The sequence below is a fragment of the Nonomuraea sp. NPDC004580 genome, assembly GCF_040609855.1.
In the GTDB taxonomy this organism is placed as follows: domain Bacteria; phylum Actinomycetota; class Actinomycetes; order Streptosporangiales; family Streptosporangiaceae; genus Nonomuraea; species Nonomuraea salmonea.
This window is the reverse complement of record NZ_JBEXLH010000009.1, coordinates 74,373-130,953: the sequence shown is the minus strand read 5'-3', so window position 1 is coordinate 130,953 and position 56,581 is coordinate 74,373. Positions and strand designations below refer to the sequence as shown.

The 56,581-nt window shown below is 70.5% G+C and carries 48 protein-coding genes and 2 pseudogenes (2 of these 50 only partly in view); 20 read left to right on the top strand and 30 right to left on the bottom strand.

The window, feature by feature from the left end; all coding sequences use genetic code 11:
* Together kdpA and kdpF are read right to left on the bottom strand one after the other, a co-directional pair.
* Window positions 1-1,581, bottom strand: the 5' portion of a protein-coding gene (gene kdpA / locus ABZW11_RS12960) for a potassium-transporting ATPase subunit KdpA (protein ID WP_355415784.1). 81 nt of this gene lie to the left of the window's left edge; 1,581 of the gene's 1,662 nt are visible here — the first part of the coding sequence; it begins with the start codon at window positions 1,579-1,581; its stop codon lies beyond the left edge, outside the window.
* Window positions 1,581-1,670, bottom strand: coding sequence for a K(+)-transporting ATPase subunit F (kdpF, locus tag ABZW11_RS12955; protein ID WP_355415782.1), 90 nt, complete (start codon window positions 1,668-1,670; stop codon window positions 1,581-1,583). Before kdpF ends, kdpA begins: the two co-directional genes overlap by 1 nt.
* A gap of 562 nt (window positions 1,671-2,232) precedes the next feature.
* On the opposite strand from kdpF, the gene ABZW11_RS12950 reads away from it, so the two are divergent.
* Window positions 2,233-2,457 carry a hypothetical protein gene (locus ABZW11_RS12950; RefSeq protein WP_355415780.1) on the top strand — a complete coding sequence of 75 codons (225 nt, stop codon included), beginning with the start codon at window positions 2,233-2,235 and terminating at the stop codon, window positions 2,455-2,457.
* A 271-nt stretch (window positions 2,458-2,728) separates the two neighbouring features.
* Window positions 2,729-3,556, top strand: a complete 828-nt coding sequence (locus tag ABZW11_RS12945; protein ID WP_355415778.1) for a universal stress protein — start codon at window positions 2,729-2,731, stop codon at window positions 3,554-3,556.
* A gap of 3 nt (window positions 3,557-3,559) precedes the next feature.
* Here the strand turns inward: ABZW11_RS12945 and ABZW11_RS12940 are convergent, their stop codons facing one another.
* Window positions 3,560-4,216, bottom strand: coding sequence for a helix-turn-helix domain-containing protein (locus ABZW11_RS12940; RefSeq protein WP_355415776.1), 657 nt, complete (start codon window positions 4,214-4,216; stop codon window positions 3,560-3,562).
* A gap of 79 nt (window positions 4,217-4,295) precedes the next feature.
* Between ABZW11_RS12940 and folE the strand changes: the two genes are divergently transcribed.
* From folE to ABZW11_RS12925, 3 genes are all read left to right on the top strand, one after another.
* Window positions 4,296-4,928 (top strand): GTP cyclohydrolase I FolE, encoded by a 633-nt coding sequence (gene folE / locus ABZW11_RS12935; protein WP_355415774.1) that lies wholly within the window; start codon window positions 4,296-4,298, stop codon window positions 4,926-4,928.
* Window positions 4,929-4,950: 22 nt separating this feature from the next.
* Window positions 4,951-6,156: an FAD-dependent oxidoreductase gene (locus tag ABZW11_RS12930; RefSeq protein ID WP_355415772.1), complete on the top strand. Its 1,206-nt coding sequence runs from the start codon at window positions 4,951-4,953 to the stop codon at window positions 6,154-6,156.
* Between the two features lie 365 nt (window positions 6,157-6,521).
* Window positions 6,522-6,686, top strand: a complete 165-nt coding sequence (locus ABZW11_RS12925; RefSeq protein WP_355415770.1) for a hypothetical protein — start codon at window positions 6,522-6,524, stop codon at window positions 6,684-6,686.
* On the opposite strand, the gene ABZW11_RS12920 is transcribed toward ABZW11_RS12925, so the two are convergent.
* From ABZW11_RS12920 to ABZW11_RS12905, 4 genes are all read right to left on the bottom strand, one after another.
* Complete coding sequence (locus ABZW11_RS12920; protein ID WP_355415768.1) at window positions 6,683-7,540, bottom strand: SAM-dependent methyltransferase; 858 nt, start codon at window positions 7,538-7,540, stop codon at window positions 6,683-6,685. The genes ABZW11_RS12925 and ABZW11_RS12920 overlap by 4 nt on opposite strands.
* Before the next feature lie 186 nt (window positions 7,541-7,726).
* Window positions 7,727-8,236 carry an SRPBCC family protein gene (locus ABZW11_RS12915; protein WP_355415766.1) on the bottom strand — a complete coding sequence of 170 codons (510 nt, stop codon included), beginning with the start codon at window positions 8,234-8,236 and terminating at the stop codon, window positions 7,727-7,729.
* Window positions 8,233-8,607 carry a metalloregulator ArsR/SmtB family transcription factor gene (locus ABZW11_RS12910; protein ID WP_355415764.1) on the bottom strand — a complete coding sequence of 125 codons (375 nt, stop codon included), beginning with the start codon at window positions 8,605-8,607 and terminating at the stop codon, window positions 8,233-8,235. Before ABZW11_RS12910 ends, ABZW11_RS12915 begins: the two co-directional genes overlap by 4 nt.
* 103 nt (window positions 8,608-8,710) lie before the next feature.
* Window positions 8,711-9,151: a MarR family winged helix-turn-helix transcriptional regulator gene (locus ABZW11_RS12905; protein ID WP_355415762.1), complete on the bottom strand. Its 441-nt coding sequence runs from the start codon at window positions 9,149-9,151 to the stop codon at window positions 8,711-8,713.
* 60 nt (window positions 9,152-9,211) lie between these two features.
* Here ABZW11_RS12905 and ABZW11_RS12900 point away from each other — a divergent pair, with 60 nt between their 5' ends.
* Entirely contained in the window at window positions 9,212-9,742 is a 531-nt protein-coding gene (locus ABZW11_RS12900; RefSeq protein ID WP_355415760.1) for a hypothetical protein, read from the top strand.
* A gap of 44 nt (window positions 9,743-9,786) precedes the next feature.
* On the top strand, window positions 9,787-10,434 hold the full coding sequence (locus ABZW11_RS12895; RefSeq protein ID WP_355415758.1) for an alpha-L-fucosidase: 648 nt from the start codon (window positions 9,787-9,789) through the stop codon (window positions 10,432-10,434).
* A gap of 130 nt (window positions 10,435-10,564) precedes the next feature.
* On the opposite strand, the gene ABZW11_RS12890 is transcribed toward ABZW11_RS12895, so the two are convergent.
* The gene (locus ABZW11_RS12890; RefSeq protein ID WP_355415756.1) at window positions 10,565-10,912 is read right to left on the bottom strand and encodes a hypothetical protein; all 348 of its coding nucleotides are present in this window, start codon (window positions 10,910-10,912) and stop codon (window positions 10,565-10,567) included.
* A 212-nt stretch (window positions 10,913-11,124) separates the two neighbouring features.
* Between ABZW11_RS12890 and ABZW11_RS12885 the strand changes: the two genes are divergently transcribed.
* The 6 genes and pseudogenes from ABZW11_RS12885 (at window position 11,125) to ABZW11_RS12860 (ending at window position 16,651) form a co-directional block, all read left to right on the top strand.
* Window positions 11,125-12,597, top strand: a complete 1,473-nt coding sequence (locus ABZW11_RS12885) for an RICIN domain-containing protein (protein ID WP_355415754.1) — start codon at window positions 11,125-11,127, stop codon at window positions 12,595-12,597.
* Between the two features lie 541 nt (window positions 12,598-13,138).
* Window positions 13,139-13,720 carry a hypothetical protein gene (locus tag ABZW11_RS12880; protein WP_355415752.1) on the top strand — a complete coding sequence of 194 codons (582 nt, stop codon included), beginning with the start codon at window positions 13,139-13,141 and terminating at the stop codon, window positions 13,718-13,720.
* 286 nt (window positions 13,721-14,006) lie between these two features.
* A complete protein-coding gene (locus ABZW11_RS12875) occupies window positions 14,007-14,306 on the top strand; it encodes a transposase family protein (protein WP_355415750.1) in 300 nt (99 codons plus the stop codon).
* Between the two features lie 15 nt (window positions 14,307-14,321).
* Window positions 14,322-15,221 (top strand): annotated as a pseudogene (locus ABZW11_RS12870) (ISAs1 family transposase); the annotation flags it as partial.
* A 491-nt stretch (window positions 15,222-15,712) separates the two neighbouring features.
* Complete coding sequence (locus tag ABZW11_RS12865) at window positions 15,713-16,210, top strand: colicin immunity domain-containing protein (protein ID WP_355415748.1); 498 nt, start codon at window positions 15,713-15,715, stop codon at window positions 16,208-16,210.
* Window positions 16,211-16,270: 60 nt separating this feature from the next.
* Window positions 16,271-16,651: a hypothetical protein gene (locus tag ABZW11_RS12860; RefSeq protein WP_355415746.1), complete on the top strand. Its 381-nt coding sequence runs from the start codon at window positions 16,271-16,273 to the stop codon at window positions 16,649-16,651.
* A gap of 121 nt (window positions 16,652-16,772) precedes the next feature.
* Here the strand turns inward: ABZW11_RS12860 and ABZW11_RS12855 are convergent, their stop codons facing one another.
* Window positions 16,773-17,879 carry a hypothetical protein gene (locus tag ABZW11_RS12855; protein WP_355415744.1) on the bottom strand — a complete coding sequence of 369 codons (1,107 nt, stop codon included), beginning with the start codon at window positions 17,877-17,879 and terminating at the stop codon, window positions 16,773-16,775.
* Between the two features lie 137 nt (window positions 17,880-18,016).
* A protein-coding gene (locus ABZW11_RS12850; protein ID WP_355415742.1) for an IS3 family transposase occupies window positions 18,017-19,233 on the bottom strand; the annotation gives its coding sequence in 2 pieces (ribosomal slippage) (window positions 18,017-18,924 and window positions 18,924-19,233; 1,218 coding nt in all).
* A 187-nt stretch (window positions 19,234-19,420) separates the two neighbouring features.
* On the opposite strand from ABZW11_RS12850, the gene ABZW11_RS12845 reads away from it, so the two are divergent.
* Window positions 19,421-20,314, top strand: coding sequence for an SRPBCC family protein (locus tag ABZW11_RS12845; protein ID WP_355415741.1), 894 nt, complete (start codon window positions 19,421-19,423; stop codon window positions 20,312-20,314).
* On the top strand, window positions 20,311-21,480 hold the full coding sequence (locus ABZW11_RS12840) for a zinc-dependent alcohol dehydrogenase (RefSeq protein WP_355415739.1): 1,170 nt from the start codon (window positions 20,311-20,313) through the stop codon (window positions 21,478-21,480). Before ABZW11_RS12845 ends, ABZW11_RS12840 begins: the two co-directional genes overlap by 4 nt.
* 10 nt (window positions 21,481-21,490) lie before the next feature.
* Here ABZW11_RS12840 and ABZW11_RS12835 read toward each other — a convergent pair whose 3' ends face one another.
* The 10 genes from ABZW11_RS12835 to ABZW11_RS12790 form a co-directional block, all read right to left on the bottom strand.
* On the bottom strand, window positions 21,491-21,940 hold the full coding sequence (locus tag ABZW11_RS12835; RefSeq protein WP_355415737.1) for a DUF1931 family protein: 450 nt from the start codon (window positions 21,938-21,940) through the stop codon (window positions 21,491-21,493).
* A gap of 5 nt (window positions 21,941-21,945) precedes the next feature.
* Complete coding sequence (locus ABZW11_RS12830; protein WP_355415735.1) at window positions 21,946-23,610, bottom strand: FAD-dependent oxidoreductase; 1,665 nt, start codon at window positions 23,608-23,610, stop codon at window positions 21,946-21,948.
* Window positions 23,607-24,035, bottom strand: a complete 429-nt coding sequence (trxA, locus tag ABZW11_RS12825) for a thioredoxin (protein ID WP_355415733.1) — start codon at window positions 24,033-24,035, stop codon at window positions 23,607-23,609. The genes ABZW11_RS12830 and trxA overlap by 4 nt, the downstream gene beginning before the upstream one ends.
* Window position 24,036: 1 nt before the next feature.
* Window positions 24,037-26,655: an ATP-dependent chaperone ClpB gene (gene clpB, locus ABZW11_RS12820; RefSeq protein WP_355415731.1), complete on the bottom strand. Its 2,619-nt coding sequence runs from the start codon at window positions 26,653-26,655 to the stop codon at window positions 24,037-24,039.
* Between the two features lie 9 nt (window positions 26,656-26,664).
* The gene (locus ABZW11_RS12815) at window positions 26,665-26,958 is read right to left on the bottom strand and encodes a chaperone modulator CbpM (protein WP_355415729.1); all 294 of its coding nucleotides are present in this window, start codon (window positions 26,956-26,958) and stop codon (window positions 26,665-26,667) included.
* A complete protein-coding gene (locus tag ABZW11_RS12810; RefSeq protein ID WP_355415727.1) occupies window positions 26,955-27,914 on the bottom strand; it encodes a DnaJ C-terminal domain-containing protein in 960 nt (319 codons plus the stop codon). The genes ABZW11_RS12815 and ABZW11_RS12810 overlap by 4 nt, the downstream gene beginning before the upstream one ends.
* A complete protein-coding gene (locus ABZW11_RS12805) occupies window positions 27,914-28,450 on the bottom strand; it encodes a nucleotide exchange factor GrpE (protein ID WP_355415725.1) in 537 nt (178 codons plus the stop codon). The genes ABZW11_RS12810 and ABZW11_RS12805 overlap by 1 nt, the downstream gene beginning before the upstream one ends.
* A gap of 1 nt (window position 28,451) precedes the next feature.
* Window positions 28,452-30,347, bottom strand: coding sequence for a molecular chaperone DnaK (gene dnaK / locus ABZW11_RS12800; RefSeq protein ID WP_355415723.1), 1,896 nt, complete (start codon window positions 30,345-30,347; stop codon window positions 28,452-28,454).
* Window positions 30,348-30,380: 33 nt separating this feature from the next.
* Window positions 30,381-30,854 carry a general stress protein gene (locus ABZW11_RS12795; RefSeq protein ID WP_355415721.1) on the bottom strand — a complete coding sequence of 158 codons (474 nt, stop codon included), beginning with the start codon at window positions 30,852-30,854 and terminating at the stop codon, window positions 30,381-30,383.
* A gap of 137 nt (window positions 30,855-30,991) precedes the next feature.
* Window positions 30,992-33,568, bottom strand: coding sequence for an AAA family ATPase (locus tag ABZW11_RS12790; protein WP_355415719.1), 2,577 nt, complete (start codon window positions 33,566-33,568; stop codon window positions 30,992-30,994).
* Between the two features lie 47 nt (window positions 33,569-33,615).
* On the opposite strand from ABZW11_RS12790, the gene ABZW11_RS12785 reads away from it, so the two are divergent.
* From ABZW11_RS12785 to ABZW11_RS12775, 3 genes are all read left to right on the top strand, one after another.
* Entirely contained in the window at window positions 33,616-33,882 is a 267-nt protein-coding gene (locus tag ABZW11_RS12785) for a DUF2267 domain-containing protein (RefSeq protein WP_355415717.1), read from the top strand.
* A 114-nt stretch (window positions 33,883-33,996) separates the two neighbouring features.
* A complete protein-coding gene (locus tag ABZW11_RS12780) occupies window positions 33,997-34,611 on the top strand; it encodes a DUF1345 domain-containing protein (protein ID WP_355415715.1) in 615 nt (204 codons plus the stop codon).
* Window positions 34,612-34,781: 170 nt separating this feature from the next.
* Window positions 34,782-35,330, top strand: a complete 549-nt coding sequence (locus tag ABZW11_RS12775) for a phosphate-starvation-inducible PsiE family protein (protein WP_355415713.1) — start codon at window positions 34,782-34,784, stop codon at window positions 35,328-35,330.
* Window positions 35,331-35,631: 301 nt separating this feature from the next.
* Here ABZW11_RS12775 and ABZW11_RS12770 read toward each other — a convergent pair whose 3' ends face one another.
* Window positions 35,632-36,711: a PP2C family protein-serine/threonine phosphatase gene (locus tag ABZW11_RS12770; RefSeq protein ID WP_355415711.1), complete on the bottom strand. Its 1,080-nt coding sequence runs from the start codon at window positions 36,709-36,711 to the stop codon at window positions 35,632-35,634.
* A gap of 599 nt (window positions 36,712-37,310) precedes the next feature.
* Here ABZW11_RS12770 and ABZW11_RS12765 point away from each other — a divergent pair.
* A pseudogene (locus tag ABZW11_RS12765) lies at window positions 37,311-37,418 on the top strand (RidA family protein); the annotation flags it as partial.
* A 43-nt stretch (window positions 37,419-37,461) separates the two neighbouring features.
* Here ABZW11_RS12765 and ABZW11_RS12760 read toward each other — a convergent pair.
* Window positions 37,462-37,947 (bottom strand): SRPBCC family protein, encoded by a 486-nt coding sequence (locus ABZW11_RS12760; protein WP_355415709.1) that lies wholly within the window; start codon window positions 37,945-37,947, stop codon window positions 37,462-37,464.
* Between the two features lie 22 nt (window positions 37,948-37,969).
* Here ABZW11_RS12760 and ABZW11_RS12755 point away from each other — a divergent pair, with 22 nt between their 5' ends.
* Entirely contained in the window at window positions 37,970-38,581 is a 612-nt protein-coding gene (locus tag ABZW11_RS12755) for a TetR/AcrR family transcriptional regulator (protein WP_355415707.1), read from the top strand.
* Here the strand turns inward: ABZW11_RS12755 and ABZW11_RS12750 are convergent.
* From ABZW11_RS12750 to ABZW11_RS12715, 8 genes are all read right to left on the bottom strand, one after another.
* Window positions 38,464-39,513, bottom strand: coding sequence for a hypothetical protein (locus tag ABZW11_RS12750; protein ID WP_355415705.1), 1,050 nt, complete (start codon window positions 39,511-39,513; stop codon window positions 38,464-38,466). The genes ABZW11_RS12755 and ABZW11_RS12750 overlap by 118 nt on opposite strands.
* A gap of 25 nt (window positions 39,514-39,538) precedes the next feature.
* Window positions 39,539-39,850, bottom strand: coding sequence for a DUF1876 domain-containing protein (locus ABZW11_RS12745; protein ID WP_355415703.1), 312 nt, complete (start codon window positions 39,848-39,850; stop codon window positions 39,539-39,541).
* 124 nt (window positions 39,851-39,974) lie between these two features.
* On the bottom strand, window positions 39,975-40,961 hold the full coding sequence (locus ABZW11_RS12740) for a hypothetical protein (RefSeq protein WP_355415701.1): 987 nt from the start codon (window positions 40,959-40,961) through the stop codon (window positions 39,975-39,977).
* A gap of 73 nt (window positions 40,962-41,034) precedes the next feature.
* Window positions 41,035-42,834 carry a hypothetical protein gene (locus ABZW11_RS12735; protein ID WP_355415699.1) on the bottom strand — a complete coding sequence of 600 codons (1,800 nt, stop codon included), beginning with the start codon at window positions 42,832-42,834 and terminating at the stop codon, window positions 41,035-41,037.
* Window positions 42,827-48,076, bottom strand: a complete 5,250-nt coding sequence (locus ABZW11_RS12730) for a hypothetical protein (protein ID WP_355415697.1) — start codon at window positions 48,074-48,076, stop codon at window positions 42,827-42,829. Before ABZW11_RS12730 ends, ABZW11_RS12735 begins: the two co-directional genes overlap by 8 nt.
* Window positions 48,073-51,246, bottom strand: a complete 3,174-nt coding sequence (locus tag ABZW11_RS12725; RefSeq protein WP_355415695.1) for a hypothetical protein — start codon at window positions 51,244-51,246, stop codon at window positions 48,073-48,075. The genes ABZW11_RS12730 and ABZW11_RS12725 overlap by 4 nt, the downstream gene beginning before the upstream one ends.
* The gene (locus ABZW11_RS12720; RefSeq protein ID WP_355415693.1) at window positions 51,243-52,412 is read right to left on the bottom strand and encodes a kelch repeat-containing protein; all 1,170 of its coding nucleotides are present in this window, start codon (window positions 52,410-52,412) and stop codon (window positions 51,243-51,245) included. Before ABZW11_RS12720 ends, ABZW11_RS12725 begins: the two co-directional genes overlap by 4 nt.
* A 29-nt stretch (window positions 52,413-52,441) precedes the next feature.
* Window positions 52,442-56,581: the 3' portion of a DUF6603 domain-containing protein gene (locus ABZW11_RS12715; protein WP_355415691.1), read on the bottom strand. It continues 426 nt past the right edge of the window; 4,140 of the gene's 4,566 nt are visible here — the last part of the coding sequence; its start codon lies off the right edge, out of view; the stop codon is at window positions 52,442-52,444.

Below are 56,581 nucleotides of genomic sequence, written 5' to 3'. Positions count from 1 at the left end.
GACCATGCCGACGAACTGCGGCCGGTACGTCGGCAGCGTGCCGACCGAGGCGGGCACCGGCGCCTGCCGGGCCAGCGAGCCGGCCAGCGCCAGCACCAGCACGATCGGCAGGAACCGGCCGAGGGCCATGCACAGACCGAGGGTGGTGTTGTGGAACGTGGTGTTCACGCTCACACCGGCGAAGGCGGAACCGTTGTTGTTGGAGGCGCTGGTGTAGGCGTACAGGATCTCCGACAGGCCGTGCGGGCCGGAGTTCAGCATCGCCGCGCGGCCGGTCTCGGTGGCCATGGCGACCGCCGCGCCGAGCAGCACCAGCGTCGGGGTGACCAGGAAGTACAGCGAGGCGAGCTTGATCTCGCGGGCGCCGATCTTCTTGCCCAGGTACTCCGGCGTGCGGCCGACCATCAGGCCCGCGACGAACACCGTGATGACGGCCAGGATGAGCATGCCGTACAGGCCCGCGCCGACGCCGCCGGGCGCGACCTCGCCGAGCAGCATGTTGAAGATCAGCATGCCGCCGCCGATCGCGGTGTAGGAGTCGTGGAAGGAGTTCACCGAGCCCGTGCTGGTGAGCGTGGTGGAGGTGGCGAACATGCCGGAGTTCGAGACGCCGAAGCGGGTCTCGCGGCCTTCGAGAGCGTGGCCGATCGCCTGCGGCACGGTGCCGCTCGCGCTCAGCTCGGCCCACTGGGTGACGCCGATGCTGATGATCGCGATGATCGCCATCACGCTGACGATCGCGTAGCCCTGCCGGTCGTCGCCGACCATGCGGCCGAACGTACGCGGCAGGCAGGACGCGATGACCAGCAGCAGGAAGATCGTCAGCCAGTTCGTCCACGACGTGGGGTTCTCGAACGGGTGGGCGGAGTTGACGTTGAAGATGCCGCCGCCGTTCGTGCCCAGATCCTTGATCGCCTCCTGCGAGGCGGCCGCGGCCGGGGTGAAGGTCTGCTCGCCGCCGGTCAGCGTCGTCCACGTGCTGTGGCCGGCGAACGTCTGGATCGCGCCGCCGGCCACCAGCAGCAGCGCCGCCATGAAGGCGATCGGCAGCAGGATGCGGATCGTGCCGCGGACCAGGTCCACCCAGAAGTTGCCGAGCGTGTCGGTCTTGCTGCGGGCGAAGCCGCGCACCAGGGCGATGGCCACCGCCATGCCGACCGCGGCGGAGACGAAGTTCTGCACCGCCAGGCCCGCGGTCTGCACGACGTGGCCCATCGTCGACTCGCCCGAGTAGGCCTGCCAGTTGGTGTTGGTGACGAAGCTGACCGCGGTGTTCCAGGCCAGCGACGGCTCCACCGCGTCCATCCCGAGGGACAGGAACAGGTGGTTCTGCAGCCGCTGCAGACCGTACAGGAACAGGATCGACAACACCGAGAAGGCCAGCACGCTACGCGCGTAGACGCCCCACCGCTGCTCGCTGTCCGGCTGGACGCCGAGCAGCCGGTAGAGCACCCGCTCCACGGCGTTGTGCTTGGTGCCTGTGTAGACGCGGTACATGTAGTCGCCCAGTGGCTTGTAACAGAGGGCCAGGGCGAGAAGCAGGGACCCGATGAACAGGATCCCCGCCATGGTCGATGACATCAGAAACGCTCCGGGAACAGCAGGGCCGCGACCACGAAGATCACCAGGCCGATGACCACGATGAGTCCCACGGCATTGACGGCACTCACAGCCGTTCCACCGCCTTCACGACCAGCCCGAGGATCACGAAGATCGCGATCGTCAGGACGACGAAGATGACGTCGGTCATCCCCACTCCTCAATCTGGACAAGGTGTGTGTGCTGCGCCCATCCGGGCGGCACCGGACGCAAGCAAATCGCAAGCTTTAGGCGGATTGGTCTTTCTTGACGGGTTCCATACGGCCGGAGCGTGAATATTGACGCCGTCCGTACGCGCGGCCCTCGCGAAGGCCCTCGGCGGTGCATCGCCGGCAACGCTTCTTGACGCTCTCCTGTACGTTGGTGAGCCAGTAACGCCGGGAAGTCTGGTCGGCATCTTCACGAACGGACGATCCCAGGAGCCGTGGTGCAAAGCGTCCAGGTGGTGCTGTTCCTGGTCGCGCTGGCGACCGTGGTGGCCACCTTCGCCGACCGGATCAGCGTACCCGCGCTGTCCCTACTGGTCGTGGCAGGGCTCGCCGTGGGCCTGCTGCTGGCGCTGTCTTCAGCCTCATCGGGCTGTAGCTGCCGAGCCAGATCCGGCAGCTCACCGAGGACGACCAGCCCTGGCCGGTGGCCGTCGCCGTCATCGTGGTCGTGCGGGTGCCCGGGTCGCACGTGTTCGTGCTGATCGCCGAGGTCGAGCCCGAGCATGCCTGGCAGCGGATGTTGCAGAACCAGCGGGGGGCCGTGCTGGCCAGGGCGTTGCGACGGCGTACAGACGCGGTGGTGTGCCGGATGCGCTTCCGCGTCTCGGACCGCCCCACCCCCGTCGAGCGAACCGCGGCAGCGGGGTAACAAGCAGGGCTGAAGCGCTCGGCGGCGTCGGCGGTGATGAAGGAGGTGGCGATGAACAGCCGCTTGCGCCACGGCGCCATCGTCGGGGCCTCCAGCGCGGAGCGGGTGCTGAACTCGATCAAGGACATCGCCGGGCGGCTGGCCGCCCCCCCGGCGACTGCGCCCGATTGTGGGACCAAAGGCCCGATGACCTGGGACTTCCTCCCGCTGCGGCTCCCCCCGGCCGAGACCGATACTGGAAGTAAGGGACGGAACGGCCCGAGGAGATGCGATGACCAGGCAGATCGTGGTCGGCGTCGACGGATCCGCGGCGGCTCGCGCGGCGGTGGACTGGGCGGTGCTCGACGCCGGGCGGCGGGGGCTGGACCTGGAGCTGGTGCACGTGTGCGAGCAGCGGTCGCACAGCGAGGGCGTCGAGTACTGCGCCGGCGCCCTGGAGGCCACCGCCGATCGGGCCCGTGGCCTGGCCGACGTCAAGGTGACGGCTGACCTGCGGCCGGGCAACGTCGTCGAGGAGCTGATCGCCGAGTCCGCGACGGCCGACAGCCTCGTGCTGGGCAGCCGAGGCCTCGGCGGGTTCAAGGGCATGCTGCTCGGCTCGGTGAGCAACGCGGTCGCCGGGCACGCGACGGGCCCGGTCGTCGTGATCCGCGGCCCGCACCCGGTGGAGCACCGGCGGATCGTGGTCGGCTACGACGGCTCCGAGCACGCCCGGGCGGCCATGGAGTACGCCATCGAGCAGGCCAGGAGCCGCCGGGCCGAGCTGTACGTGGTGACGGCCTGGCAGGTGCCGGCCTTCTCCCCGTACGCCGTCGGCTACAGCATCCTGATCGAGGAGATCGTGCAGGCGGAGCCGCGCAGGGCACGCGAACTGGTCGAGCCGTGGCGCGACGCCAACCCCGACCTGGTGATGACCGACGAGCAGCCGTGCGACCACCCCGTCACCGCCCTGGCCAGGGCGGCCAAGGCGGCCGACCTCGTGGTGGTGGGCTCGCGGGGGCTCGGCGGGTTCGCCTCGGCGCTGCTCGGCTCGGTCAGCCACGCCGTGCTGCACCACGCGACCTGCCCGGTCGCCGTGGTCCGCCCGGCCAAGGAGTGAGCGTCACCCGGCCGGGCGGAGGCGTACGCAGCAGTGTTCCTGGCTCGGCTCCAGCCGGGCCGTGAAGCCGGGCTCGGGGAGACCTTCGAGCAGGCCGGCGAGCAGGCTGAGGTTCATGCCGCAGACCAGGGCGGTGTGCCGCTCGGCGAGGCTGCGGAACGGGCAGTTGGCCAGGGCGATCGTGCCGTCGCAGGCGCGCGGCTCGAAGCCCAGAGCCTCCAGGGTCGGCATGACGCCGGCGCAGGCGTCGCGGCCGAGGGCCCGGCCCAGGTCGCGGGCGCGGCGGTCGAGCACGGTACGGGGCGGCTCTCCTGTGGCCTCCGCCTCCTGGAGGGCGTCGGCGAGCAGGTGGGCGGCGGTCTCGTAGCGGCGGTCGGGCAGGGAGACGGCGATCTGCCCGGGAGCGCGGCGGTAGAGCTTGGCGGGCCGGCCGGCGCCGGGCCCCGACCGGCCGGTGCGGCGCTGGTAGACGGCTTCGAGCAGCCCTCCCTCCACCAGCTTCTCCAGGTGGAAGGAGACGGTGTTGCGCGGCGCCTGTACGGCGTCGGCCGCCTCGTCGCGGCTCACCGGCGCCGGCTGGCGCACCACGTACGCGTACAGGCGGCGCCGCGTCGGCTCGTCCAGCGCCGCGATGGCGGAGATGCCGTCGGCTTCGCCCATTCTAAAACCCACTCCTGTTGACGAAATTATCGTGCCCCTTCTAATGTTAACGAAACTTGTCGATAGAAGAGGGGGCGGCATGAGCGAGTCCGTGGTGGAGGAAGCCGGCGACGCCGGGCGCCGGTCGCGGCGCCTGCGGGTGGTCCGGGGCGGGGGAGTGGACCTTGAGGCCGCCCAGCGAGCGGTGACCGACCTGCTGACCGCGCTGGGCCGCGACGTGGAGTCCGAGCACCTGGCCGACACACCGAAGCGGGTCGCCCGTGCGTACGCCGAAATGCTGGAGCCGCGCGAGTTCGACCTGACGACCTTCCCCAACGAGGAGGGCTACGACGAGCTGGTGCTGGTCCGCGACATCCCCGTGCAGTCGTTGTGCGAGCACCATCTGCTGCCCTTCCAGGGCGTGGCGCACGTGGGCTATCTGCCGGGCGACCGTATCTTGGGGCTGTCGAAGCTCGCGCGGGTGGTCGAGCTGTTCGCCCGCGACCTGCAGGTGCAGGAGCGGCTGACCAAGCAGGTCGCCGACTGGCTCCAGCAGCACCTGTCGCCGAAGGGGGTCGGCGTGGTGATCGAGGCCGAGCACCTGTGCATGTCGATGCGCGGCGTACGCGTGCCGGGGTCCCGCACGGTCACCTCGGCCCTGAAGGGGACGCTGCGCGAGGACGCGAGGTCCCGGCAGGAATTCTTCGCGCTGACCGGTCAGTCCCATACCTGACGAGCAGACAGGAGATTTGACGATGGCGGCATTCGTGATCGTGGGCGGCGGCCTGGCCGCGGCCAAGGCGGCCGAGGCGCTGCGCGAGGAGGGGTTCGACGGCGAGATCGTGCTCGTGGGACGGGAACCCCACCTGCCCTACGAACGCCCGCCGCTGTCGAAGGGCTACCTCCAGGGCAGCGACGAACGCGACAAGATCTTCGTCCACGACGCGGACTGGTACCGCGAGCACGACGTGGACGTCCGTACCGGCGTCTCCGTCACCGCCGTCGACCCGGCCGCGCACGAGGTGACGCTGTCCGGCGGCGAACGGCTCCGCTACGACAAGCTGCTGCTCGCCACCGGCGCCCAGCCGCGCCGCCTGACCGTGCCCGGCAATGACCGCGTGCTGTACCTGCGTACCGTGGACGACTCCGACCGGCTGCGCGCCACCCTGGCCGGCGCGCGCAAGGTCGCGATCATCGGCGCCGGCTGGATCGGCCTGGAGACCGCCGCCGCGGCCCGCGCGGCCGGCGCCGAGGTCACCGTCATCGAGCAGGAGCAGCAGCCGCTGCTGTCCGCCCTCGGGGCCGAGATCGGCGCCGTCTTCGCCGACCTGCACCGCGAGCACGGGGTGGACCTGCGGCTGGGAGCCCGCCTCGCTGAGGTCACCGAGACCGGCGTACGCCTGGCCGACGGCACCGCCATCGACGCGGACGCCGTGCTGGCCGGCATCGGCGCCGTTCCCGACACCGAGCTGGCCGCCGGCGCGGGCCTCACCCTCGACAACGGGGTCAAGGTCGGGGCGGACCTGCGGACCAGCGATCCCGACATCTACGCCGCCGGTGACGTCGCCAACGCCCACCACCCCCTCCTGGGCCACCACGTGCGGGTCGAACACTGGGCCAACGCCCTCAACCAGCCGGCCGTGGCCGCCCGCGCCATGCTCGGCCGCCCGGCCGCCTACGACGAACCGCCCTACTTCTACACCGACCAGTACGACCTGGGCATGGAGTACCTCGGCCACGTCCCGCCCGGAACCCCTCACGACGTCGTCATCCGCGGTGATCTGAGCGGGCGGGAGTTCCTCGCGTTCTGGCTGCGGGACGACCGGGTCATCGCCGCGATGAACGTCAACATCTGGGACCAGGGCGACCACCTCAAAGCCCTCGTCCTCGCGCAGACCCCCGTGGACCGCGCGGCCCTCGCCGACCCCGAGGTCCCACTGGAAAAGCTGGTGCGCTCGTGAAGCCGTTCACGGCCGGTGCGGCTGGCGCCACCGCTCGTCGGCACGCTCCCAGGCCGGCTCCCCTCTATTCCGGCTGATACGGAACCACCGGGATCATCTGGAGCCCTCCGCATCGGGATACAGGATCTCGTCGTCCGCGTGCGTGCCGAACTCGGCGACGCGCACTTCCGCGATGTGCTCGTACCGGGTGATCCGGTCCTCGACGGCAGTGTGTGGTGGCGACTCGGTCGGGCTGGGCTCGCTCGCTCGGCCACGATCCAGAACACGTCATGGAGGCGCTCAGGACGGCGGGCGGGCACCGGTTGCCGGCGTCGTGCCGCAAGGGCTCGAGACCCGGCTCGGGCGCAGGTCGTGGGACGGGAAGCGTGACGGTGCTGGTGACCCACCGGCTCGCCACCGCCCAGGCCGCCGACCTCATCGTCGTCCTCGACCGGGGCGGCGTCGTCGAGGTCGGCACCCACGAGGAGGTGAGCCGCGCCGACGGCCTGTACGCCGAGCTGTTCCGCCTGCAGGCCCGCTACTTCGTCTAAGGCTTGATCGCCAGGCCCCCGTACGCCCAGGCGTGCCCGCCGGGGATCTCCTCCTGGTATTCGGTGAGGTCGGGCCGCCAGGTCACCACCTCGACGAGGCCCGGCTCCAGCAGGTTCCAGCCGTCGAAGAAACGCATCGTCTCGTCGTGGCTGCGCGGCACCATGGGCGCGGAGCTGTTGTCGTACGGCTTGGTGAACTCCTCGCGGCTCAGGTGGTCGGCGAAGTCCATGGTGATGTGCGACAGCAGCAGGTGGCTGCCGCTGGGCACCGCGGCCTTGAGCTGCTCCACCACCCCGTACGGGTTCTCCTCGTCGGTGATGAAGTGCAGGATGCCCGCCAGGATGACGGCCACGGGACGGGTGAAGTCGAGCAGATCCCGGACCGCGGGGTCGTTCAGGATCTTCTCCGGCTCGCGCAGGTCCGCCTCGATCATCTCCGTGGCGCCCGCCGGGTCGCCGGTCAGCAGGGCGCGGCCGTGCACCGAGACGATCGGGTCGTTGTCCACGTACGCCACCCGCGCCTCGGGCACCGCCCGCTGGGCGATCACGTGGGTGGGATCCTGGGTCGGCAGACCGGTGCCGATGTCCAGGAACTGGGTGATGCCCGCCTCAGCCGCCATATACCGCACGGCCCGCCCCACGAAGGCACGATGGGCGCGTACCCCCTCCCGCGTGCCCGGCGACAGCTTGATGAGCGCCTCGGCGGCCTCCCGGTCGGAGGCGAAGTTGTCCTTGCCGCCCAGTAAGTAGTCGTAGATCCGCGCGGGGTGCGGGATGTGCGGATTGATCCGCGCAGCCGGGGCGTCGGCGTACTCGGGATCCTGCGGGTCCGTCTGTCTGTCGGTGTTCGTCATCCTTCTCTTCCTGCTGGATCGACGACTACCGCCGGGCCTGACGGGGGGCCGGGGCGAGCTTCGCCGAGGGGTTACTTGCCTGCTTTCAGGTGTTTCCTTCCTACCCGGCCCAGCGTTACGGCGCGGCCCTTCCGAGAACGATGCCAACGTTCGCATCAGTACGGTCAGGCCGGGATACCTGGCGATCTACGCCTCGGGCTCCGCGACGGTCAGGTGTTCGTAGGACGACTTCAGCGCGGGGTAGTAGTCGTCGAACTCCGGCTTGGCGGAGCCGTCGTGCGAGGCCGCCAGCAGGTCGAGGTAGTACTCCCAGCCGGGGCCGATCTCGCCGATGCCCTCGGCACCGGCCAGGTGCTGGACGAAGCGCAGCTCGGTGCCGCCGCCCGCCTCCGACAGCAGGAGTTCGAGGTGCCAGGAGCCGGCCGCGTCCTTGGCGGTGAGCTCCAGCCGGCGGGGTGGCTCGCAGGCTTCGATGCGCATCTCCGCCCAGGGAGCCTTCTCCTCGAATACCAGCTGGACCCTGATCGTCCGGCCGGGTCCTGCCTCGCCCTCCCACGGGCCGAACCAGCGCGCCGTGCGCTCCGGCTCGGTGACGCTGGCCCACACGTCCTCGGCGGGCGCGCGGAACGTCCGGGTGAGGACGAGGTCCACGCCGTCGTCCGCGCGGAAGAGCTTGCCGGTGGGGAAGCGTTTCATCCTGTTTCTCCCTTTCTGTCGATGTCGCCGCTCGTCCTGGCGCTGTCCGTACGGCGTTCGCGGCGCGTCCGGTAGACCTCGGTCTCCAGAGCGTCGAAGCGGTGCTCCCAGCCGGAGGGCCCGAGGAACTGGGCCAGCCAGCCGGCCAGCTCGGTGAGCCGCTCCGCGTCGAGCGTGTAGAGGCGTTGCCGGCCGACGAGCTCCGCCCTGACCAGTCCGCTCTGCCGGAGCACGCGCAGGTGGCGGCTCACGGCGGGGCGGCTGATCGAGAAGCGTTCGGCGATCTCGCCGGCCGAGAGCTGCCCGTCTTTGAGCATCACCAGGATCTGCCGCCGCACCTGATCCGCGATCGCCCCTGCCACCTCGTCCACACAGAAAGCGTAACCTACTGGTTACGCTTTTCCGAGAGGCCGGTCCGATGCCCGCCGGGAGGTGGTTGTGCTCATCGTCCCGGATCAGTGCCCTGAGATCACCTCAGTCGGCCCTGTCATCGGACAGGAGGCGATCGGTGATGGCCTTGAGCGTTCTGGCCTCGTCCGGACCGAGCCGGTCCAGCAGGTGGCGGCGAGTGGCCTTCTCCAGTGTCGGCAACGTGGCATTGATCGCGTTCCTGCCTTCCGGGCGCAGCGCGACCTCCATCCCGTTCGGCACCTTGTCACGGGCCACGTAGTCACGATCGGCCATCCGGGTCAGCAGGTGCGACAGCCGCGTCCGGTCCCAGTTGAGGGTGGCGGCGAGGGCGTTCTGCCGCAGGCTCCCGCCGGATTCGTGCAGGCAGACCAGGACGCTCAGTTCCGCCTCGGATAGGCCGGACGCCGCTGTGGTCTCGGCGACGACGGCGGCACGTACCAGCTCATGAGCGCGTTTCCAGCGCAGCCACAGCTCAGTCGCCTCACTTCCGCCAACTGTTGACATGTCAACACCGCCTCTCTAGTGTTCGAACCGACCATACGGCTCATGCGAAGGACATCTCCGATGCTCGATGCTCGACGGCACTATGCCGGCCTGCGCCTGGTGGCGCTGCTCCCGCTCGTCCTGTTCCTGCCCGCCGTGATCGCCTTCTTCACCGACCCGGACGTGGCGTGGGGAGAATACCTGGGCGTCTTCTTCCACCTCTCGATCCTCTTCCTGGTCTCCCGCCTGGAGGCGGCGTCCTGGGCCAAAGCAGCGGGGTACGGCTGGGTGGTGCTCGACGTCCTCACCGGCATCCTGATGATCAACGGGGTCGACCACGACACGGCCTGGGCGGTCCGGCTCGGGGGCCACGTACTCGCCGGTGTCTGGATCGTGGCGAGTTCCCTGGTCAGCCACTCCTGGCCGGTCCGCGTGGTCGGCGTCGTCACGGGCGTCTGGCTCGCCGGCTACTCCTTCGTCGGCACCGTCCTCGCCGAGGAGTACCTGCGCCCGGCCGGAATCATGATCCTGGTCTGGTTCGCCCTCCTGGCGATCTTCCACCGCGACGGTCAGGGCCAGCCGGCGGCGTCTGGAGTGCCAGCGGCGGTCTGAAGGTCTTTACTCCGGGCCGTTTCCCTGCAAGCTCGGTACTTCGTGTGATCGTCGAAGGGAGCGTCGTGCCGTTCGCGCCGTCGTGGGAGTCGTTGGAGGGCCGCGAGACGCCGGAGTGGTTCCCGCGGGCCAAGTTCGGCCTGTGGGCGCACTGGGGGCCGCAGTGCCAGCCGGGGTTCGGCGACTGGTACGCCCGCACCATGGACCTCCCGGGCACGGACGCCTTCCGCTACCACCGCGAGCGTTACGGGCATCCGTCGCAGTTCGGGTTCAAGGACGTCACCAACGAGTGCAAGGCGTCCCGCTGGGACCCGGAGGAACTCGTCGCCCTGTACGCGCGTACCGGCGCCCGGTACTTCGTCGCGATGGCCGACCACCACGACAACCTCGACCTGTGGGACAGCCCGCGCCACGCCTGGAACTCGGTCCGGGTGGGCCCGCGCCACGACATCGTCGGCGAGTGGGCCGCCGCCGCACGCTCGCACGGGCTGCGGTTACTGGGACCGGCCCGACCCCGAGCACCACCCGGACGCCGCCTACCAGGCGAAGTTTCATGGCCGGAACCCTGCAACTGGCCCAGGCGTACCGGCCTGACCTGGTCTACTTCGACGACACCGTGCTCCCGCTGCACCAATGCGGCCCGGTCGGCCTGGAGATCGCCGCCGAGCTGTACAACCTCGGCGAAAACATGATCGTCTGCGGCAAGATCCTCGACGAACGCCAGCGCGGAGATCGCCGACGGCGTGCTCATCGGAGCGACTGACGGCCGGCTCAGCTCGATCTGGATGCGACCACTTCTCGCATGACCGAAGGAGAGCAGCCTCAGTGGGGATCGCTCACGAACGTGTACCACGGGCCCCAAACGGGCGATGAGTCGCCCGGCCTCCGGTCAGGGCTATAGAAGTACGCACGGTGAGTGCCGCTCAGGTGGAAGACCACCACGTCACCGTCCCAGAAGACTGTGTCGAACGTCAGGGCGCCGATCGTCCGGCGCCCGAGCACCTCGTCCTTGCCCAACGTGCGAGCGACGGCCTCCATCTGAGGAGCCGACCGAGCGAACCGATCGTCCGAGGCGATGGTGAACCAGACGAGCCCGGTGAGAAGGAGAGTCCCTGCCAGGAGCATCGCTGCCCACCGTAAAACCGGGCCACGGACGGTCGTGCGTCTCATGCGAGCATCCTGACATCTGGCCTAATCGCTCGCTCATCTTTGGAAGAACCGAGTCGGAAAGCGCATTCCCGGCTTCTTGTCAACCTCTTGACAAGCCTGACGACCGCGTCAACACTCGGCGGCAGCACCGCCTGAAACATCCCCGGTGAATCCGGTTCGGACTCCCCACCCGCCGTGATGTTAGCGCTAACAGAAGCTGAGAGGCGATCCCCATGACAGCGACCCAGGCACGCCGATCGCTGATTCCCCTCCTGGTGGCCGCGCTCGCCGCCATGGCGGGCCTCGTCCTGGCCGCGCCACCGGCCCAGGCAGCCACCAGCCAGTTCCGGGGCATGAACTGGGCCGTGCTGGGCGACAACTTCAGCACCGGCCCCCTCGTCGTGCAGGGCCTGAGCCAGTCCGACGGCTACGCCACCGTGCGGGCCAAGGCCGACAGCCTCTACGACGACATGGCCGCCACGATGGGCGTCAACACCGTCCGGCTGCCCATCAACACCCACACGGTCGCCGCCACGTCCTGGTGGAACGCCTACCGCGGCGCGATCGACGCCGCCACCGCCCGAGGGTTCAAGGTCATCCTCGCCTACTGGGAGGACGGCGCCGCCTCCGGAGGCAGGATCACCGACCTGGCCGCCTGGAACGCCATGTGGTCCGCAGTGACCGGCGCCTACGGCTCCAACGGCAACGTCTACTTCGAGCCGATGAACGAGCCGCACGGCTACAGCTCCGCCGAGTGGCGCGACGTGGCGGCGGGCTGGCTGGCCCGGCACACCGCGGCCCCGCCGGGACGGGTGCTCATCGGCGGCACCGGCTACAGCCAGGACCTGCGCGACATCTGCAACGACGGCCGTTTCGGCGCGACCCTGCTGTCCTTCCACCACTACGCCTTCTTCTACAGCCCCATGACCTACGACGCCTTCCGCAGCCACATCCAGACCCGCCTGGGCGGCTGCGCCTCCCGAGCGGTCGCGACCGAGTTCGGCGCGCCGATGTCGACCGGTCTCGACTACGCCGACGCGGGCAGCGCCGACAACTTCGTGCGCCACATCCGTGCCATGGCGCAGGTCATGCGGGACAACCAGATGGGCGGCACCTACTGGCCCGCGCTCGGCGGCAAGCCCGGCGACATCGGCTACGACTGGTACTCGATGTACGCGCTGAGCGGCAGCGGCACCGACCTGCGCCTGACCGTCCGCAACGCCTCCGGCGCCGACCGGATCCGTTACGCCTGGGGCGACACCATCACCCCGACGCCGCCCCCGTCCTCCTACACGGTCGCCGCGCGCCACAGCGGCAAGGTCATGGACGTGCAGCAGCCGAACACCGCCGACGGCGCGCGCGTCGGCCAGTACGCCGCCAACGGCGGCGCCTGGCAGCAGTGGCGCTTCCAGGACGCCGGCGGCGGCTACTGGCGCCTCATCAGCCGGCACAGCGGCAAGTGCCTGGACGTGGTGAGCGCCTCGACCGCCGACGGCGCCGAGCTCATCCAGTACACCTGCGGCAGCGGCGCCAACCAGCAGTTCCAGATGGTCGCCGCCGGCGGCTACTTCGAGCTGCGGGCCCGGCACAGCGGCAAGTGCGTGGACGTGCCGGCCTCCTCGACCGCCGACGGCGTCGTCCTGAAGCAGTACGCGTGCAACGGCGGCGCCAACCAGCAGTGGTCCCGCACACCCGTCACCGGGTGATGGCGCCGGCGCGGCAGCCGGCCAGCGGGTAGCCGGCCGACACGTACGACGTGGCCGAGCAGTGCGGCGGGCAGGAGCGGGTCTGCCCAGCGCGTAAGGCCGGCCACGGCGTTCATGCGTCTCATACGATCACCTTGATATCTTCCGCCCAGCCTTTCCAGGGCCACGGCGAGGTATCGGTAACAGCTTGCGCTGGGATTACATCCAAACCGTGCACGAGGTCAAATGCGAAGGCTGGTGGATGTGGCAGAAATGCAAAGAAGCATTCCACCTTGCGCGTGCAGGTGGTAGTTGACTACAGCGCAAAGAGCTGGCCCCCGAACTCTACCATTGGGGTCATCACCGCATTCTGTGTCACCAAGACCTGGTGTCCCCCATGGGTGAAGAACGCCCTCAATATCTAGGCTTCACAGAGAAGCCCCACCCAGTTGTGCGGCCTCGGCGTGGCGCTTGTGCCATACGCCGAGGCCCATCACCTTGTTAGGAGCACGGCTATATGCGTTTGGGTGATGCCTCGCAGGTGAGGAGAGGCTGCAGTCTCATGCGAGAGATCGCTGCTGTTCAACGCGCCAATGCCGAAGCAGGCCTCCGCTTCGAACGGATAGGGCTGGGTGTTGCACCCTACATAACTGTCACGCAGTGGCAACTTCCATCGCAACAGCTTGAGCTGACCTATGACACGTCACGCTCCCAACTCCGCGGTCTGCTTGACCAGGCAGGCCTTCCAGCCCGCCAAGAACCAGCTGACCATGACCATAGCGATTGGCGGCCACCCGCAACTGCTCATCCCTTCGTGCGCTACGCGAACGTACTGAACGAACTATGGGCCGACGGCGAGGCATTCGCCACTTACATCCACCAGCTCGGCTTCCCATGGCCTGCAAGCACCCTTACAGAGGTAACAGCAGGGAAGGCAGGGGAGGCGCAGTTGTCGATCGCCTTCGAGGGGCGGCCGTGGACTGCCTGCGTCATCATCAGGAGCGGAAACCCCGCAGCGCTAATCGGCATTGGCTACTCCATCGTCGAACACATCGATCAGCTACTTCATCGCCCGACAATCGAGCAGCAACAGCAGATGCAGACGGGCAGCGTCCAGCTAATCCACGGCCGAGCTACACCATGAGCCGCCCCGGGAGTTTCGGGAGGCTAACGCGCGCGCACGCGCGGGGTACTGGTGGGAGGGCTGGGACGGTAGTCCTTCGGAGTATGTGCGCCGGTACTACCGGGTGCCGGCGTATCGGGGTGACCGGCAGGGCCACGGCGAGGTATCGGTAACAGCTTGAATGTCCGTTTCGTGGCGTGACTGTTCGGGGCTGTAAGAGGGGTCTGGAGACTCGTCTGAGGACGCGAACAGGCACGACCTTCGGGATCATGAGGTTCTCGACGCTTAATGATCACCAGAGAAGACCGTGCCTGCCCTGTCATCATCGCCGATCAGCGCTGCCCTTGGCCAACTGGCCGAACACGGGCCGGTGACCGCCTCCACCGCCGACTGCCTCAGCCTGCTGGAGTGCTTCCGACGCCTTCCCGACCCCCGTGACCCGCGTGGCGTCCGACACGCGCTGGCGTCGTTGCTGGCCGGCGCCGCGGCTGCCGTGCCGGCCGGCGCACGTTCCTTCACGGCGATCGGTGGGTGGATCGCTGATGCCCCCGCCCAAGTGATGGCCGTCCTCGGAGTCCGCCGGGATCCGCTGAGCCGGGCATGGTAACCACCGGACGAGTCAACGGTGCGGCGTCTGTTCGAGCAGATCGACACCGACGCCCTGGATGAGGCGGTGTGCTCCTGGCTGGCCGGGCGAGCCACCGCGACCAGCGCCTGTCCCGACGGCCGTGCGCGTCGCCAGGCCGTGGCCGTCGACGGCAAGGCCCTGCGCGGCGCACGCCACCGCGGCGGTGAGCCGGTGCATCTCCTGGCCGCCTTCGACCACGGCAGCGGCCTGGTGCTCGCGCAGACCGACGTGGACGGCAAGACCAACGAAATCACCCGCTTCCAACCCTTGCTGAAGCGTCTCGACCTGGCCGATCGCGTGGTCACCGCCGACGCCCTGCTTACCCGGCGCGAGCACGCCACCTTCCTCATCGAGCAGAAACGGGCGCACTACGTACTGATCGTCAAGAAGAACCAGCCCAGCCTGTACGCGCAGGTCAAACGGCTGTCCTGGAAACAGATCCCGGTCCAGCACCGTGAACGTGACCGGGGGCACGGGCGTGAGGAACGCCGCACCCTCAAGGTCGTCACCGTCAAGGCCGGCCTGCTGTTCCCCCACGCCGTCCAGGCGATGCAGATCAAACGCCAGGTCAGGGACGGCAGCGCGGGAAAGTGGCGGACCGTGACCGTCTACGCGATCAGCGATCTACCCGCCTGGCAGGCCCCTCCCGCCGACCTGGCCGCCTGGATCCGCGGTCACTGGAGCATCGAGAACCGGCTCCACTACGTCCGCGACGTCACCTACGCCGAAGACCACAGCCAGGTCCGCACCGGCAATGCCCCACGCGCCATGGCCACCCTGCGCAACCTCGCCATAGGCGCCTTACGCCTGACCGGAGTCGGCAACATCGCCCAGGCCATCCGCCACATCTCCCGGGATGCCACCCGCACCCTCACCGTCCTCGACCTGACATGATCGAGAAACAGGACAAAACGCCACTACGCCGGAGCCCTGCGCCACTACGCTGGAGCCCTGCCAGCCTTTCCCTCCGATCTGGTTGCGGGAGTGTGAGGGGCGCCCGCCACCACCTCGCGGACAGAGGTCGTGCGGGCATCCGTTGATTTGTTGTGGTGATAGGTATGGAATGCGACAAAAGCGAGCGTCGCTTGTTGACCGCGAAGCTTAGACGACTGCTGGACGAGAGGGCGCAGAGATTCAGTCAGGAATGGGTTGATGTCGCAGCTAAGACGGTCGTCCCTATCCCGGGAACCTTGCCCGGCAGAGGTTCCCTTTCCCAACGGGTTTGTTCTGCGGCCGACCGGTTGGGCGCGACCTATGCCTATGGTGCTCCGATCCTAGGGGGCCGAGTCATCGCTGGCTCGGTTTTCCGCGTGGAGATGTCGCCGGACGTGCTTTCGGTCGAATTCCCTGAGCACCATGCAGGAACCGTCTTGGCCATGCCAGACATGGACAACGCCATCCTCTCGACCGCGCGCGGATACTCCCTGGTTGCGGGGAGCCGCGCCTTTGTCCGCGCCTGCCTGGATTCCGGGATCGACGAAGCCCGGGTGCGATTCCTTCGGTATGCTCGCCGACTGGCCTATGCCAACCCCAGCGTCATGGCCGTATCAATGGAGCATCCTCCCCGCTGGCAGTCGTGGCGATCGCCACGCGAGGTGCACCCTGAGTCGAACACTGCGCAACAACTCCACCTCATGGAGTCGTTCGTCGAAAGAGCCCTATCGGCTCCGCAATTCGTCCTGAGCTGGCTCTCGGCACGATCACAAGCGCTGGACGACGGCGAACGACTTCATGGGCGATTTGAGACGCTCATGAACGAGGTCTTCTACGTTCTGGATGACTATCCTTCGGATCCAGCCCTTCGCGAGGACGGCGATATCTCAGAAGAAGAGCTTCGCGAGCATGTGGACGAGACGCTGCGGCGATCTCGATCTCTTGACTGATCTTCACGCCGCAGCGCTTGCCATTCACTGCGAGAACATGCATGCAAAGGAGTAATCGAGATGCTGGTGGGGAAACTGGCCGATGATGGCGCATATTTCAGCTGGATGGACGATGGGTTCAAGGTCGACATCCTGCTCGATGGGAATGTCGACGCAGCGGACCTGGAAGTCGGCGATTCCATCATCACGTTGCCCACTGGTGAGCGGTATATCGCTCTGCTCATCACGCTGGACCAGATATCGCGGATAATGGACCGCCATCAGCGGTCCGGCGAAAATCTCTCCGGTCGATACTTTGGTACGCCCGATCTGATCGTCGTGCGGGAGAAGGGGGTCGCCGCCATGGTCGATGTCATTCGTGACATCGTGACCTCAGGAGACCTGCCGACCTGGCTCCCGAGAATTCGTGAAAATGATCAACTCGACTTGCTGGAAATGTAGGCTCCGACAAGCATGATCACAGCTCTTGCCACTCCGTCTCACCGAAGCCGTCTCCCGGCAGCGGAACGGCAGGTGCAACCCCGCCGGCTGACAGCCAGAGGCAAGACCTCCGAGGAGGGGATCACGCGTCCTGCTCGTCCCGTCGGCCGCCGGGGTCGGGATGGTAGCCGTAGGCGGCGGCGCGCACCGTGTCCTCGTCCTCCAGGCCGGAGCCGATCGTGCCACCGACGGTGGCCAGCGAGCTGATGATCCAGGTCAGGTTCAGGTAGTCGGTGAGATGGACCGGCCGCTTCAAAGTATCCGCCAGCACGGATGTGTCGATGAGCAGTGCCGTGACGAGTATCGTTCCGGCGAACAGCACCAGATAGGACACCGCGGCGGCCAGGGTGAGGGTGAGGATCGTGGCCAGGTTGAACAGCCGGGCCAGCCCGGCCGGTGTCTCCCGGTCGGGTTTCTCCCACAGGTGGTGCGCGACGATCAGCCAGGTCACCAGCGCGGTCAGCGCAAGGAGCATGATGATGGTGAGACGGAGTCCGCCCAGCGCGTCGCCCATCTCCCAGACGGTGTTGGAGGTGAGGGAGATCGCGGCCGTGGCAAAGGCGCCGGCCAGCAGTTTGGACAGGCCGAGCAAGGCGCGCCCCGGGCGGTTGGCCCGAACCATTCCGCTCAGCAGCCGAATGCGTCCGATCAGCGGCGAGGCGACATAACCCAGCTCCCCGGCAGCAGCCTCGCCGACCACCCCCTGAACGGCGGTGACCTGGCCGGTCAGTCCGGTCGCTGTGCCGGGCAGCGGCGTCCAGTCCTGGGAGACGTCGGGCAGGAGCCGGCCCACGAGATCCGGGAGGGCGGCGCGGAGCGCCGGCAGCTGGCGCAGCCCCAGTGCGGGCAGAGACACCGCCGCGACTCGACGCTGGGCGGACGTTTGGGCGACCAGCGGCTGCCGCTCGGTGTGCAGCGGCAGGTCGGTCAGGCAGATCGCCACGTCCCACCGGGCGTCGGCGCGCCGGCGGGCGACGTCGTCCAGCAGCGCCTCAACGCCGCCGTCGCGCCGCGGCGCCACGTCACCCCAGCCTTGCCGGATGGTCCACCGCACGTTCGGATTGACCCGCTCGGCGAGCCGGTCGGCCAGTTCGGCGGCGATCCGGGCGACGACCTCCGCCGCGTAGTCCGGCGGGGTCGCCACGAGTCCGACGACGACCTCCGGCCGATGCCGCTCGCTGATGGCCATGGGTGCTCCTCGCCGGTAGCCGGGTGGACCCCGGTACCGAGTACCCGCAGTCGTGCGGCACATGCATCGTCAAGCCTGGCGACGGCGCTGGCCGATGCCTGAGTTGGGGGCTCACCCCGAAGTGTGGACACCGGCTGTTATGCGGCGAGCAGCACTCTAGCGGTGGTCTGGTGCTCGTAGTCGATCGGGCTGAGGTAGCTGAGCGTGGAATGTCTCCTGCGGGTGTTGTAGCGAGTGATCCACTTGAAGACGGCCAGGCGGGCCTCACGCGCCGAGGACCAGCGCTTGGCGCCCTGAAGTGTCTCGCGTTTGAGGCTGGCGTTAAAGGCCTCCGCGGCGGCGTTGTCGGCGCTGGTGCCGACGGCGCCCATGGACTGGCGCACCCCGAGTTCAGCGCAGACCTTGGCGAACTCGGCCGAGGTGTATTGGGCTCCGTGGTCGGAGTGGAAGATCGTCCCGTGCAGGCTGCCCCGTGTTACGGCGGCGGCGCGCAGCGCGTCGGTCACCAGCTCGGTGCGCATGTGATCGGCGATCGACCAGCCCGCCAGCCGCCGTGAGTGCAGGTCCAGCACGGTCGCCAGGTAGAGGAATTCGCCGTCGCCGATAGGCAGGTAGGTAATGTCGCCGACGTAGCGCTGGTTCGGCGCGGGCGCGGTGAAGTCCCGCCGGATCAGGTCGGGGACCTTCTGATGGGACGGCTCGGGCACGGTGGTGCGCACCTTCTTGCGCAGGTGCAGCCCGACGATGTCGAAGCAGCGCATGACGCGGGCGACGCGCTTGTGGTTGACCATCCGGCCCTTCTCGCGCAGTTCGGCGGTCACACGCGGGCTGCCGTAGGTTCCGTCGAACTCGCTGTGGATCTGCTTGATCTCCGCGGCCAGGGCGGCATCGGCCGCGGCGCGGACCGCCCGGGCGGGTGCCGCCTTGATCCATCGGTAGAAGCCAGAGCGGGAGACCCCGATGACTCGGCACAGCCGCTTCACGCCGAAGGCGTCCCGGTGGTCGGCGACGAACTTGAAGCGGCTCACCAGTTCGTCTCTCCCGCGAAATACTTGGCCGCCCGGCGCAGAATGTCGCGCTCCAGCTCCAGCTCCCGGACCCGGGCCTTGAGCTGCTTGTTCTCCTCTTCCAGCACGTCGTCGGACGATAGCGGGCCGCTCGCCGGCTTCTTACCCGGGGCCGCCTTCTTCGCCCCCGCGGTGCCATCCGCGCGGGCCTCCTTCACCCACAGGCGCAGGGTCTCGCGGTTGATGCCCAGATCCCGGGCCACCGACGCGTACGTCCGCGCCGGGTCAGACAGGTACAACGCGACGGCGTCCGCCTTGAACTCCGGCGGATATGACTTCATCGCCACGTGGAACTCCTTGTCTCCGGATTTCCATCATCCGGCACTCAAGGTGTCCACACATCGGGGCGAGGGCCCGTTCGCTGGTGTCATCTGTTTTGTCAGGGGCAAGGAACGGAGCACGCGGGGGCATCAGCAGACCGGGGGCCGCCTGCGGCGTACGCACGTACCATCACAATCTGCGTTAGGACGCATGATGACCGACAAACTTGCCCGTGCGCTCGGGTGGACCAGCCTCGCGCTGGGCGCGGCGCAACTGGCGGCACCGCGGGCCGTGACCCGCCTGTGCGGCGTGGACGACGCGCCCGGGGCCACGACCGTCGCCAGGCTCGTCGGCGGGCGTGAGCTTCTGCACGCCGCGCTGCTGCTCGGCGCCAAGAACCCCGCCCAGTGGGCGTGGACCAGGGTCGCCGGCGACATGATGGACTTGGGCGTCCTGGGCAGGGCCGTGGCCAACCGCGCCGGCGCCCGTCGCACCCGCGCGCTGGCCGCGCTCGGAGCCGTCGCCGGGCTCACCGCCCTGGACGCCACCTGCGCCCGGGGCGGCACCGCCAAGGCCAAGAGCCCGCTGCAGGTGCGCGCCTCCATCACCATCAACAAGCCGCGCGAGGAGGTCTACCGCTTCTGGCGGGAGCTGGAGAACCTGCCCACGTTCATGGTCCACCTGGACTCGGTGCGCACCATCGATCAGCGCCGCTCCCGCTGGAGGGCCAAGGGCCCGATCGTCGATCTGGAATGGGAGGCCGAGATCATCGACGAGCGGGGCGGCGACCTGATCGCCTGGCGCTCGGTGCCCGGCACCGGCGTCGCCACCGCCGGCCTGGTCAGCTTCACCGACGGTCCCGGCGGGCGTGGCACCGTCGTGGACGTCTCGCTGGAGTACGGCGCCCCCGGCCACCGCCGGCTCGCCGCCGCCGTCGCCCGGATGTTCGGCGAGCACCCCGAGCAGCAGGTCCGCGACGACCTGCGCCGCCTCAAGCAGGTCATGGAGACCGGCGAGGTGGTGCGCTCCGAGGGCAGCCCGGAGGGCCACCGCGCCCGGCGCCAGCTCCACCAGCGTCCCGCACAACCGATCGGAGGACGGGCATGAAGGCCAACGTGTGGGCGGGCCGCAACCGCCTGGAGATCCAAGACGTCCCGGACCCGCAGATCCTCAACGCGCGCGACGCGATCGTCCGCGTCACCTCCACCGCGATCTGCGGCTCCGATCTGCACCTCGTCGACGGCTACATCCCGACCGTCAAGAAGGGCGACGTCCTCGGCCACGAGTTCATGGGCGAGGTCGTCGAGGTCGGCCCCGGCGTGCGCAACCTGCGGGCCGGAGACCGCGTGGTGGTGCCGTTCCCGATCGCCTGCGGCGCCTGCTTCGCCTGCCAGGACGGTCTGTACTCGGTGTGCGAGAACTCCAATCCCAACGCCGGGATGGCCGAGAAGCTGATGGGTCACGCGCCCGCCGGCATCTTCGGCTACTCCCACATGCTGGGCGGCTTCCCGGGCGGGCAGGCCGAGTACGTGCGGGTGCCGTTCGCCGACGTCGGCCCCATCAAGATCGAGGACGACCTGCCGGACGAGAAGGTGCTGTTCCTGTCGGACATCTTCCCCACCGGCTTCATGGGCGCGGAGATGTGCGACATCAAGCCGGGCCAGACGATCGCGATCTGGGGCGCGGGTCCGGTCGGGCAGCTCGCCGCGGCCAGCGCGTTCCTGCTCGGCGCCGACCGGGTCATCGTCATCGACCGCTTCCCGTACCGGCTGCGGCGGGCCCAGCGCACCGGCGCCGAGGTACTCAACTACGCGGAGGTCAACGTGCTGGACGCGCTGCGCGACATGACCGGCGGGCGTGGCCCCGACGCCTGCATCGACGCCGTCGGCATGGAGGCTCACCACCCGACCCCGGCCATGTACGCCTACGACCGCACCAAGCAGGCCGCCCGGATGGAGACCGAACGGCCCTACGTGCTGCGTGAGGCCATCATGGCCTGCCGCAACGGCGGCGTGGTCTCCGTCATCGGCGTCTACGGCGGATTCGTCGACAAGTTCCCGATGGGCAGTGTCATGAACCGGTCCCTGACCATCCGCACCGGCCAGTGCCACGTGCAGCGCTACACCGAGCCACTGCTCCAGCGGATCCGCGCGGGCGAGATCGACCCCAGCTTCGTCATCTCACACCGCATGCCGCTCAACAAGGCACCACACGCGTTCGATCTGTTCAAGAACAAGCAGGACGAATGCAACAAGGTGGTCCTCACTGTGTGAGCCCGTCTGATCACAGCAGCAGGTCGAAGAGCCTGGTCACTCTGCTCCAGTGCTCGGTGGCCGGGTTCTTCAGCGCGGGATGAACGATGGTCAGCGCCTTGGCGAGCGCCAGGGAGAGCCCGCCCGCCACAGACGGCAACCGCGACTCGGTCTCCTCGCTGAGCGACAGGTCGAGCGGCGGCAGCGCCCTCAGCTCGGCCAGGATCGGGGCCAGTTCCAGCTCCTCGTTCAGATCCCGGAAGTCGTTGATACTCTCCTGCAGTCCTTTGGTGATGGGCAGGTCCCAGAATTCGATGATGTCGCGCCTGTTCGACTTCGCGGCGGCCTCGGCGACGACGAGCATGTCGTACAGCTTCCGGTTGATGAAGTCGCTGTATCGTTTGAGGTCGGACTTGTCCACGTCCAGTCCCGCGGCGGCGCGGAAGAAGTGCTCGAACCTGGAAGTCGCGATCACTGCCATCTGGATCACCGTCCTTGCTGTCGATGCCCTGTCATGGAGAATCTTTCGTGCAGCAGGCGTACCGCCATGGCGCCCTCCCCGACCGCGGACGCGACCCGTTTGACCGACCCGCTGCGAGCGTCCCCGACGGCGAACACGCCGGGCCGCCCGGTCTCCAGGGGAAGGGCCTCCCCGTGCGACGAACCTTCCCCCGTGGTGACGAAGCCCCGGTCGTCCAGCGCGACGGCGCCCGCCAGCCAGCCGGTGTGCGGATCCGCGCCGATGAACACGAACAGCGCGATGGACTCGATCTCGATGGGGTGCCCCGTCTGGTTGTTCTGGGCGCGGACGGCCCGCAGGGAGCCGTCCCCTAGCAGTTCGCGTACCTCGGTGTGGAACATGATCTCGATGCCGGGTGTCCGGTTGATCGCGTCGATGAGGTAACGGGACATGCTCTCGCTGAGATCGCCGCCGCGGACCAGCATGTGCACCGACGAGGCGTTCCTGGCCAGGTAAAGTGCCGCCTGGCCCGCGGAATTGCCGCCGCCGACGATGACCACTGGCGCCTGCCGGCACATGCGCAGCTCGAACGGCGTCGCGGCGTAGTAGACGCCGCAGCCTTCGTACTTCTCCAGGTCGGGAACGTTGAGTTTGCGGTAGCGAGCGCCGGTGGCGATGAGCACGGCGTGGCCCTGCACGGCGGGCCCGCCTTCGATGAGCACCTTGTAGTGGCCGTTGTCGGACTCCAGCCCGCTCGCCTCGGCCGGTACGGTCAGCCGGGCGCCGAACTTGGTCGCCTGGATGACGGCGCGTTCGGCGAGCTCGGCGCCCGAGATGCCCGACGGGAAGCCGAGATAGTTCTCGATCCGGGAGGAGGTGCTCGCCTGGCCGCCCGTGGCGACCGCGTCGAGTACGACCGTGGTCAGGCCCTCCGAGGCCCCGTACACGCTCGCGGCCAGGCCGGCGGGGCCCGCGCCTACGACGATCAGGTCGCACACGCCGTTGCCGGGCCGTGGTGCGGGCAGGCCGATGGTCTTGGCCAGCGTGGCGGCGGTCGGGTTGCGCAGCACCTGGTCTCCGTGCCAGATCACGACCGGCGTCTCCTGCGGGGAGATGCCGAGCCGGCGCAGCAGCGCCTCCGCCTCCTCGTCCTCCTCCAGGTCGATCCACCGGTGCGGGAGCCTGTTGCGGGTGGCGAACTCGCGCAGTCGGCGGGCATCGGGCGAGTAGCGGGAGCCGACGATACGGAACCCGGCGTCCATGCCGATCAGCAAGGTACGGCGGGTCAGGTAAGCGCGCAGGACGAGGTCACCGAACGCGGGATCACCGGCCACCAGCGTGCACACCTGGTCAGCTTCGACGGCCAGGATCTCGCCGGGCTCCCGCACGAGCGCGGTCAGAAATCCGACCTGGCGGGTGAGCAGGCCCAGCTCGCCGAGGAAACGCCCGGGACCGTGGACAGCGATCGTGCGTTCCTGCTCGCTGCCGTACCCTTCGATCGTGGCCACCGTGCCGCGCAGGATCACGATGAACTCGCTGACCGGTTCGCCCTCCCGGTAGAGGGCCTCGCCGGGCGAGACGGACCTGCGCTCTCCGCACCGCGACAGGTCCGCGATGCGCCGCTCGTCCAGCCGGGGATAGGCCCCGTACAGGTCCGGCGTCTCGGGCAGGGTGGCCTCCGGCTGCGTCATGACGGCGTCCTCAGCGTGTGCTCGACCCATTCGCGCAGCTGGGGCACCGGGGCCGCGCCGACGCGTTGCGCCACGACGCGGCCCTCGTTGAGCATCATGAGCGCCGGAATGCCGGTGATCGCGAAGCGCTCCGAGAGGGCCGGAGACCGGTCCACGTCGACCTTGACGAGTTTCACCCGTCCCGCCAGCTCTTGGGCGAGTTGTTCGAGCGCGGGCGTGACCATCCGGCACGGCCCGCACCATTCCGCCCAGAAGTCGACGAGCACCGGCAGGTCGGCCTGTTCGGCGACCTGCGCGAAGGTGCTGTCGCCGGCGTCGGTGATCCACGGCAGCGGCTGGTGGCAGTTGCCGCAGCGGGGTGTTCCCGAGGCGGAGTCCGGAACCCGGTTCGGCCTTCCGCAGTGGGCGCAGCGCGCAGTGTGCATGTCAGCTCTCCGGGGCGTAGAAGGTGACGTTGAGTTCGCCCTTGTCGGCGCCGATCACGATGGTCGCGCCGTCGGGGACGTCTCCGGCGAGCAGGGCCCGGCCGATCCGGGTCTCGACCTCGCGAGCGATGAACCGGCGCAGCGGCCGGGCGCCGTAGACCGGGTCGTAGCCCTGGTTGGCGATGAGCTTGCGGGCCTCCTCGGTGACCTCCAGGGTGAGCCGCCGGTCGGCCAGCCGCTGCCTGATGTCGGTGAACATCAGCTCGACGATCTGCTCGATCTCCGCCTCGGTCAGCGGCTTGAACAGCACGACGTCGTCGATCCTGTTGAGGAACTCGGGCCGGAAGTGCCGGCGCAGCTCTGCCATCACGCCGTCGTGGGCCTCGGGCTTGATCTCGCCGTCGGAGGTGATCCCGTCGAGCAGGTGCTGGGAGCCGATGTTCGAGGTCATGATGATCACGGTGTTGCGGAAGTCGACCGTGCGGCCCTGCGCGTCCGTCAAACGGCCGTCGTCCAGGACCTGCAGCAGCGTGTTGAAGACGTCCGCATGGGCCTTCTCGATCTCGTCGAAGAGCACCACCGAGTACGGCTTGCGCCGCACCGCCTCCGTGAGCTGCCCGCCCTCCTCGTAGCCGACATAGCCGGGAGGGGCGCCGACCAGGCGGCTGACCGTGTGGCGTTCCTGGTACTCGCTCATGTCGATGCGGACCATGTTGTCCTCGGTGTCGAACAGGGCCTCCGCGAGGGACCTGGCCAGCTCGGTCTTGCCGACACCGGTCGGCCCGAGGAAGAGGAACGACCCGATGGGGCGCTTGGGGTCCTTGATGCCCGAGCGGGCGCGGATGATGGCGTCGGCCACCAGCCGCACGGCCTCCTCCTGACCGACGACGCGCTCGTGCAGGATCTGGTCGAGCTTGAGCAGCTTGTCCCGTTCGGCCTCCTGCAGCCGGGCCACCGGGATGCCGGTCCAGCGGGAGACGATGTCCGCGATCTCCCTCTCGGTCACCACCTCGCGCAGCAGCCGGTGGCCGTTCTGCCGGGTGCCCAGCCGTTCCTCCTCCGCATGCAGGCGGCGCTCCAGCTCGGGCAGCCTGCCGTGGCGCAGTTCGGCGGCGCGGTTGAGGTCGTAGTCGCGTTCGGCCTGCTCGGCCTCGCGCCGCACGGCCTCGATCTCCTGTCGCAGGCTCTGGACCTTGCGCAGGGCGGAGCGCTCCGCCTCCCACTGTGCCCGCATCGCGTCGCCTTCGGTCCGCGCGGCCGCCAGTTCCTCGCGCAATTCGGCGAGACGCTCCCGGCTGGCCGGGTCCTCCTCCTTGTCCAGCGCGGCCCCCTCGATCTCCAGCCGCCGTACCCGCCTGGTCAGCGCGTCCAGCTCGGCCGGCATGGAGTCGATCTCCGTCCGGATCATCGCGCACGCCTCGTCCACCAGGTCGATCGCCTTGTCCGGCAGGAACCGGTCGGCGATGTAGCGGTGGCTCAGCGTCACGGCGGCCACGAGCGCGCTGTCCTGGATCTTCACCCCGTGGAAGACCTCCAGGCGCTCCCGCAGGCCACGCAGGATCGAGATGGCGTCCTCGATCGAGGGCTCGTCGATCAGCACCGGCTGGAACCGGCGCTCCAGGGCGGCGTCCTTCTCGATGTGCTTGCGGTACTCGTCCGCCGTGGTCGCGCCGATCATGTGCAGCTCGCCGCGCGCCAGCATCGGCTTGAGCATGTTGCCGGCGTCCATGGCGCCTTCGGTCGCCCCGGCTCCGACCACCGTGTGGAGCTCGTCCACGAACAGCAGGATCTGTCCCTCGCCCGCCTTGACCTCGTTCAGTACGGCCTTGAGGCGCTCCTCGAACTCCCCGCGGTACTTGGCGCCGGCCACGAGCGCGCCCATGTCCAGGCTGAAGATGGTCTTGTCGCGCAGTCCCTCGGGAACATCGCCGCGGACGATGCGCTGCGCCAGGCCCTCGACGACGGCCGTCTTACCGACGCCGGGATCACCGATCAGCACCGGGTTGTTCTTGGTCTTGCGGGAGAGGATCTGGATCACCCGCCGGATCTCCCCGTCACGGCCGATCACCGGATCGAGCTTGTCCGCCCGAGCGTCGGCGACCAGGTCGCGCCCATACTTCTCCAGCGCCTCGTAGGCCACCTCCGGCATGGCCGAGGTGACGCGCTGATTGCCCCGCACGGCGGTGAGCGCCTCAAGGAACCGATCCCTGCTCAGGCCCTGGCCGTGCATGGCACGTCCGGACGCGGTCGCGGATCCCTCCTCGATGAGGGCCAGCAGCAGGTGCTCGACGGAAACGTACTCGTCCTTGAGCCGGCGTGCCTCCCGGTCGGCGGCGTCGAACAGCCGCGACAGGCGCTGGGTGACGAACACCTGGCCGGGGGCGGTGCCCGGGCCGCTGACCTTGGGCCGTCGCGACAGCTCGTCCTCCACATCGGCTTGCAGGCGGCGCGGATCGGCGCCGGCCTGCTCCAGCAGCCTGGGCGCCAGCCCTTCCGGCTGGTCGAGCAGGGCGAGCAGAAGGTGCTCGCCGTCGACCTCGGTGTGCCCGAAGCGCAAGGCCTTGGTCTGGGCGTCGTGCAGGGCTTCCTGCGACTTCTGCGTCATCCTGTTCGGGTCCACTCCAGCCCCCTAGCGCTGTCGTGGGAGGTCGCGCAGGGCGGCCTCCAGCTCCCCGATCCGGTCGAGGAGGTCGATCACCACGCCGATCGCGGCGTAGTTGATGGACAGTCCTTCGTGCAACCGCTGGATGCGGCCCGCCTCCGCCACCTGGGCGGGCGTGAAGCACAGCTCCCCCCTGGCGTTCCTGACCGGCTCCAGCAGGCCGAGCGCCACCAGCCGGCGCACGGCCTGCGGGTGCAGGCCCGTGGCCCGCGCGTAGGTCTCCAGGCCGAGCCACACCGGGCGAACGAGCGCGTAGCTCATGAGCGCCTCCTGGGGTCGAAGGTCGAGACGGCGGCGAGCTGCTCGAACAGGCGCCGCTCCTCGTCGGTGAGCCTGGGCGGCACCGTGATCCGTGACTCCGCGTAGAAGTCGCCCGCACCCCCGCGCGGGCCCGGCATGCCGCGGCCTTTCAGACGCAGACGGCGGCCCGTGGACGTGCCTGGCGGCACCTTCACCTTCGCCTCGCCGCCCGGCGTATCGATCGCGACCGTGGCGCCGAGCGCCGCCTCCCAGGCGGTCAGTGGCAGCGGCGCGTAGATGTCGCGGCCCTCCACGCGATAGCGGGGATGGTCGGCGATCCGCACGATCAGGTAGAGGTCGCCTGACCCGGCTCCGCCACTGCCGCGCCCGCCCTGGCCGGCGAGCCTGATCCGCTGCCCGTTCGTCACGCCGGGCGGGATCGTGACGTCCAGCCGCCTGCCTCCGGGCAGCGTGATGCTGCGGCGTCCGCCGCGATACGCCTCCTCCACGGTCAGCGTCAGCTCAGCCTCCTGGTCGGCGCCGGGCATCGGCCCCCACTGCCGTCTGCCCCGGCCACCGAACATGCCACCGAGCAGGTCCTCCAGATCGATGCCTTCCTCCGTGCCGAAGCCGGAGCCCTCGGCGCCGGTCGAACGCCACGGGCCACCCCCGGCCCCCGCGCCGGCCCGTGCACCCGCCCCTGCCCGGCTGCGTGCGCGGGCCCAGTCCGCGGGATCGACGTCGGGCGGCACCTGGCGGAACTCGTGCCCGAACGCGTCGTAGCGGCGACGCTGCTCAGGGTCGGAGAGCACGCTGTAGGCCTCCGAGATCTCCTTGAACCTGTCCTCGGCGCCGGGATCCTTATTGACATCAGGGTGGTAGGCGCGTACGAGCTTGCGGTAGGCCCGCTGAATCTCGTCGGCGTCGGCGTCCCGGTCGACGCCGAGCACCTCGTAGAAGTCCCGGCGTTCGGCCATCACGCCACCTTCTTCGCGACGGCCACGATCGCCGGCCTGAGCTGCCGCTCGCCGTCGCCGTACCCGGGCCTGAGCACCTCCACCACGGTGCCCGGATCGACGTCGTCCCGTTCGACTGTCGTCACCGCCTCGTGGCGTGCCGGGTCGAACGGCACACCGGTCTCGTCGTGACGGGGGTACCCGAGCTTGTTGAGCAGCGTGACCGCCTGGTCACGTACCGCTCGGACCCCTTCAAGGACGGCGTCCGCGCCGCCCTCGCCACGGACCGCGTGGCTGAGCGCGAGTTCCAGGTTGTCCAGGACGGACAGCCACTCGGCCGCCACCTTGGACCGCTCTTCAGCCCTGATCCGCTCGGCGTCGCGGGCGATGCGCTTGCGCAGGTTGTCCAGCTCCGCGACCGCCCGCAGCCACCGGTCCTCCAGCTCTGCCAGCCTCGCGTCAGTCTCCGCGGGCGCGGCGGTCTCCGCAGGAGACCGTTCACCTGACGTTATGGCCGTTTCGGCCTGGTCCTGGGTCTCGGATCCGTGCTCGTTCATGTCACTCGGACTCCGAGGTCGTGAATTCGGCGTCGATCACGTCCTCGTCGCTGCCGCCGGGGGCGCTTTCCGTCCTGCTCTGGGGCGGCACGCTCGCCCCTCCGCCCGCGGCGGCCCCGAGTCCGTGATAGACCTGCTGCAACTCCCCGCTGAGCGAGCGCAGCCGGTCCACTGGCGCCTCTTCCTTGATCGCCTGCCTGGCGTCCTGGACGAGTTGCTCCGCCCGCGCCTTCTCGTGCACGGGCACGCCGTCGCCGAGCTCCTCCACACGGCGTTCCACCTGGTAGGCGACCGAGTCCAGCTCGTTACGCGCGTCGACGGCCTCCCGGAGCCTGGCGTCCTCCGCACGATGCTGCTCAGCGTCGGCGACCATCCGCTCGATCTCCTGCTTGTCCAGGTTGGAGCTCTCGCTGATGGTGATCCGCTGCTCGGCACCGGTGTCCTTGTCCCGGGCCGAGACGTTGAGAATGCCGTTGGCGTCGATGTCGAAGGTGACCTCGATCTGCGGCACCCCCCGCGGCGCAGGCCGGATGTTCTCCAGCCGGAAGCGCCCGAGCACCCGGTTGTCGGCGGCGCGCTCCCGCTCCCCTTGCAGGATGACGATGTCGACGGCGTTCTGGTTGTCCTCGGCCGTGCTGAAGACCTCGGTACGGCGCGCCGGGATCGTCGTGTTGCGCTCGATGACCTTGGTCATCAGGCCGCCGAGTGTCTCCACGCCCAGCGACAAAGGCGTCACATCGAGCAGAACGACGTCCTGCACCTCGCCCTTGATGATCCCGGCCTGGACCGCCGCGCCGATGGCGACGACCTCGTCCGGGTTCACCGTCATGTTGGGGTCCTTGCCGTCGGTCAGCCGACGCACGAGGTTCTGTACGGCGGGCATCCGGGTCGACCCGCCGACGAGAATCACCTCGTCGATGTCGGCGGGCCTGAGCTTGGCGTCCTCCATCGCCTGCTTGACGGGAGTGATGCAGCGCTCGACAAGGTCGGCGGTGATCTGCTCGAACGTGGAGCGCATGAGCGTGGTGTTGAGGTGCTTCGGCCCCGAGGCGTCCGCCGTAACGAACGGCAGGCTGATCGTGGTCTGGGTGACCTCGGAGAGCTCGGCCTTGGCCTTCTCCGCCGCCTCGAACAGGCGCTGCAGAGCCTGTGGGTCGTTGCGCAGGTCGATGCCCTGGTCCCGCTGGAACTCGTCGGCCAGGTGGTCGACGATCCGGCGGTCGAAGTCGTCGCCGCCGAGATGCCCGTCCCCGGAGGTGGCGCGGACCTCGACCACGCCTTCACCGATGTCCAGGATGCTCACGTCGAAGGTGCCGCCGCCCAGGTCGAAGACCAGCACGGTCTCGTTGGACTTCTTGTCCAGCCCGTACGCGAGCGCCGCCGCCGTCGGTTCGTTGATGATCCGCAGGACCTCGAGCCCCGCGATGCGTCCCGCGTCCTTGGTCGCCTGACGCTGGGCGTCGTTGAAGTACGCCGGCACGGTGATGACCGCCTCGGTCACCTTCTCGCCCAGGTACTTCGCCGCATCCGCGACGAGTTTGCGCAGGACGAGGGCCGAGACCTCCTCCGGCGCGTACTGCTTGTCCCCGACCTGGAAGCGCACGGTTCCCTCGGGCCCCTCCACGACGTCGAAGGAGACGGCGTGCTGCTCGCTCTGGATCTCGTCGTAGCGGCGGCCGATGAAGCGTTTGGCGGAATAGATCGTGCCCTTCGGGTTGAGTATGGCCTGGCGGCGGGCCAGCTGGCCGACCAGCCGTTCGCCCTGATCGGTGAACGCCACCACGGACGGCGTCGTCCGGGAGCCTTCAGCGTTGGGTATCACCGTGGGGTGTCCGTCCTCTGTGGCGGCGATCACCGAGTTGGTGGTACCGAGATCGATGCCGACTGCCTTCGCCATTTCTCGCTTCCCCCTCGCACTCCCTTTCGGGCCCTAGCTGGTCATTCCTCGGAGCAGTTCATGGGCTTGGGCCGCATGCTCGGACTCGACGAGGACGTCGTACCTGTCGGCGACGAGGGCGCTCTCGGAGATGAAGTCCCGCTGACCGCGCAACATCGCGTGCGAGATCAGGCCGAAGACCGCTCCAGCCACCGCACCCCACAGCAGCCCCCACAGCACCAGGGGCAATCCGGCTGTGGCCGTGGTGGAGAAGATCGCCAGGAACAGGCCGATCAGGACTCCGAACCATGCTCCGCCCGCCGCGCCCCAGCCGGCCGCCCGTAGGTGGGTCATGCGCGCGAGCACCCGCTCCATCGAGTGCAGGCCGGTGCCGACGATCAGTGTTCCGCTCACAGGGAAGCCGTGATCGGACAGGTGGTCGACGACCTTTTGCGCCTCCTCGTAGCTGCCGTAACTTCCGATCAGTTCGCGTTGGGCCATGATGGGGCCTGACGGCGCGACCGACACGGCTCCTCCTTCCGCCCAGGCTGAGCCTGCGCCGTGGGCACGGTGATGGTTCTCCGCTCGTCCTTGCTTTCGAGCCTTCCGCACGCTTTTCGCGGCCACATCCCCCAGATGGGTAGTCCTCGTCGTGCTGACGCGGCTCAAGCGCGCCTGCCGCCTGACGGCGGGTCGAAGCCGTCCCGTGTCTGCTCCGCCGCGAGCCGCGCGAGCTCGACCCGGGATTTGATGCTCAGCTTGCGGAAGACCTGCCTGAGGTGGAACGCGACCGTGTGGACGCTGATGAACATCTGGTCGGCGATCTGCGGGTTGGTCCGGCCGTCCGCCGCGAGCAAGGTGACAGCGTGCTCGGTCTCGGTCAGGCTGTCCCATCCGGAGACCGGCCGTTCGGCGTAGCTCCAGTGCCGGTGGCGTACCCCCATGCCGCGCAGCCTCCGGCGGATGCGCGCGGCGTCCCTCGCCGAGCCGAGCGCGTCGTACGTGCCCAGGGCGCGCTGCAGGCTCTCTGCGGCCTCCACAGCTTGTCCGGCGGCGAGCAGCTTGCCGAGGTCCTCCTCGGCGGAGGCGCGCGCCCATGCGTCCCCGGCCCGCCCGGCGGCCAGTGCCAGCGCTTCGCGATCCCCGTCGAGCAGGCCCCGGGCATGTGCCGCGGCGGCGCCCAACGCGGGGAACTCATGATTGGCCTCGCCGAGCGCCTCTGCGGCGGCGACCACGGACTCGGCCGCCGCCCGGTCGTCGGTGCCCAGGGCGACCCGGACCATCCAGGGGCCGGCTCCGGGCTCCAGAGTAAGCAGCAGCGGGCAGGCCAACTCGGCCAGCAGGTTCATCGCGCTGGCCGGCCCGTCACGGGCCTCCGCGACCTGCGCGGTCAGCAGGGCGTGCCGCAAGCGTGCCTCGGCCGCTCCCTCGGGCTTGTCCCCAAGATGATGCGCCGCTCCCTGCAGGTCGCTGCGCCGCAGCGCGACGGCGGCGAGAACCGCACAGGCTGCCGCGACCGACAGCGGCGTGTTGAGCGCGCCGGCCAGGTCCAAGGCCCGCCTCGCCTCGGTGACCGCGTCGTCGAAACGGCCCGCGAGCAACTCCAGGCGGGCCTCCAGCGCCGAGGCGTCCGCGGCCCAGGCCAGATGACCCTCGCCGAACATGTCCTTGCGCGCCTGGCGGAGCATCGCCCGCCCCTCGTCCAACCGATGGACGTCGATGAGCACACCGGCTGCGATCAGGCAGGCCTCGTAGCGGCGTTCCGTCGGAGAGCCGGCCCCGTGGGGCCGGCAGGCGCTCTCCGACAGGGCCAGCGCACCGGACAGCCTGCCCTCGCGCCGCTCCGCGATGGCCAGGGCGACCAGCGCGGCACTCCTGGCCCCGGGACCATAGCGCTCTTCGCCGTCGATGATCTCCTGGGCGTACGCCCGCGCGGTGCCGTCGTCCGTCAGGCGCGCGGTGGCGTACAGCTGCACCTGGGTCGCCCGCTCGCGTACGTGTCCGGGCAGACCCGGGACCGCCAGTACCGTTTCAGCCTCGTGGAGCGCCTCGTCGCGCCGGCCGGTCAAGTACATCGTGTCCGCCAGCAGGCAGCGCAGTTCGGCTGAGCCGTACAGGGAGTCGTGCCCGGCGAGGCGGCTGCGTACCATCTCCTCGGCCTCGTGGAGTCGTCCACTGGCGATCGCCGCGTCTATGGCGGTGGAGGCGGGGCCGGTGAGCAGGCGAGCCGGCGCCGCTCTCTCGGAGCTCATGAGAACGCCGGACTGGTCGAGCAGCGTCTGCCGTACCGACGAAGGGATGCCCGCGGCGACGATGTCCGCGACGAGTTCGTGACGGAAAGTCAGGCCGTGCTCGGTCACGATCAGGATGCCGGCGGCCGTGGCCTCCTCCGTGGCTGGGAGCAGCGCGGCCGGCGTGGTGTCGAGCAGCGCCGCGGCGTGCTCCAGCGACAATGAGCGGCCGAGCACGGCGATCGTCTTCACCAGGCTCCTGGCCTTCGTGCTCAGGGGGTCGATCCAACCCCGCACCACGATTCGCAGCCGGCTGGGCGTGCGGGCACGCGCCGCTTCCCGCAGCAGCCCTTCCTCGCGCAGCCCCGCGAACAGCTCCGTGAGCAGCAGCGGATTGCCACCGGCGCTCGCCGCCAGTGCCTGCGTCGCCGGGTCGGACGACCTCCCGAGGGTGTCCTCGGTCAGCGCCGCGACCGCGGCCGGGGACAGCGGCGCGAGCGTCATCCTGTCGGCCCCTTCCCGCTCCAGGATGTCGAACAGCGACACGGCCTGGCACGCGTGCGGTGCGGTCGAGCGGGACATCAGCCAGCTGATGGGCCTGTCGGCCAGCAGCCCGTGCAGGGTGTGCAGAATCCGCAGCGTCGCCGGGTCCGCGCGTTGCAGGTCGTCGAGCGCGGCCAGCACAGGCCCCATGGTGAGTCGCTCGAGGCCCACGCGCAACCGCTCCAGGACCAGCGGGCCGAAGCGGGTGGAGACGTCGTCGCCTTCCGGCTCGGACCGCAGACCGAGGGCCTCCAGCAACATGCTGCACGGGGCGAGCTCGCCCAGCTCCTCCACCCTGCCGTGCAGGACCCCGATCCCGCGTTCGGACGCCTCAGCGATGGCGTCGGCGAGCAGCCGGCTCTTGCCCGACCCCGGCTCTCCGTCCACCAGCAGTGTCCCGCCTCCACCTTGCCGCGACCTCCGCAGCAAGCCCTCGACGTGACGCCATTCATGATCGCGTCCCCGCATGATTCCCTCCCACGGAGCGCCTGCCACGACAGAAAACGGCAAATCCCATGCCCATTGAGATCTTTCGTTTCTGGCGTGACACCTACCTGGCTGGGGGATGCGGTACGGCTGGCGGCCGAGCACCGTGCCGGTCAAGGCCCATCGCAAAGGAGTTCCTCGACCGCGTCTCAGGCGAGCTGGCCTTCGAGCTCCAGGAGAGCGAGGAAGACCTGGTCCAGAAGGTTCTGCAAGCGCTCAGAAGGCACATCAGCGATGGCGAGTGGGAGGACGTGAAGTCCGCCATGCCGAAGGATCTGACCTCGATCCTGCCCTGAGCCACCTCGAACTCCGATCGGCGACACACCGGCCGGGGTCCTGCGGCTGCGGGGGCTCGTTGGGATGCTGGAGTGATGAGGTTCGCGTCCAGGGGAAGCGCGGGGAGGCGCGTCATGTCGGTGCGCCGCGTGCTCGCATCCCTGGGAGTCGGGGTCGTCATCGCGGCTGGTGCCTGGCGTCTGGGGGCCCCGGAGTTGTCGCCGCTGCTCGGCTGGGGTGTGGCCGCGACGGTGGGCCTGGTCTGGGTGTGGCTGATCAGCTGGCCCAAGGATCACCAGGAGACCAAACGGCTGGCCAAGGAGGAGGGCGACGCACGCTCCACCGACACCGGCGTGCTGATCGGCGCGGTGGCCAGCCTGGGGGCGGTCGCGCTCGCGTTGGTCCGCACTGCCAGTCACAACCCGCTGGCGACGGTCTTGGTCATCCTGAGCGTGGTGACGGTCGTTGTGTCGTGGGGCCTGGTGAACACGGTGTTCGCCTTCAAGTACGCCCGGCTCTACTACGTGGACGAGGACGGCGGCATCGACTTCGCGCAGGACGATCCGCCGGCGTACAGCGACTTCGCCTATCTCGCCTTCACGATCGGTGTGACTTTCGGCCTCACCGACGATCGCGTGGTCAGCACGCACATTCGTAAGGTGGTCCTCGGGCACGCTTTGCTGTCCTACTTCTTCAACACCGGCATCCTGGCCGTGGCCATCAACCTCGTCACCGACCTGGGCCAGTAACCCATGGTCACCATGACGCCGGGCTGCGATCAGCTGCCAGGGCAGGACCTGAGCTGGGCAGATCATGGACAGCGCCGCACAGGACCGGGAGATTCACACGTGCCGGACCGAGGGTAGAGGCCACCCTGTACGACGGTCCCAGCACACAGCATCAATCCCAGGTATGGCTCATGAACAACCCAACGGACAGATCAGGTGCGCCCGGACCTCCGTCTGCGGCCGAAGCCGTGGCACACGAGGTCGCCCACACGCCGGGTAACAGCAGGCTGCTGGCCATCCTGGTCTCTGCCGAGCACGGGATCCTCTACCTGGTATCGCTTGCGCTGCTGGCTTTGGGCGTCGGCATTCTCGTCCTGCTGACCCTCACGATCGTCCAAGGAGGGGCATCCGGTGCGGAGAAGATCATCGTCATCCTGGAAGAGCTACTCCTCGTACTGATCGTCATGGAGATCTTCGTGACGGTGCAGACCCACCTCGCGGGCGGCCGCCTGCAGCTGGAACCGTTCATCATCGTCGGCATCATCGCGATCATCCGGCACCTTCTGTCGGTGGTCGTCCGGCTGACGGTTTCGGTGAACCCGACAGAGAGCCGCCAGCAGCTCACGGAGCTTGTCATCTATGCGGGAAGCGCCTTCATACTGGTGGCGGCGCTGGCGCTGGCGCGATGGTCGCGGCTGCGGCTCACCCCGTCCGCCGCCGGGTCCAGTGCTTCCGGATGACGGCTGACCGATCCTCGCCGTCAGCCGTCTTCCCTCCGAATCTGGTCCGGCCGCTTGTCCAGAAGCAGGCCGCGCCAGCTCGGATGCCGCAGACGGCCGAGGTGGTGCTGACGGCGACGGCGTCCATGGATCTGGCGGTCAGGCCCGAGAACACGGTACGAGGTCGCAAGGGAGTGTGGTGGCTGGGCATCTTCGTCCAGCCGCTGGGTCCTATCGTTCACCTGCTGTGGGGCGCAGCGGCTCCCACCGCGCCATGTGAAAGCGGCTTCGCCCTGCGCACGGCCTCGGGACGAACGCGGCCCTACGGGCGGCCGGCCTTGTCCAGGTGTCGTTCCGGTTCGTCCGTGGCCGGGAGGGGCAGGCGGCGGATCGCGATGATCGCGGCGTCGTCGTGGAGATGCCCGCCCGTGTACGTGCGGAGATCGTCGCGGAGCCGCTTCAGCAGCCCTTGCGGCGTCTCCTGCGTCCAGGAGGCCATCCGCTCGGCCAGCGGATAGAAGACGCCCGCCGCATCGCGGGCCTCGCTGACCCCGTCGGTGTAGAGCAGCAGGAGATCACCCGCGCCGAACCGGAACGAGAAGACGGAGGGCTCCTGATCGGAGAGTTGTCCGAGGCCGAGGGGAGGGGAGGGAGGATCAGACGTCAGCGGGGAGACGCGGCCACCATGGATTAGCAGCGGCGGCGGGTGACCGCAGCTCACCATGCTGAGCAGGGGCTCGTCGTCGGCGATGTCCAGCGCGACCGCGGTGACGAAGCTCTCCTCGCCCTCCTGACTCCCCTCGGGAAACTGGTACGGGCTGAACTCGGCGCTTTCCTCCAGATCGGCGACGAGTTCGGCCAGGGGCAGGCCCCGGCGGGCGGCCTCGCGGAACGCGCCGACGAGCGCGGCGGCGTCGGCGATGGCGGGCAGGCCCTTGCCGCGGGCATCGCCGATGATGAGGCGGGTGGCGCGCTCGGTGCGCACGGCGCCGTACAGATCGCCGCCGATGCGGGCCTCGGCCGCGGCGGCCAGATAGACGCCGGCGATCCGGAGCGGGCCGAGCACCTCGGGCAGTGGCCGCAGCAGGGCCAGCTGCGCGGCTTCCGCCACCGAGCGCACCTGCGCCAGGACCCGTCGCTCCCGGTCCCTGACCAGGCAGAACAGCACCACGAACACGGAGACCACGGCCATGGCGACCAGCTCCGCCCTCATGCCGTCGGTCCCCAGCGATCCGTTACGGAAGCCGATCAATGTCTCACCCGCGATCGCGAGCAGCGCTACCACGCCGGTGAGCCACGCTCCGTCGAACGACGCCGTGATCGCGGGCGCCGCCACCAGCAGGGCGCCGAAGTGGAAATGGCTCGGGGACAGCAGGTCCGCGGCCATGATCACCAAGATCATGCCCAGCGGGATGGCGGACAGCGCACGATTCCGCATCACCTGCCGCGCCCGCACATGTGGATGTCCCCCATATGCCACACCCTCTGTTTACACGATACGAAGTGGGCACTGAGCTGCACATGGCAGGACTTGGGGGCCTGCTGGCACTCCTTCTACCCTTGCAGTTCCAGTCCACCGCGTCCCGCCAGGGATCGGCCCCACCAGAGGGTTGCCATTCCGGGTGGGTGAGCCCGGTCGCGGTGATGTCGATGAGCCGATCGAGGATCACGGGGTACAGGTCGGGATCGGTCAGCCGGTCGCGGTGCAGCGGCATCATGAGGACGGCCTGCAGGACGCCGACGATCACCTCAGGATCGTCGGCGACGAGGTCGTCGGCGTGTTCGTGCCGGTACGCGGTCGGCGCGGTGACCGGATTGACCGGCGAGGCGGTCACCTGCCCGATGTCCAGCTTCCTCCGCACCGCCTCCATCTCCTCGGGCTGCGTCAACAGGCGGCGGTAGAGGAGGTTGCCGTCCAGCTCGGCCGGCGCGGCGTGGAGAAAGGCGCGGGCCATGCGCATGTATCCGTCGGACTTCGAGGCCGCGCCGGAGCCGATCCGGTACACGCTGCGCGCGGCGCGGCTGGGCGCCGCAGTGGTGGCGCCGTCCGCCCCGATGCTCGGGGTGAAGCGGCTGGCGATCCCCGACCTGATGGCCGAGCTGGAGGGGCCGCCGTCGCGTGACGCGGCCGGCCGGACCGCCACCGGAGGGCTCAGGCCGGCGGCGGTTTGGTCTCCGCGCTCTCCAGCCGCCGCTTGGACCCCCGCACCTCGTTGCGGACGTCGGCGGGCAGCCGACGGCGCAGGGCCGGCTCCAGCAGCCAGCGCAGGAACGGGGCGAAGTCGATGGAGATCGTGCGCCGCACCCGGGAGACGCCGTCCGCGACGGCCTCCGCCTCGAAGGAGGCGCTGAAGCGGGACAGCAGGTGGTTGAGCCGGTTGCGGGGCAGGGGCGCGTAGCGGACGTCGACCCGCCGGCCGGGGGTCAGGCGCATCTGGGAGACGAGCTTGGGCGCGGGGCCCGGGATGCCCGGCAGCCGGGGGCGGAACCTGAACTCCACGATGTCGCCGACGCGACGCACCCAGTCGATCGGGCCGATCTTGTCGTCGATCTCCGCGTAGCGCTCGGCGTCCATCACGAAGTCGAGGTATTCCTGCGGCGTGCAGCGGATGGTCTCTTCCACGATCACTTGAACCATAGAAAGAGAGTACTCTCTCACTATGGCGAGAACGACCCCGGGCGTGACCCGGGAACGCATCCTGGACGAGGCCATCCGGCTGTTCGCGCGGGACGGCTACGACGCGACCTCGGTGACCGACATCCAGCGCGCCTGCGGCCTGGCCGGCGGCTCGGGAGCGCTCTACAAGCACTTCCCCTCCAAGAAGGCCCTGCTGGAGGCGGCCGTGCGGCGCAACCTGGACACCATGGCGCGCCGGAGGGCGCAGGTGGTGGAGCACGTCCCTGACGACCCCCGCCAGGCGCTGCGCCTGATGGCGGACGCGGTGTGGAACGTGATCGACGGCGACCGGGACCTGGTGCGCATCATGCTGCGCGAGTTCACCGCGTTCCCGGAGATCTTCGAGCCGATGTGGCAGGGCGTGCTGGCCACCCTCTACCGCGAGTGCACCGTCTGGATCGAGGCCCAGCGGGCGGCGGGTGTGGCCGAGGCGGCCGACCCGGAGGCCACGGCCGCCGTGCTCATCTCGTCGCTGACCTACTTCCCGCTGCTGCGCATTCTCATCGGCCACACGCCGGGCGACCTGGACCGAGAGACGTTCCTGACGGCGTGGGCCGGCCACGCGGCCCGCACGCTCGCCCTGCCGGACGAGTGAGCCGGACGAGTGAGCCGGACGAGTGAGCCGGCGGGTCCACGCACGTGGCACGGATCCTCGGCAAGCTCGGCGTCGCCACCCGCACCGAGGCCGCCGCCCGCGCCCGCGACACCGGCCTGCTCGACACCTGACACGCTGGACAGCCACCCGACCCGGCGGGCGACTGCGCCCTCATCACCATGGACGGCAATACCTGCCCTGCCAGTGGTGATCGGCCCTAACGGAGCGCCGGCGGTCCCGCGTACTGGGACCGACCGGAGGAGGACGAGAGATCCGTCGAAGGACGGCTGCGCGCGCAGGGCGCCGTATCGCTCGTCCCAGGCGCCGGAGCGCAGATCACGGCGGAGGAGATCGACGTACTGCTCGGCCACGTCCTCGGGGACGAAGCTCCAGGCCGAGTTGGCCCTGCGGGCACCGGGGTCGAGCAGCAGTCCCGGCCGGGCATAGTACGCCTCGCCGAAGCCGTCGCGGCAGTCGATGGGGCTCGGCACCGCCTCGACGGTGACGTGCCCGCACAGGGCGTCGGCGATGTCGGCGATGGGCGGATACCGGCGGGTCTCGGTGTCGAGGACGAGCGGGGCGTACGCGTACAGACGGAAGTCCCTGACCCGGTCGGGGTCGTAGGTCAGGACGATGACGGGACCGCGCGCCACCCGCCGCATCTCGCGCAGCCCGGCCCTGAGATCGCTCCACTGGTGCACGCTGAACGTGGTCATCGCCGCGTCGAAGTGTCGTCGGCGAAGGGCAGGGCCGCAGCCGTCGCGTCGATCGCGGCGGGCAGTTGCGCGGGCCATGGCTGTCTCGTTGCCGGTTTCGGGGGTGGACGGGTTGCGGCGGGCGCGCCCCAGGCCCTCGACTCGTCCGCCTCCTCCGGTGATCGATGCCGCGCGCACGAACGTGTCGTCTCCGTCTTCGGTGACGAGGACCTGCACGGTCCACTGCTTGGGCCCGTCGCCCTCACCACGAACGGCCCGGCACCGGCGAGCCGGCGAGCTCGCTGATGTCGCGTTGCGTGACGACGGCGAGTTTGTCGGCGAGGTCGGCCAGCGCGCGCGAGGCCGCCAGTTCGTCGCCGATCTCCGGCACCGACGGGTCGGTCGGGTTCCGCCGGGCGTGTCCTTCGCCTGTCAGGCGGTCCTCGCCATCCCGGTTGGACAGCACCGCTCGGGCGTACGTGTGGTCGCCCTCCTCGGTGAGATGAATCTGTACGGTCCACTTCTTGGCTTCCATCGTCGTCCCCTCCATCGCGATGGGTGCGTCTACCCCCATCCCACTCCTCCACCTGCCCATAGGGCAGGGGCGAACGCCCTTATCTCGCTGCCGCGCGGGCGAGACGTCCTTCGATTCGAAGCAGCCTGGGATGTTCCTGCCAGCTGAGCCGCATGCTCCTCCGTCACGTACGGTGCCAGCGGATGCCGAGCACGGAGGCGGTCACCAGGACGGCGCCGGCGATCATCACGATGACGGAGCCGCCCACCGCGCCGCCGGTCCAGTGCCAGATCGCCTCGGGGACGGCGACGGTGAACCCGATGACGCCGGCCACGAGCAGCACCCAGGCCCGTTCCCGCCGGTACAGCAGCAGGCAGGCCACCGCCACGGCCGCCGTCATCGTGTACGCCCACACCGTCCCGGCATCCTGCTGCCCGCCGACCAGGGCGATCACCGCGCCGAGCCCCAGCCCGAGCGGCCGTTGCCCGATCACGCCGGCCAGCACCAGCGCCGTCCACACCACCCCCAGGACGACCAGCGACAGGCCGGCCGCCAGAGCAGAACCCCCGGTGAGGTCGTCGGCGAGCGACCCCACGGTCAGCGCGGCGAAGAACGCGCACGCCAGGGCGAGGGGAGCGGTGCGCGCCAAGGCGTACCCCAGCACGCCCACCAGCAGGCCCGCGGCGCCCGCGATCGCGGAGACGTCCACGAGCTCGGCGGCGGCCAGCGCGGCCGTGACCGACGCCAGCGCCATCGACACCGACCCGGTACGACTCCGCGCCGTCACGGCGCGCTCCCATGACCGGGCGCCCAGTTCCGGCGGCGAGGTGGCCCGCTCCCGCGACCGGGCGCCGAGCTCCGGCGGCGAGGTGGCGCGCTCCCGCGGCTGGACGCCGAGCAGGATGATTCCGGCGGCCAGCAGCGCGACCGTGGCCGCCAGCAGGATCGCCACGTGCGCGACCTTCGACAGGTCAGCCCACGACGTGGCCACCAGGGAAAGGGCGCCGGCCAGGACGAGGCCGCCGCCGACGTACCCGGCCACCTCCGCCCACCGCGCCCGCGCCGGCACCGCGCTCTCCCGGAGCGCCTCGCGCACGGCCATCGCCTGTCCGGCGGAGAGCACGCCGTCGCGGACGAGCCGGGCCAGCGCTTCGTCGGGTGTGCCGGGCATCGGGCCCTCCTTCACGTGCGACCTTGTCAAGGCCCCTGCCCCAGGTCGCACGGCACCCACCGGCAGCACGACGTTAGGACGTGTCGATGAGCCGATCGAAGGACAGACCGCTGGACCCCTCGCCGCGGCCGAGCCCCCGGCGGGCGCTGAGCCAGACCGACACCCGGCCGTTCCGCCAGCGGGTGCGGTTGAAGGCCAGAGTCAGGCGGGTCCCGGACGGCGTCACTTCCTCCTCGTGCACGAAGTATGGCTGTCCGGCGTCGAGCCCTTCGCGCAGCAGGCTCGTACGAGGCCGCACCAGCCGCCCGTCCACGGCGTCCGGCATGGCGGCCCGCTGCAGCCGGACGGCCCGGTTGCCGCCAGGGACGTGGACCGGGATGAAGGGGATCCAGTTCTCCGGGACACTGCTCATGGCCTGATAGGCGATGGGAGCACGTGCCGGGTCCGCAGGAGGGACAGGACGGAACCGCTGCCGGTGCGCGAGGATCTCCGCGACGACCTCGCTGCCCCGCCGCCCTTCGCCCGTAGGCAACCGGACGACCTTCTCCAAGCCCCAGACCATGTTGGCGTTCTCGTCCCGGATGAGCGACACCTCCTCCAGGACCGGCCCCTCGGCGACCTTGGGCACGGTCGGCGGCAGGAACATGGAGGTGTCGGCCGCGACGTCCTCCGTGCCGATCGTGTCGAGGGTGAACATCGACCACCGCTGCCAGTCCTCGTCCTGCCCGGCGCCGGCGGGCGTGATCCACAGCCGCTGCCCGAAGACGTCGGTGACCGCGAGCCCTCGGATGGCGGCCAGCGTGCCGGCCGGCAGGTCGCAGGGCAACTGGAGCCAGTCGTTGCTGTAGACGAGCGCGAACTCCAGGAAGATCAGCCGGGCCAGGTCCGTGCGGTCGGGCTGGACGCCGGCGAAGTTGGTCCGCCCGTCCTCGACGGCCCACCAGCGCGGCAGCGGCATGCCGGAGTAGCGGACGGGCGCGGGGAAGACGGTCCGGTTGATGGGCTGGTGGGCGGGGGCCGTCCCGCCGAGGGGGCCGGTCGGGTCGACGGAGAACGCGTGCCAGTCCAGGTGCCCGCCGGGATACTCCTGCGCCGTCAGCACCTTCTCGCCGCCGGTGGATGCGGCGGCGATGGAGAAGCGGTGTTCGAGCCGGGAGGCGTCCCACGCGGAGTCGGCGCCGGGCTGGTCGAAGAGCCCGTCGAACCAGCGGACGAGGTACGCGCCGAGATCGGCCAGCTGCGGGCGCACCAGGAGCGTGCCGGAGATGCCGTCCCAGGCGTTGCCGCCGTTCTTCAGGTGCCGGTAGAACGCGTACCCGTCCATGCGGCGGTCCGCGACGGCCTGCAGGTACGACCAGACCTCCGCGTGGGCGGCGCGCGGGGTGTCGGCGTCGGCGTCGGGGTCGGGCGCGGCGATCCGGTACTTGCTGACGTAGTCGTCGCGCAGGTGCTGCACAGCCAGGTGCCGGCCGAGGAGCTTGAGCCAGCGCCGCCCGATGATCAGGCGCAGGTCGTAGGAGACGGGATCGGCTCCGGCCGCGAACGGCACGGCACGCCGTTCGGCCAGCGCCTCCAGCGGCCGGTCGCCGGGAAAGTCCTGGGGCGAGCCCGGCCCGGCCCGGAAGCGGGAGGGGGTCGCGGTGGCGACGGAGTAGGTGGCGGTGACGGCCGTACCCGCGTCAGAGCCGCGGAACTCGCCGAGCTGCCACTGCCGGGTGAGCAGCCACAGCGGGTCGCGGACCTCGGCGCGCAGGGCGCGGTCGAACGCGGCGGTGCGCGGCCTGCCCTCGATCCTGTTCCACAGGCCGACGGTGGGGAAGGCGCGGTCGGTCAGCGCTTTGCGCAGGTCCTCGATGCGCGGCGGCTCAGCCATGGGACTTTCCTCGCAGGTTCGAGATCGCGAGATCGGTGCTGATGGTGATCGGCTGCCGGGTCGCCGACAGCACGGTCGCGGGGAGCAGGTGGGCGTACGCGGTGCCGTCCAGGTGCCCTGGTTCCACGGCGCGCGTCCTGGCCAGGTCGAGGGTCTCCGTGATGGCGGCGATCACGTCGTCGCCGTTCCAGGCGCCCGTCCTGGCCGGTGGGGTGACGAGCAGCATCGCCTGCGGCGGCTCGGAGCCGGGATTGTCGTAGTGGAGGGTGATCGCGGTGGTCTCCTTGTCCGCCGGGATGACCTCGGTCCATTCGTCGAGCAGGAGGCCGCTGTGCAGGTTGCCGCCCAGCAGCGGTTCCGGCGCGTAGTGCGCGGTGAACAGCAGGCGGTCCTCGTCGACCGCGGCGCCCGGCGCGAACGTCATGCCGAGCCAGGTGTCGTTCTGGCGATAGGGGAGCTGGATGGGCACCAGCTCGGGTTCGTCCCAGCCGAGCAGGTCGCCGAGCAGGCCGCCGGGGCCGCGCAACGCGTCGGCGATGATCACGGCCTGCTCCCACAGCCGGGGCTTGTCCCGTACGCGGGCGATCCCGTGCAGCCAGTCGTCCACGGGGACGTCCCGCCTGGAGTCCTGCACCAGATGGCTCAGGAGCTTGCCGCTGTCGTTGCGGGCCTTCTTCCAGTCGGTGTGGAGCTGGGCGGGAGCGGTGAACTCGGGCACCACCAGGACGTCGTCGCCGAGCATGGCCCGCAGCGCGTCGGTCACGGCGAGCACGCGGTCGGGGCCGGTCACCGCCTGGTCGTAGGCGTCCAGGGCCTTGCCGCCGGCCGCGAGCCGCTCGACGACCTCGGCGTGCAGCGCCTGGGCGCGGGCGAGCAGGTCGGCGCCGAAGGCGACGGCCCGGTCGTGGAAGGGGGTCAGGTCGAGGCCGGTCCGGTCGAAGTCGGTCAGCGGCAGGAGCGCGGCGACGTCGGTGAGCAGGCCGCTGAGCGTCTTCCTCGCCGTCTTGGCGATGTTCCGCAACGCGGTCAGCCGGGTGTTGAAGGCCGAGCGCCTGGAGCCGACGATCGTGCGCAGCTGGGCGGGCGTGGCGGGGCGCGGCGTGGCCGGTTTGGTGGTGAGCAGCCATTCGGCGCGCTGCAGGAGGCGGAACCGCTCGTCGGCCGTCGCCGACGACGGCAGCCGGTCGTAGGCGGCGATCAGCTCGTCGGCCGCGGCGAGGGACTCGCCCATGCGGACGGCGGTCGCCGCCACCTCCTCCAGCACCTGGCGGAACATCGTGCGCCGCCACAGCGTCATCTCGCCCCAGCCGCTGCGGACCATGCCGAACCCGCCGGCGGTGGAGATCAGGTTCGCGTACCCGGTCAGGAAGGTGTCGATGCCGTTGACGACGGCCGTGCGGTTCGGCTCGGCGGGCGCGGGCGGGAACAGGGGGGACAGGGTGGCGAGGTAGCCGGCGGTGTCCTGGCGCAGCCGGTCGAGCGACGTGCGCACGGCGGCGGGCCGGTTCCTCGGCAGATCGACGGCGGTGTCGATGGAGCGGTCGACGGGCTGCGCGCCCGCGGCGGGCAGCAGGTCCGTCGGCCGCAGCGGCCGTGAGGTGGTGATCAGCGAGCGCAGCGCGGTGACGAGCGGCGAGATCTCGAAGAAGGTCAGCTTGCCGGGCACCCGCTCGGTGTGGTGGATGGTCAGCTCGGTGTCGGGCCTGGGCTGGTCCTTGGCCACGACGACGGCGATGATGCGGTCGTCCAGGTCGGTCATCGCCGCGTCGTCCTTGGGCTTCGCGCCCCACAGCAGGTCGATCGGCTGGAGTTCGAGGTCGAACTGGGTGACCGTGCGGCTGCGGGGCCGCTGGTCGACGGGGTCCTTCCAGCGGACCACGGCGGCCACCTGCCCCTGGGGCGGCAGCAGCTTGGGCAGCCAGGCGTTGATCGCCGGCTCGGCCTGGGCACGCGGGCCGTTGCCGCGGAAGAGCCCCGACCCGTGCTCCGGTCCGAGCCCTGAGGTCAGCTTCAGGCCCAGCCGGTGGGTCAGCGTGACGCCGCTGCGCGGGGTCCGCACCACGGCGGGATCGGGCGAGAACCCCTCCTTGGCGTACGCGTCGAGCGTCGCGCCCGCCCGTTCCGGGTTGCCCGCCAGCGTCTGGTGGGCGGCTTCGGCCACAGCCAGGTCGGCCAGCGCGTCGTGGATGCCGAGCAGCCGCCGCACCTCCTCGTTCATCGCCTTCGCCTGGGCCTCGCTCGCGTCCGGCAGGCCGCTCGCGCCGAAGGGGTACTCGGGGAAGGCAGGCGGACGGGTGGCGCGCTGGACCAGCGCGAGGCCGTCGATGACCGAGCGGGCCTCGATGAGCTCCAGGGGGGTGCCGGGTTCCGCGTCGGACAGCTTGCCGGAGCGCAGCGGGAACTCCCCGCGCAGCGCCTCCAGGAAGACGTCCAGCTCGGCGTCGGGGTGGCGGTCGTGCAGGGCGCGTTCGAAGCGCCGGCCGAGCAGCGCGCCCAGCGACTGGCCCTGCCGCAGCCCGTCCAGGAGGTCGAGCGCCACGCGGACGCGATCGGAGCTGAGGTTGACGGCGAAGCAGGTCGGGTTCTCCGGCGAGCCGTTGGCGATGTAGCCGGCGCGCAGCACGGCGGCGGTGGTGGCCTGGGCGGGCGACGGGGCATGGATGTAACCGCCGTTGGCGGCGTCGTGCATCAGCGGCGCCGATCCCGGCGGCTGGAACAGCGTGGCGAGGCCGCCGGTCAGCTGCACGGGGGTGAGCGCCTGGTCGCGCGGCCGGACGTCCTCCAGCCATCCGTACGCGCCCAGATGCACGCCGCGTCGCGCGGGGGAGCCGCCGTCGGGGCCGTAGCGCAGCTCGAAGAGCCGCTCGTTGACGAGCCCGAGCCGCCAGGCATCCAGCCGGTACGTGGCGCAGTCGAGATGCTCGGCCACGACCCGTTCGAGCCGCGCGGTGGGCACGTCCGCCAGCACGTCGAGCGCCGCCACCTGCTCGGCCAGCTCCCTGGTCGCCGGGTCGGCGGCGGCGAGCGCGTCGGGGACGAAGTCGACGACCAGCTTCTCGGGATCTCCCGTGATGTCCGCGTCCGGCGCGTACAGCTTGCGGAAGCGGCTCTCGCTCTGCGCGGCGGACTTCTTGATGTGGATGAACGGCGGATCGGCAGGCGAGACGGTCTCGCCCTCGGCGGCGGCCAGCCCGCGCGCGGCGTCCTCCCAGCCGAGCAGGACGGCGTGCCGGAGCAGCAGGTAGAGCAGCGCGGCCGGGCGCCGGTCGTCGGCGAAGCCCTGCTCCAGGCGGATGTCCTCCAGGTCGGTGCCCGCGAGGTCGGCCAGCCACCGCAGGTAGTTGCGGCCGTCCTCGAGGGAGCCGCGCACCGGCTGGGTCTCCGACAGGGGCCGGTCGTCGATGAGCGGGCCGAGCAGCGGGTACTGCTCCTCGACGAACAGCCGCCTGATCAGGTCGGGGTCGGGTGCCGACGCGCCCGTATGGCCCAGTCTGCGCAGCAGGTCGCGGATCGGCTGCGGCATGTTCAGCTGGCTCAGCGCGGGGACGACCTGGGGGCCGTTGCCGCTGAAGTTCTCCCGGTTGTAGACGTCCTCGACGCTCTGGGCGTAGCGCTGGAAGTACTCGGCGGACGTCGGGTGCAGGGCCAGGATGTCCAGCAGCGTCTGATGCGGGTCGGTGACGGGCCCGTGCGGGTCGGGGAACGCGCCGAGGTGCGGCACGTCCTGCGCGGCTGACCGCCAGTCCTCCGCCGCGGCGGTCAGCAGGGCGTTGAGCCCGCGCCGGTGCGTCGCCGTCGCGGGCCAGGCCATCCGGGAGAACGCGGTCGTCGGCAGGATGCCGTACGGTTGCCGCCCGATCTTCACCGCGGGCACCGGGCCGCGCCCGGAGACGTACCGGACGAAGAAGGCGCGCGTCTCGCTCACCACCTGCGGCGGGATGATCGGATGCAGCATGGTCCGGAGGTACGAGCCCCAGGTCGCGGGCCACAGGGCGATGTTCGCGGCGCGGGCCTCCCGCTGGTCGGTGCCGTCGGCGTTGGCCGCTCCCGCGAGCACGGCCGGGTCGATGCCCAGGAGTTCGGCCAGCCACTGGCCGTCGGTCTTGTCCGTCCAGCCGGCGGGCGCCGCCTGCGCGGTCGCCATGAAGGCCGCGCGCCGCACGGCGTCGGCCTCCTCCGTGACGTCCTGACCGGCGTCGGCCTGTTCGCTGTTGTTGGTGGGGGTGCCCTGGGGCAGCAGGCCGAACCCGGTGGAGCCGCGCAGGTGCCGGGTGATCAGGTCGCCGAGGTCGGCGGCGGTCTGCTGGGGTGTGGCGCTCTCCCGTACGCCGAAGACGATCAGCCGGTCGAGCCCGCCGCGGAAGTCGTCACGCAGCGGGATCCTGATCCCCATGCCCACCGCGATCGCGGCGTCGAAGTCGGTCAGCCAGCGCAGGTCGGCGGGGACGTGAAGCTGGCCGGTCACCTCGTTGATCTTCGGTTTGTCGGCGGAGGAGGGGTCGGGGCTCACGGTCAGCGCGGCGGGGATCGGCCCGCCGAGCTCGGAGAAGACCGTCTCGCCGCCCGCCTGGCCGATGAAGGTGAACCGGTCGGGCAGCAGGCGCGCCTTCGCCGCCTGCGTCCACGATCGGGCGGCGACGTCCGCCGGTGGAGGGGCGGGCAGCACGAGGAAGGCGACCAGGACGGCGTCCCCTGGCGGATCGTCGACGCCGATCGGGCGGCGGCGCCGGATCGTCTCGGCGCGCGTGGCGCCCACGGACGCCAGCAGGGCGGTCTCGGCGGCGAGGAGCTGCACCCGATCGCCGCGCGCCCGCCAGACCGCGCTCCAGTACGTGATCGTCGGCTGCCGGTCACCGGCCGCGACCGGCGCGGGGGTCACGACGACGAGCACGGTCGTGCCGGGCTGCACCCCGGCGGGCTGCTCGGCCGGATTGGCCGGCCTGCGCGACTGCACCAGCCAGCCGGCGCGGCCCGCCGGAATCCGTCCGGTCAGCTCATGCCAGGCGGCGCTCTCTGCCGCCGGATCGCCTCCGGCCCGCCACACGGCGATCCAATAGGCGTCGACCGCGGCGACCTCCGCCGTCGTGGGACGCGGCTCGAACGCGTCGATCGACCACTCGTCGGGGAACACGCGGATGAGCAGCTCGGTGGCGGTGAAGCGCGTCTCGATCCTGACCGGCCCGAGAAGGAGCGGGAAGTCGTCACTGAGCGTCAGCGCCGCGCGCGGGTCGGAGAGGGTCACGGCAGCATCTCCTGAGCGTGTACGGCCATCAGCACCGGCGCCTGGAACAGGATGTACGCGACATCCGCCGAGCTCAGCGCCCCGTGCCAGAGCGGCAGGGACAGATCCTCGACGTGCTGGAGGCGTTTCTCCTCATCCGCCACCGGGTCGTCGAACTCACGCAGCACGACAGGGGCGGTGGCCTCGTCGAGCTGGATGAACCCGGTCCCGTTCGGGTCGAGGTCGGGCCACGACAGGTCGTTCCACACCTCCACCCGCGACGGCTGCTCGGCGGGAGCGACGTCCACGCCGAACCGGGGCTCCCCGGGACGCTCCTTGATGACGAAGAACCATCCCGCGCGGCCCGGGGCCGGCTCGCCCTTCGCCGCCTTGGCCGTGAGGTCGAAGCCGAGCAGGTAGATGTCGGGGTCGATCTTGGCCTCGTACAGCGGCAGCCGGATCTCCTCCAGCGACGGGTTCGCCGGGTCGACCGGTTCGACGGGCACCCGCTCCTTCGCCGGATCGGGCTGGGCGTCGCTGGGCTCCCATCGCGCCCGGTGGGCGTAGATCGCCGCGTTCGGGTACTTCTTCAGCAGCTCGCCACGGATGACCAGCACCAGCTCCTCTTCCGCCCCGCCCTTGTCCCGGTGGTCGTGGTCGCCGAGCTTCGACTGCCTGGTCCAGCTCGCGATCGGCGGGATGTCGTACAGCCGCTCGCGGCGCTGCTCGGGCGTCTCGCCCTGGAGCGGCCGCACCGCGCGGACGTCCCAGAACTGCCGGAACGGCGTGCCGCGCTGGTCGGTGGGGTATTCGCGCCACAGCAGCTCGCGGGCCATCTCGTGGTTGAGCCCCACCATGTACGACTCGATGAACTCCTGGTTCGTCTCCAGCAGGCTGATCGAGTTCGGCGGCACCTTGTGCAGGTTCGGCACGAACAGGTCCACCGACTGCTCGACCAGCGCCTGGTACATGGGCAGGTCGAAGACGGGATAGGCCATCGCCTCCAGGAAGCGTTCGGCGAACGGCGCCAGCCGCTCCGGCAGCCGCACCGAGCTGAGGAGCTGCCGGGGCACGGTCTTGTCGGCGCGCAGGCCGGTCAGCATCGCGTCCGTGGCGTCGGGGACGTCGAGCTTGACGCGTTCGCCGGCCTTGCCGCCCAGGGCGGCCTCGTCCCACGCCTCGTACAGCTCGCGCAGCGCCTTCTTGAACTCCACCGCCTCGGCGCTGTCCGGGCCGCCGGGGGAGGGGACGAACGAGTCGCCGGGCATCGTCAGGACCCAGTTGCTGCTCGTGGGGAGCCGGTCCACAGGGTGGGTTGAGTCCGCCACGGCGGGGCCGGGCGGATGAAGGTGCAGGTCGAGCTGGGCGGGGGTGACGACGGCGGCGGGCCGCGTCTTGGGCGGGGCCGCGGTGACGCCGCCGGTGTCCTCGTCCATCCTCGGCACGAGCGCCTCCGGCGGCAGCTCCGGGCTGAACGGCAGGGTGCGCATCAGCCGCGAGCCAGGCCGGGTGATGCGGCGCATCGGCGCCGACACCGGCGCGGACGTGACCCGGCTCTCCGCCACCCGGAACCCGACGGCGAGACCCTCCTCGACGGAGGTCGCGGCGGCGAGGCCGGAGGCCGTCGCGGGCGTGACCACCCGGGAGTGGGCCGGGGCGGTCAGGATGAGCGACCTGCCGGACGGCGCCGCCTGCGCGCGCAGAGCGGTGGGCGGCGGCACCAGATGCTTGCCGTGCAGCGTCTCGCCCACCTCCCTGGCGACCTGCGCGGCCCGGATCCTGGCGTTGGCCGCCAGGACGTCCCCGACCTGCGCCCACGCCGCCGCCATGAACTCCTCCTGACGTTTCCTGACGACCTGCGCGCCCAGGTTCGCCGCCACCCGGAACCGGGGGTCGAGGTTGAGCCGGTGCACCCAGTTGCGGTCGTCCGCGATCGGGGTGCCGTCACGTTCGGTGAGCAGCCGGGAAGCCGGCGCGTGCCAGCGGCCGTACAAAGGTGGCGTGATGACCGGGTCGGGCCCGGTGGCTTCGGTGGGCAGAGCGTTGTGTGCCGAGACCGGGTCCTGCCGCAGGTAGTCGTCGGCGAGGTTGATCAGCCCGGCCAGCGCCTGCTGGAAGGGGTGCGGATAGGTGAAGCCGAGCTCCTGGAGGTCGTCCCATGTGTCCCAGATGTCCGCCGGCCGCTCGGGCACCCGCAGGGCGCCGCCCAGCTTCAGCACTCCGCCCAGCTCCGCCGGCACGGTGATGCCCGGCAGCCCGGCGCCGGGCGGCCGGTGCACGTCGAGGTCCCGGCGGCCGACGCTCTCGTCCAGCGGCTCCTTCGGCACGAGCAGCCGGACGAGGTACTCGAAGTCGCCGGCGCTGCCGGTGGAGAAGAACCACCGGTGGTAGTACGGCAGGTCGCCCGCCGCCTCCTGCCCCGGGTACGTCTGGCTCCACGCCGGGTGCAGGGCGCCGGGCGCACGCGCAGGGTCCAGCCCGAGGCCCGCGAGCCGTCCCGTCTCGAACGCCGGCACCAGGAACGCGTGGTAGGCGGTGTTCGGTTCGAGGCGTCGCGGGCAGATGAGCCGGGAGCAGGCGCGGTCGGCGTTGACGCCGAGGATGTGCCGCAGTGCGGGCAGGACCCTGGCCATGTCGTCGGAGGCCACCGGCGTGTCGAGCGAGCCGTCGACGTGGACGTGCGCCCATGCCCCCAGCTGAGCGGGCGGCGGCAGCGCGGCGGGTTCGGTGACCGTGATGAACGGCAGCGGCCGGCCCGTGGCGGTGCCGTCCTTGAACTCGGCGCCGTCCACCGCCGCCGAGTCCTCCCCGCCGGCGAGCACGATCAGCGCCAGCCAGGGCCGCAGCCGCCTGGTGGCGGCGTCGGGCGCGGCCGGGCTGTAGCGCCAGGGGAAGTCCTCGTCGTAGAACTCGACGTGCGCGAGGTAGTTGGGCTCGACGTTGGTGATCCACGGCCGCGGCTCGGTACGGGAGATCGCCCGCGGATCCACGCCGGCCACGTCCCCGGGGCCGTAGATCTGCACGGTCCGCGACACGTCGCGGCTGATCGGGGCCGCCGAGCCGATCGCCTCGCCGCTCACCCGCAGGGTGACCGGGATGGTGGCGCGGGACGTGCCGGCCGGGTCGGTGGTGATCCTGGTGGCGATGCCCGACCTCAGCCAGGGCAGGAAGGTGTAGGCGTTGTCGGTCATGGGGTGCCTTCGAGGTCGAAGATCTCCGCGCTCGCCGTCAGCTCCTGCGCGCCGGGCTGCGCGGCCGCGATCCCGGACCGGACGACTCCGCCGGCCACCAGCACCAGCTTGTCCGACAGCGGAACCGCCGCGAACGCCCATCGGCCCGTCGCCAGCCCGCCCGCCGGCGCCCAGCCGCGGGTGGCGGCGTCGTAGACGGCGGCGCTGGCGAAGCCGACGTCGTTCTGGGCGTTGTCGCCGCCGCCGACCACCAGCACCTTGTCCGAGCCGAGCGGGACCGCGCGGTGCAGCGCGCGCCCGCCTGGCAGGTCCTGCACGGCGGTCCACGTCCCGGTGTCCTGGACGTACAGCTCGGCGCCCGCCCGGCTGAACGGGTCGAACGTGCCGTCGCCCGGCCCACCCGGCGCACGCCCGCCGGTGACCAGCACGTTCGCGCCTCCGGACAGCGCCGTGGCCTGGTGCCAGGCGCGGGGCGCGAGCAGCGCGCCGGTCGGCGTCCAGGTCTCGTCGTCCGGGTTGTAGAGCTCGCAGTAGGCCAGGGCGGCGTCCTCGTCGCGGGCGATCGGCACGGTGCCGCCGGCGACCAGGACCCGGCCGTTGGCGAGGACCACCGCGGGGTGCCCGCTGCGGGCGTCGGTCATGTCGGTGGTCTCGGTCCAGGTTCCCTCGTCCGGGTCGTACAGCTCGGCCGTGCGCAGCGCCTTCACCGACTGCCCGGAACGGAGCGTCGTGCCCCCGGCGACCAGGACCTTGCCGTCCACCAGGACGGCGCTGTGGCCCCACCGGGCGCCCTTCATGGCTCCCGTGCTGGTCCACTCCCCGGACTCGGGGTCGTAGATCTCCGCCGCGGCCAGGCCGGGTGCGGGGAACTGCGCCGATCCGCTGATGCCGCCGGCGACCAGGACTCTGCCGTCGGGCAGCAGGGTCGTGGTGTGCAGCCGCCGGGGTGTGCGCAGCGAACCGGTGGCCGACCAGGTGCCGTCCTCGGGGTCGTAGAGCGCGGCCTGGCCGAGCGCGGCGGACGAGCCGTCCGCGCCGCCCGCGACGAGGACCTCGCCGGTGCCGAGCACGATCGCGCCGTCGTGCCGGCCGTACCACGCGGCGGCGGCCGGCAGCGCGCCGGTGTCGCGCCATTTCCCGGTGGCCGCCAAGATTGTGCTGGTCATGGCTGGCAGACCCTTCGTCGTCGGTGCGTTCATGGGGTGAAGATCTCGGCCGTGGGCGTCAGGACGTCCTGGCCTTCCGGTGCCGCCGCGCCCGCCCGTACGCGGCCGCCCGCGGCGAGGACCCGCCCGTCGGTGAGGAGCAGCGCGGCGAAGTCCCACCGGCCGGTTGTCAGGGCGCCGGTGCTCGTCCAGGTGCCGGTGCCGGGGTCGTAGGTGGCGGTGTTGCGGAAACCGGCGGCGAAGCGCGGGCCGCTCGTGCCGCCGAGGACCAGCACCTTGCCGGTCGGCAGCAGGACCGCGCGGTGGCGGCTGCGCCCGCCCGGCATGGGCGCGACCGGTGTCCACGTGTCGGTGGCGGGGTCGTAGAGCTCCGCGCTGTCCAGGCTGCCCGCTCTGTACGTGGTGCCGTGCCGTCCTGCGAGGGTGTCGCCGCCGGTGACGAGGACCGTGCCGTTGGGCATCAGGGTCGCCTGGTGGCCGGCGCGCGGGGTGGTGAGGCTGCCGGCCGGTGTCCAGGTGCCGGTGGCCGGGGTGTAGATCTCGCAGTAGGCGAGCGCGGCCCGGCCGCGTCCGGTGAGCAGCGCGCCGCCGATGACCAGGATCCGGCCGTCGCGCAGCCGGACGGCCTGATGCCCGGTACGGGCGTCGGTCATCGGCGCGGTGTCCTGCCAGGTTCCTGTGGCAGGGTCGAAGAGGTGGGCGGAGTCCAGGACGGCCTGTTCGCCGGCACGGCGTCCTGTGCCTCCGGTGACCAGGACCTTCTGTGAGACCAGGAGCGTGGCGGTGTGCCCGTGGCGGGCGATCGGGGTGAACGTCCCCGCAGGGACGGCCGTCCAGCGCTCGGCGATCGGGTCGTACAACTCGGCGGCGGCCAGGGCGGAGCCGTCCTCCGCCGTTCCGCCGAAGGCCAGCACTCGCCCGTCGGAGAGCCGGGTCAGGGAGTGCAGGTGGCGGGCGGTCGTGAGCCGGCCGGTCGGCGTCCACGTACCCGCCACGGGATCGAAGACCGTACTGGCGGTGAGCGGTGTTCCGGTCGCGTCCGCGCCGCCCGCGAGCAGCACCCGGCCCCCGGACAGCAGGACCTCGGTGTCCGTGGCGGCGGCGGCCGGCAGTGCCGCGCCGTCGCTCCAGCCGCCGGGGACGGGCGTGGTGCCGGCCGCCTCCGACGACGGGATGACGTGCAGCGTGCCGGCCAGGCTCGGCTCGGCCTCCACCCACGCGGCGAGCGCCTCGGCCGCCGTGGTCCTGCTGCGGAAGCTCGACGCGCCGGCGGAGACCGGCGGGAACGCCTGCTGGTTGTTGCGTTTGTGGGCGACGACGTAGCGCTGCCCGGTCACCTGGAGGGTGTCCTCGGCGGCGAAAGGCTGGCGGAGCGTCGCCTCGTGCCGGGACAGCGGGGAGCGGCTGGTGCTGGCGCCGTCGAGCAGCGGCTGGAACACCGCGGGGCTGACGCTGTAGAGCCTCTTCGTGCGGGCGGGCGCGGTGTCCGGCAGCGGCGCCGTACGCGCGGCCCGCAGCTCGGTCGCGCCGCGGGCCCTGCTGTCGATCACCATGAGCTCGTAGCGGGCGCTGCGGCGCACCGCCCGCGCCGAGGCGAGCGTCCCCTGCAGGGCGGTGAGCTCGAGGCCGGCGTCCTGCTCCTCGTACGGGGCCATGGTCAGCTTGGCGGCGTCGTCCACGTCCTGGAACTGCGCCATGGCGAACTTGTCGTCCTGGACCGACACCTGCGCCAGCCCGCTGTCGGGCGCCGGCGCGATGCTGAACCGCTTGCCGTCGCGTGGCCGCTGCGCGCCGACCCGGTCGATGCGCACGTTGAGCGGGATGAGCCGCTGGTGGACGAAGAGCGTGCCGAGCGGGTGCAGCACGAGCTGATCGGTCTCCGGCAGCGTCCGCAGGTTGACCAGCGCCTGGGTGGCGCCGTTCGGCAGCCTGGTCGCCCAGCCCTCCACCTTGCCGATCTCGTCGCAGAGCAGCGGCAGGACGTCGATGGGCGGCAGGGTCGGATTGTCGCTCTCGCCCCAGGTCAGCTCGAAGTCCGCGGAGATCTCGAAGAACAGCAGCGAGATCGACCCGCGTCCGCGCGCCCGCCACGGGGCCGGGCCCTCCAGCTGGAACCTGAGGTGGATGCTGAACAGGCCGACGCCGAAGGCCTTGAGCGACAGGTGCGCCGCGACGTCGATGACGAACGCGAAGGGCGAGAACCGGAACAGCGCGTCGAAGCTGAGGTGGCCCTGCAGCCCGAAGTCCTCGAAGCCCAGCACCAGCTCGGCGCTCGCCCCGAACTGCACGGTGTTGCTGGTGACGGCGAAGTAGCCGGACACGCGGATGCGGGCGAACGGCTGGTTGATGATGTCCACCGAGATGCGCGGCGGCACGGGGAACGGCAGGGGCGGCGGCCTGAACGAGGGATGGAAGCCGCCCACCGACAGCACGAGGTCGCCCTCGCCCCAGCCGACGAGCAGGCCCATGCCGCCCTCGATCGTCATGAACAGGATGCGCGACTCGAACAGCTGGGCGTAGAACCACAGCCGCTGCTTGTCGAACTCCAGCGCGCCGATGAAGGCGACCTGCAGCACCAGCAGCGGCAACTCCTTGGCGGGCAGGACGCAGCGCAGCACGCCGATGATCGCGATGTTGCCCGGGATCTCGACGATGACGCCGACCGAGACGCTGATCAGCGTCGGGGTGCCCCAGCCGAGCTTCACCATGGGGCCGACCAGGAAGGTGTCCTGCTCGGGCGGGAAGAAGGCCCGCAGGTCGCTGAGGATGCGCGGCGCGTTGGCGACCACGTCCTTGGGGAACATGACCGACTCGACGCCGCCGGTGCGCACTCCTTCGGCCAGCGCCCCGAGGTTCATGCCGCGGTTGAGTCCGAGCAGGCCGCCGACGGCGAGCAGGGTGAATCCGTACCCCAGTTGCAGGCCGATCCCGCCGAACTCGGCCGTCAGGATGATCAGCAGCGAGAAGCCCTGCGTGCCGTCCGGCATGCGGGTGGAGATCAGCCCGATCGCCTTCACGTCGATGAACCCGGCCAGCCGGAAGGCCAGGGCGCCCGCGTACTCGCCGCGGTCGGGGTCGAAGAAGAGGAACCCGCCGCCGCTGACGATGCCGAGGTCCATGGACAGGCCGACACCTGTCGGCGGCTTGGGGCGCGGCCGTACGTCGACCGGCCCGAGGCTGCCCTTGCCGTCAGGCGTCAAGGCGAGCGGGATCTCGATGCCCAGCCCCTGGACGGCGCCCGTGATCGGCCCGAGAGCGGCCTTCAGATCCGTGGTGAGGCCGAGGGTGAACGCGCCGTCCTCGATGCCCACCCGCAGCGTGAGCGCCGACAGGTCGACGGGGCCGAGGGCGGCGTGGGAGGCGAGCCGCACCTCCAGGCCGCCGCTGCCGTCGAAGCGCAGGCCGTCGGCCAGGCCGAAGCGGGCGCCCAGCTCGAAGCCGCTCTCGATCCGTACGTCACCGAGCAGCTTCGCGATGAACCCGTCACCGCCGCCCAGGGTGACGAGGACCCTGCCGCGCTGCAGCAGCGCCCCCAGCTGCACCTCCAGCCGCCCGTCCGGCTCGGCGCGCAGGCGTAGCGTCACGTCCACCTGCTCGACCGAGACGCGGCTGCCGCCGGGCAGCGACAGCAGGACCACCGGGTCGGCGGGATCGCGGCGGTAGCTGTGGGTCACCTCGGCCGTTCCCGCGACGGTGGTGCCGGGCGGCGGCTCGACCTTGGCCCCGCCGGGCTGGAACACCAGCGTCGTGTCCACCGGGATGTCGGCGTCGAGGCGCAGCGTGAGGGTCCATGCCTCGCCGCTGCGCTCGATCGATCCCGTGCTCAGCCCTTGGGGCAGCTCCAGCGCGATGCCCGGCGGGTCGAGGTCGGTGCGCGGGACGAGCGAGGCGAAGATCAGGTCCAGGGTGGGCGGTGTGGCGCTCTGGTCGAAGAGCGAGGGCAGTCCCGCGTACGCGGCGATCCGGTCGAGCACGGCGAGGAGCCTGGTGCCGTCGAAGCCCGGCGCGTTCCAGTCGTACAGGGCGGCGAGCTGGGCGTTCGGGTCGCGCAGCCAGCCGCCGATGCGGTCGAAGTGGAAGTCGTTCTCGGTGTGGAACGGCTTCTGCGGGTCGAACAGGCCGACGTTGCGGTCCGTGCGCACCAGGACGCCCAGGAACTCCAGCAGCTC

Bases quoted from the DNA above. Each gene is read 5' to 3' on its own strand.
- folE (WP_355415774.1), top strand. From the start codon at position 4,296: ATGAGCGAGTCCGTGGTGGAGGAAGCCGGCGACGCCGGGCGCCGGTCG.
- ABZW11_RS12855 (WP_355415744.1), bottom strand. From the start codon at position 17,879: ATGGCCATCAGCGAGCGGCATCGGCCGGAGGTCGTCGTCGGACTCGTG.
- ABZW11_RS12865 (WP_355415748.1), top strand. From the start codon at position 15,713: ATGGACAACGCCATCCTCTCGACCGCGCGCGGATACTCCCTGGTTGCG.
- ABZW11_RS12900 (WP_355415760.1), top strand. From the start codon at position 9,212: ATGCTCGATGCTCGACGGCACTATGCCGGCCTGCGCCTGGTGGCGCTG.
- trxA (WP_355415733.1), bottom strand. From the start codon at position 24,035: ATGCACACTGCGCGCTGCGCCCACTGCGGAAGGCCGAACCGGGTTCCG.
- ABZW11_RS12805 (WP_355415725.1), bottom strand. From the start codon at position 28,450: ATGAACGAGCACGGATCCGAGACCCAGGACCAGGCCGAAACGGCCATA.
- ABZW11_RS12740 (WP_355415701.1), bottom strand. From the start codon at position 40,961: ATGCCCGGCACACCCGACGAAGCGCTGGCCCGGCTCGTCCGCGACGGC.
- ABZW11_RS12790 (WP_355415719.1), bottom strand. From the start codon at position 33,568: ATGCGGGGACGCGATCATGAATGGCGTCACGTCGAGGGCTTGCTGCGG.
- ABZW11_RS12720 (WP_355415693.1), bottom strand. From the start codon at position 52,412: ATGACCAGCACAATCTTGGCGGCCACCGGGAAATGGCGCGACACCGGC.
- ABZW11_RS12845 (WP_355415741.1), top strand. From the start codon at position 19,421: ATGACCGACAAACTTGCCCGTGCGCTCGGGTGGACCAGCCTCGCGCTG.
- ABZW11_RS12815 (WP_355415729.1), bottom strand. From the start codon at position 26,958: ATGAGCTACGCGCTCGTTCGCCCGGTGTGGCTCGGCCTGGAGACCTAC.
- ABZW11_RS12785 (WP_355415717.1), top strand. From the start codon at position 33,616: ATGCCCATTGAGATCTTTCGTTTCTGGCGTGACACCTACCTGGCTGGG.
- ABZW11_RS12890 (WP_355415756.1), bottom strand. From the start codon at position 10,912: ATGAGACGCACGACCGTCCGTGGCCCGGTTTTACGGTGGGCAGCGATG.
- ABZW11_RS12885 (WP_355415754.1), top strand. From the start codon at position 11,125: ATGACAGCGACCCAGGCACGCCGATCGCTGATTCCCCTCCTGGTGGCC.
- ABZW11_RS12880 (WP_355415752.1), top strand. From the start codon at position 13,139: ATGCGAGAGATCGCTGCTGTTCAACGCGCCAATGCCGAAGCAGGCCTC.
- ABZW11_RS12905 (WP_355415762.1), bottom strand. From the start codon at position 9,151: ATGTCAACAGTTGGCGGAAGTGAGGCGACTGAGCTGTGGCTGCGCTGG.
- ABZW11_RS12760 (WP_355415709.1), bottom strand. From the start codon at position 37,947: ATGGTTCAAGTGATCGTGGAAGAGACCATCCGCTGCACGCCGCAGGAA.
- ABZW11_RS12770 (WP_355415711.1), bottom strand. From the start codon at position 36,711: ATGATCTTGGTGATCATGGCCGCGGACCTGCTGTCCCCGAGCCATTTC.
- ABZW11_RS12830 (WP_355415735.1), bottom strand. From the start codon at position 23,610: ATGACGCAGCCGGAGGCCACCCTGCCCGAGACGCCGGACCTGTACGGG.
- ABZW11_RS12920 (WP_355415768.1), bottom strand. From the start codon at position 7,540: ATGACGAACACCGACAGACAGACGGACCCGCAGGATCCCGAGTACGCC.
- ABZW11_RS12735 (WP_355415699.1), bottom strand. From the start codon at position 42,834: ATGGCTGAGCCGCCGCGCATCGAGGACCTGCGCAAAGCGCTGACCGAC.
- ABZW11_RS12940 (WP_355415776.1), bottom strand. From the start codon at position 4,216: ATGGGCGAAGCCGACGGCATCTCCGCCATCGCGGCGCTGGACGAGCCG.
- ABZW11_RS12930 (WP_355415772.1), top strand. From the start codon at position 4,951: ATGGCGGCATTCGTGATCGTGGGCGGCGGCCTGGCCGCGGCCAAGGCG.
- ABZW11_RS12745 (WP_355415703.1), bottom strand. From the start codon at position 39,850: ATGGGGGTAGACGCACCCATCGCGATGGAGGGGACGACGATGGAAGCC.
- ABZW11_RS12840 (WP_355415739.1), top strand. From the start codon at position 20,311: ATGAAGGCCAACGTGTGGGCGGGCCGCAACCGCCTGGAGATCCAAGAC.
- ABZW11_RS12915 (WP_355415766.1), bottom strand. From the start codon at position 8,236: ATGAAACGCTTCCCCACCGGCAAGCTCTTCCGCGCGGACGACGGCGTG.
- ABZW11_RS12945 (WP_355415778.1), top strand. From the start codon at position 2,729: ATGACCAGGCAGATCGTGGTCGGCGTCGACGGATCCGCGGCGGCTCGC.
- ABZW11_RS12835 (WP_355415737.1), bottom strand. From the start codon at position 21,940: ATGGCAGTGATCGCGACTTCCAGGTTCGAGCACTTCTTCCGCGCCGCC.
- dnaK (WP_355415723.1), bottom strand. From the start codon at position 30,347: ATGGCGAAGGCAGTCGGCATCGATCTCGGTACCACCAACTCGGTGATC.
- ABZW11_RS12810 (WP_355415727.1), bottom strand. From the start codon at position 27,914: ATGGCCGAACGCCGGGACTTCTACGAGGTGCTCGGCGTCGACCGGGAC.
- ABZW11_RS12755 (WP_355415707.1), top strand. From the start codon at position 37,970: ATGGCGAGAACGACCCCGGGCGTGACCCGGGAACGCATCCTGGACGAG.
- ABZW11_RS12775 (WP_355415713.1), top strand. From the start codon at position 34,782: ATGAACAACCCAACGGACAGATCAGGTGCGCCCGGACCTCCGTCTGCG.
- ABZW11_RS12725 (WP_355415695.1), bottom strand. From the start codon at position 51,246: ATGACCGACAACGCCTACACCTTCCTGCCCTGGCTGAGGTCGGGCATC.
- ABZW11_RS12780 (WP_355415715.1), top strand. From the start codon at position 33,997: ATGTCGGTGCGCCGCGTGCTCGCATCCCTGGGAGTCGGGGTCGTCATC.
- ABZW11_RS12860 (WP_355415746.1), top strand. From the start codon at position 16,271: ATGCTGGTGGGGAAACTGGCCGATGATGGCGCATATTTCAGCTGGATG.